This window comes from Erythrobacter sp. SD-21 (assembly GCF_000181515.1).
GTDB lineage: Bacteria > Pseudomonadota > Alphaproteobacteria > Sphingomonadales > Sphingomonadaceae > Qipengyuania.
Map to the genome: position 1 here is coordinate 338,054 of NZ_ABCG01000001.1, position 57,671 is coordinate 395,724.

The window sequence follows — 57,671 nt, forward strand, 5'->3', positions numbered from 1 at the left end:
CGAGATTGGTCCCTAGGGACCGCGTGATCGCCTTGATGATCCGCATGCCGAGGCCTGTTCCGCTGGGGCCTGCGCCTTCCGCGATACCGCCGCCATTGTCGCTGACCGTGACGCTGTAACCATCGTCCAGAGCGACAAGGACAACATCGACGCGCCCCTTTTCGCCTTCGGCGAAAGCGTATTTGGCCGCATTGCTGACCAGTTCGTTCACCACGACGCCGACGTTTACCGCATCGTCCGGCGAAACTTCGACGTGATCGGAGGTGTAGGTCAGCTCCACACAGTCGTCAGTTTCGGACATGTTTGAGCGGAATTCCTCCACCAGCGTGCCGAGGTATTCGTCGAGATCGATCGTAGTCAAATCGCCGCGAGTGTAGAGGTTCTGGTGAACCTTGCCGATCGCCTTGATGCGGTTCTGGGTCGCCTCCAGCGCGTCCTTGGCGTCTTCCGAATCGGTCTGGTTCGCCTGCATGGCGACGAAGCTCTGCACCATCTGGAGCGAATTGGAGACGCGGTGGTGGACTTCGCGCACCAGCATTTCCAGCCGTTCATTGGCTTCACGCAAACTCGCCTCGGCCTCGCGCTTTTCGCGTTCGAGCCGGTCGCGGGCAAAGGCTTGGCGGAAGCGGCTGTCGAGTAGGTCGAAGAAGCTGTCGCCGACCGTCTTTACCACGAAATCGGTCGCGCCCGCGTGGATGGCCTCCACCGCCACGGCAGTGTCGCTGTCGCCGGTCACGAACACGACGGCGGGATGGCCTCCCATTTTCACGATGTCGTCGAGCATCTGCCGGCCGCTCTTGACCGGCATGTGGTTGTCGATCGCCACGAGGTCGTATTTCGTTCGCGCAATGCAGGCGAGACCTTCTTCCGCGCTCTCGGCGGTCTCGACGTCGAAGCCGCGTTTGCCCAGGGCGCGCTGGATCAGCCGCCGCAGGCCGGCGTCATCGTCCACATAGAGGATCTTTTTCGGTTCTATTGATCGTCTGCCGAAGGGACCTGGATCACGGAGAGGAACAGGCCAAGCTGGCGGATTGCGTCGGCGAAACTTTCATAGTTCACCGGCTTGGTGATGTAGACGTTGCAGCCCAGATCGTAGCAGCGCTGGATCTCGACCGTGTCGTCGGTCGTGGTCAGCACGACGACGGGGGTGCGATGCAGCTCGTCGTCCTGCTTGATCTTCTCCAGGATCGACGTGCCGCTCATATCGGGCAGGTTGAGGTCGAGCAGAACCAGTGCCGGTCCCCCGTGCGCCGGGCCGCTGGGATCGTCGAAGAGATACTCCAGCGCCGTCGTGCCATCGGTGAAGTGGTTGATGTCGTTCGAAATACCGGCGCGGCGAATGTTCTTTTCGATCAGGCGTGCGTGGCCTAGGTCATCTTCGATCATGACGATGCTGACGGTTTGCTGGGAATTCATGCAAGTGCCTCCTGGGCAACAAAATTTGCGGGAAGTGAAAGCCTAAATCTGGAGCCGCGGTCAAGTTCGGATTCGACCTCGATAGTGCCGCCCAGACGATAGGCGAGGGCGCGGACATTGGCGAGGCCGAGGCCTTCACCCTCCCGGTCTTGGGTGCCGGCGCGGCGAAAAAGCTCGAAAATCCGTTCCTGGTCTTCAGGGGCGATGCCGCGGCCATTGTCGATCACATCGATGCGCACCGTGCCGACGGCCTGGCTGCCCTCGATAATTATTTCGCCCGCGCGGTCGGGGCTCGAATACTTGATCGCGTTCTCGATCAGGTTCTGGAGGATCTGCTCGACCGCGATTCGATCGCTTTCCAGTTCGGGTATAGATTTCACCTCGACGGTGGCGCCCGCATCCTCGGCCGTCTGGTGGATGGAATCGGCGATGTTCTGTGCCAACTCCTCCATATCGAGCCTTTCAGGCTGCAGCTTGCGCCGACCCTGTCGCGACAATTCGAGGATGGAATTGATCAGCCGGTCCATCTTCTCGGTCGAGGAACGGATGAAACCCAGGGCCTCGGGGAGGTCCTCGTCGACCGCCAGCCAGGTTGCCTCGTCACGCAACTTGGGATTGGCCTCGTAGAGGTCCTCCAGATGCGCGTGAATGATCTTGCGCGCTTCGTCCAGTTCGGCGGTGAAGCCGAGCACGTTCACCAGCGGCGAGCGCAAATCGTGGCTGACGATATAGGCGAAGCGCTGGATTTCTTCATTCGCGCGCATCAGTTCCGCCGTGCGGTTTTGTACTGCCTTCTCGAGACCCAGATTGGCATCGCGCAATCCGATTTGCGCAGCGGACAGCTCGCGGTTGTAGCGGAGCACTACAAGGACCGCACTGATGAGGACGCCTAGTAGCAGCAGAAGCGCGATACCCCCGACGACATAGAAGAGCTTGAGGCTGTCCAGCTGTGCACGATTGCGGCGGACGAGTTCTTCCGCTTCGAAAACCGACATTTCTTCCGCGATCTGCCGTATTCCCTGCGTGATAAGCACACCGGTATCCTCGTTGAAGTCGAGGTCGCGGGCCTCGTCAAAGGCCTCATCAGGATCGCTAAACATCGCGTCGATGAGCACGGTGCGCTGTGCGTTGAGGGTCTTGATCTGGTCAAGCCGCTCGCGCTGTTCGCGGGTCACCAGCAGATCGACAAGCCGCGCCTGCTCGGTCTCGAAATCGGTGCTGGCTTCGCGCACCGTTCGGGCGAAGGCTGGATCGGGTTGCAGCAGGAAGCCGCGGCGTCCGGCGGAAATCTGCTCGCTATAGGTTGCCAGACTGTCGATCGCGGCCTGGCGTTCCAGGACAAGCTCCACCTCGTCGGTATCCTCCGAGATCGAACCCAAGGTGACGATGGCGGCGATGATCGCAACGGCCAGCAGGCCAAAGCCCACCCCGAGCAGGTAGAGCACCCGGCGACGGCCGATATTCTCGTAACGTTGGCGAACGGCCTCGGGCATAATGGCTCTTCTGTCAGGGACTTATGAGAGGGCCGTTAGCGCGGTTATGCCGAAGAAGAAAGCCAGCATGAGGGCCGTGGCAAGGCGCCAGGCGAAGGATGCCGTCGCCATCCCGCGCTCCATCGCGAAATGCCAGATGACACCGCTCGCCAGCAGCGCCACAGCGACCATGACCAGCGGCGGAAGTCCGAGCACGCCACGCACGATCCCGAAAAGGACCGGCTGTGCGATAATCTGCAAGAGCAACGCACCGGCGAACCATACGATGGGAACGGGGCGGTAGGTTGCATCCACGCTGGCCCAGTCCGGCACCGAGGCATCGGGGCGCGAGATCCGTCGGTCGTCGTAGACGATGTCGTCTTCGCGCGGATCCTTGTAGGGTCCCTCACGCATCGATCATGTCACGATCGAACTCGCCCGCGTTGTTTTGGATGAAGTTGAAGCGGTGTTCGGGGTTGCGGCCCATGAGCTGGTCGACCAGTTCCTTCACCACGGCGCGCTGTTCGAATTCGGCGGGCAGGGTAATGCGGATGAGGCTGCGGGTGTCGGGATCCATGGTGGTCTCGCGAAGCTGCGCAGGGTTCATTTCGCCCAAACCCTTGAAGCGGCCGACTTCGACCTTCTTGCCCTTGAAAACGGTCTCCTCCAGCTCCTTGCGATGCTCGTCGTCGCGGGCGTAGCGGCTCTCCTTGCCTGCGGTCAGGCGGTAGAGCGGAGGCTGGGCGAGATAGAGGTGCCCATTGCGCACGATGTCCGGCATCTCCTGGAAAAAAAACGTCATCAACAACGTGGCGATATGCGCGCCGTCGACATCGGCGTCGGTCATGATGATGATGCGGTCGTAACGCAGGTTTTCCGCGTCGCAGTCCTTGCGCGTCCCACAGCCCATGGCGAGACTGAGGTCGGCGATTTCGCTGTTGGCGCGGATCTTGTCGGCGGTGGCCGAGGCAACGTTGAGGATCTTGCCGCGGATCGGCAGGATCGCCTGCGTCTTGCGGTTACGCGCCTGCTTGGCGCTGCCGCCTGCCGAATCGCCTTCGACGATAAAAAGCTCTGTCTCGCCGTCGCCTTCGCCCGAACAATCGGTGAGCTTGCCCGGCAGCCGCAGCTTCTTGGCGTTGGTCGCGGTCTTGCGCTTGATTTCGCGTTCCTGCTTGCGGCGCAGGCGCTCGTCCATGCGCTCCATAACCTGGCCGAGCAGCGCCTTGCCGCGGTCCATGCTGTCGGCGAGGAAATGATCGAAGTGGTCACGCACCGCGTTTTCGACGAGACGGGCGGCTTCGGGCGAGGTCAGGCGGTCTTTGGTCTGGCTCTGGAACTGCGGATCGCGGATGAAGACCGAAAGCATGACTTCCGCACCGACCATGATGTCGTCGGCGGTGAGGTCTTTCGCTTTTTTCGTGCCGGTCAGTTCGCCGAACGCGCGCAGCCCTTTGGTAAGCGCGGCGCGCAGGCCCTGTTCGTGGGTCCCACCATCAGGCGTCGGCACGGTGTTGCAGTACCAGCTGGTCGACCCATCGGAATAGAGTGGCCAGGCGATGGCCCACTCGACGCGGCCCTGTTCCATGCCGTCGGTTTCAGGGAATTCCTGGCTGCCGGCGAAGGGCTGGGCGGTGACGCATTCGCGGCCGCCGATCTGCTCGGCCAGATGGTCGGCGAGGCCGCCGGGGAATTTGAACACGGCTTCGGCGGGCACATCGTCCGAGGTGAGGCTTTCGGCGCATTTCCAGCGAATTTCGACACCGGCGAAGAGATAGGCCTTCGAACGGGCGAGCTTGAACAGGCGCTTGGCGCTGAACTTGCGGTCGCCGAAAATCTCGGTGTCAGGAATGAAGGTGACGGTGGTGCCGCGCCGGTTGGGCGTCGGCCCCAGTTCCTCGATCCCGCCTTTGGGCGCGCCCTTGGAGAATTCCTGCGCGTAGAGCGTCTTGTCGCGCGCCACCTCGACGCGAGTGTAATCGGACAGCGCGTTGACCACGCTGACGCCGACCCCGTGCAGGCCGCCGCTGGTCGCGTAGGCCTTGCCGGAGAATTTGCCGCCCGAATGCAACGTGGTGAGGATCACTTCGAGCGTGGATTTGCCCGGATACTTCGGATGCTCCGCCACCGGCATACCGCGTCCGTTGTCGGTGATGGTGACGCGGTTGTTTTCATCGAGACGCACTTCGATCCGGCTCGCATGCCCTGCAACCGCCTCGTCCATCGAGTTGTCGAGCACTTCGGCGACAAGATGATGCAGCGCGCGGTCGTCGGTCCCGCCGATATACATGCCGGGGCGGCGGCGCACGGGTTCGAGGCCCTCGAGAACCTCGATCGAGGAAGCGTCATAATCGCCGGAGGATGTCGGCGTGTTTTCGAACAGATCGTCGGACATGACGACAGGCTATATCGCGCAAGGCCCGCCCCGCAAGCAGGACCGCAAGGTTATCCGCCTGTCAGAAGCCCTTCGGGGCCGGCGACACGATCTCGACATCGCCACTGGTTACGCGGCGCACCTCCATCGCGCGTTCGACCACGCCGTTGCGCTGGAAGCGGAAGGGACCATCGACCCCGTCGAAACCGCCCGACTGGAACAAGACATTCGTGGGGAAGGGCCGACCGACCCTCCAGTCCCGCGCGGCGCGCAGCGTCAGGAGAACGGCGTCATAGCCGAGCGTTGCGACCCGGTAGGGCTGTCCGCCGAAACGCTCCTCGTAGCTGCGCACGAAGCCGCCATAGCGCCCGTCGATAACCGCCGAGAACAGCGCACCGCGAAGGGCGGTCGATCGCAGGACCGCGCTATCGCCGCTCCATCGTTCGGTGCCGAGGATGCGCAGGCCGCTGGACTTCACCCCTTCGGCGCCGCGGATCGAATTGCTCCCGCCATCGGCGATCAGCACGGCATCGAAGCCGCCGCGCTGTTTGAGCCGCCCGGCTGCACTCACCACCGAAGTGTTGGTGCGCGAATACCTCTCGCCCGCGACCAGATTGCCGCCATGGTCCGACAGCGCCGAGCGCAGCGCCGCCTCGGCGCGGTTGCCGTAGTCCCCGTCGGGCGCGAGAATGGCGAAAGCGTCCGCTCCATTGTCGCGCGCGTATTCGACGCTGCGGGCGATCGACTGTTCGGGGATATGGCCCATCACGAAGACACCGGGTCCGGCGACGGTGGCATCGTTCGAAAAGCTGATGATCGGTACACCGGCGGACGAGGCTTCGGCGCGCACCGACACCACGTTGCTGCCGAGCAGCGGCCCGAGAATCACCTTGTTGCCATCCGCAATCGCCTTGCGCGCGGCGGCCTGTGGCCCCTGAGCGGTGTCATAGGTGGTGATGCGCAGGTTGTCGGCCTCGGTATCGAGGATCGCCATGGTAGTCGCGTTGGCAATCGCCTGTCCGACCTCTCCGTTCTGCCCCGACAGGGGTACGAGCAGCGCCACGCGGTGAACCCCCTCGTCCTGCGGCAGGCTGGTCGCGCTCGGCTCGGGCGTGGGCGTGCCGGTCGTCGGCGTGTCGCCGCCCTTGGGAATGATCGAACAGCCCGAAAGCAGGACCGCGCCTGCGGCCATCATCATGTTGCGCCGGGTGACAAATGCTCGGTTCATTCTTGCCGCGTCCCTCGAATGTGGTTCATGGGGGGAGGGTGAGCGACAACGCCCAACCTCTTCCCGAAGGCCTTACACCCGGTCTTTACCTTGTTGCCACCCCTATCGGGAATCTCGGCGATATCACCCTGCGCGCCGTGGACATCCTGTCACGCTGCGACGGGGTGGCGTGCGAGGATACGCGGGTTACGGGCAAGCTGCTGAAGCATCTCGGCATTTCCAAGCCGCTGTGGCGCTACGACGATCACAGCGAGCATCGCGACCGGGGCCGTCTCGTCGAATCGATGCGCACCCGCGCGGTGGCGCTGGTCAGCGATGCGGGTACGCCGATGATCTCCGATCCGGGCTACCGCCTCGTCAACGATTGCCGGACCGAGGGGATACCCGTCACCAGCCTTCCGGGGGCGTGTGCCGCCGTGGTCGGCCTGACGCTAGCCGGGCTGCCGAACGACCGCTTCCTGTTTGCCGGCTTCCTGCCTGCCAAGGAGAAAGCGCGGCGCGAGACACTGGAGGAATTGGGCGCCACAGACGCCACGCTGGTATTCTACGAGACCGGGCCACGCCTCCTCAAATCGCTCGCCGCGCTGCATGAGGTCATGCCCGAGCGCGAGATCGCCGTCGCGCGCGAGCTCACCAAGCTCCACGAGGAATGCCGCCGGGGCCTCGCCGACGGGCTGTTGGCCTATTACGACGCGCATCCGCCAAAAGGCGAAATCGTCCTTCTCGTCGGCCCGCCTGAAGAACACGCGCCCAGCGATGCCGATGCGGACGCCATGCTGCGCGAGGCGATGCAGACGATGAAGGCCAGCCAGGCTGCCGCGCAGGTATCGAAAGCCACCGGTCTCGATCGCAAGACGCTCTATGCCCGCGCGATGGAGATGAAATCCGAATGAAGCGGCAAAGGGCCGAACAAAGCGGCCGCGACGGCGAAACGCGCGCTGCGTTCTGGCTCAAGGCCAAGGGCTGGCAAATCCTCGATACCCGCGTGAAGACCCCGGCGGGCGAGATCGACATTGTCGCGAAACGCGGGAAACTGGTCGCGTTCGTCGAAGTGAAGTGGCGCAAGAGGCGTGAGGAACTCGACCACGCGATCGACCAGCGCCGGCTCGCTCGGGTTGCCGCGGCGAGCGAGGCGGTGGCGCATCGTTATACGGGCGAGGGCGAAGATATTCGCGTGGACGTGATCCTCCTTGCGCCCGGCGCGTTCCCTCGGCACATCGCCAACGCCTGGCAGCCCTGATCCTTCGACGGGCTCAGGATGATCGGAGTTTGAAATGACCCTACGCGTCGCCGTCCAGATGGACCCGCTCGAAAGCATTAAGATCGCGGGCGACAGCAGTTTTGCGCTTATGCTCTCCGCGCAGGAGCGTGGGCACGAGGTCTGGCATTACGACGTCTCCAGCCTCGCGTGGCAGAGTGACGGCACGCCTGCCGGAAAGATCACGGCCCATGCCGCGCCGGTGACGGTACAGCGGGTGGAAGGCGACCACTTCTCCGCCGGGGAGCGTCGCCGCATCGACCTCGCGCAGGATATCGACGTCATTCTGATGCGGCAGGACCCGCCGTTCCATCTGGGCTATATCAGCGCCGCCTTCCTGCTCGACCGGTTAAAGGGCACGACGCTGGTCATCAACGACCCGCGCGAAGTGGTGAACGCGCCGGAAAAAATGTTCGTGCTCGACTACGCGCGGTTCATGCCGCCGACGATGATCGCGCGCCATCTCGACGATCTGAAAGCCTTCCAGCAGGAACACGGATCGGTCGTCATCAAGCCGCTCCACGGCAATGGCGGCAAGGCGATCTTCCGGCTCGACGCGGACGGCACCAACCTGTCGGCGCTGAGCGAGGTCTTCGATATGACATGGCCCGAGCCTCACATGATCCAGCCCTTCCTTCCGGAAGTTTCGGAGGGCGACAAGCGGATCGTGCTGGTCGACGGAGAATTCGCAGGCGCAATCAACCGCTTCCCCGGCGAAGGTGAGTTTCGTTCGAATCTCGCGCAGGGCGGCCATGCGGAATCGGCCACGCTGACGCCGCGCGAGGAGGAAATATGCACGGCGATGGGGCCGGAGCTGAAAAAGCGTGGCCTCGTCTTCGTTGGGATCGATGTCATCGGCGGAAAATGGCTGACCGAAATTAACGTGACCTCCCCCACCGGCATCGTCGCCATCGACAAATTCAACGGTACCGACACGGCGGGGCTGATCTGGGACGCGATCGAGCGCCGTCACGCGGCCATGTGATCAGTCCTCACGCTCGCGCGGGTGGGCATTGCGATAGGTGTCGAGCAGGCTGGCAGCGTCGACCTTGGTGTAGATTTGCGTCGAGCCGAGGCTCGCATGGCCAAGTAGCTCCTGCAGGCTTCGAAGATCGGCTCCCGCTCCGAGCAGATGCGTCGCGAAGCTGTGCCGCAGGGCATGGGGTGTCGCGGTGTCGGGCAGGCCGAGTGCGCGCCGGGCGCGTGCGGTCGCCTTCTGGACCACCCCCTGTGAGAGCACGCCGCCTTTGACGCCGCGAAACAGCGGGTCCTTCGGCCCGAGCGGCCAAGGACATTGCTTGACGTAGGTGGCGACCGAGTCGCGAACGAGAGGCAGCAGCGGCACGACGCGCTGCTTGTTGCCTTTGCCGGTGACGGTGAGCGTTTCGCCCAGCGGCAGGTCGCCGCCCTTGAGCGAAAGCGCCTCTGATATCCGCATGCCGGCTCCATAGAGAAGCAGCAGCACCGCCCGATCGCGCGCGCCGACCCATCCGTCGACAGCCAGTTCCTCTATCGTCTCGGCAAGGCCGATGGCGTCATCGGGGGTGACGGGACGGGGGAGGCCCTTCTTCAAGCGAGGCCCGCGCATCCGCGGCGCGTCGGTCTGCTCGTGGCCAGCCTGCGCGCGGGCAAAACCAATGAAGGATTTGAGCGCCGACAGTTCCCGCGCGGCCGATGCGTTGGACAGGCCATCGCTGCGCCGCGAGGCGAGATGCGTGCGCAGCTTACCAGCCGAGAGCTCGGCGATTTGGTCGAATTCATGGAGATGGAGGCGGGAGAGCAACCGCTCGGCTGCCTTGTGATAAGCGCGGACCGTGTGCGGCGAGCGACGCAGGCCGTGCGCCAGGTGATCGTGCCACGCGCCGAGGACCTCCTGACGGCTCAAGGGCTGACCAGTTCCGCCGGGACGATTTCGCCGAGCAGGGCATCGAGTAGCGGCATGCCGGCGTCGGTGACGAAGAGACGCTCGCCCTCCATCCTTACGAGGCCGAGGTCGCCATAGAGCGCCAGCTTGGCCGGCTCGACAAGCTGCGCACGTTCGACCCCGAAGCGGCCCTTCAAATCCTGCAGGTCCACGCCCTCGGTCAGGCGCAGCCCCATGAGCATCGCCTCGCTCGCCTGTTCGCGCAGACCCAACACGCGATGCTCGGCAATGCCATCGCCCTGCGCGGTAACCGCGGCGAGGAAGTTCTCCGGCTTCTTGTGCCGCGTCGTCGCCACGCCCCCGCGCCGTCCATGCGCGCCAGGACCGATGCCGTGGTAATCGCGATAGCGCCAGTAGGTGAGGTTGTGGCGGCTCTCCTCGCCCGGCCGCGCGTGGTTGCTGATCTCATAGGCCGGCACACCGGCGGCGGCGGTCATCTCGCGGGTGAGGGCGAAGAGATCGGCCGCGGGGTCGTCGGCCAGCGGATCGAACACTCCGCGCCGGACATCGGTGGCGAAGCGGGTAGAGGGCTCGATGGTCAGCTGGTAGAGCGAGAGGTGCGAAGTGCCGAGCGCCAACGCTTCGGACAATTCCTGACGCCATTCGTCCTCGGTCTGGTCGGGGCGGGCATAGATCAGGTCGATCGACACGCGGTCGAACAGCCTCTGCGCCGTCTCTGTCGCTTTCAGTGCCTCCTCGACACCGTGCAGTCGCCCGAGGAATTTGAGCACATCGCCCCGCAGCGATTGCACGCCTAGCGAGACGCGGTTGATCCCCACATTCGCCAGATCGGCAAAATTGGCCGCCTCGACCGAAGAGGGATTGCCTTCGAGCGTGATCTCGATGTCCGGCGAAAAGCCCCACAGACGTTCGGCCTCGCGCAGCAGTGACGCCACCAGCGCAGGTGGCATGAGCGAAGGTGTTCCTCCGCCAAAAAAGATACTTATGAGCGGTTCTTCACTTTTCGTCGCAGCAAATTCCGCGCGCATGTCGGCGAGCAGGGCGGCTTCCCACTCAGCCATATCGGTGCGTTCGCGTACATGGCTGTTGAAGTCGCAATAGGGACATTTCGCGAGGCAGAAAGGCCAGTGGATGTAGAGCGAACGGGCCAAGATATGCCTTCACATCAAATTAAGCAGAACCACGCCAGAAAAGCGGCATGGACGGGTCGAAAATCATCATCGCGGCAGGCGCCGCCATCGCTGCGCTATGTGCCACGGGTATTACGGTGGCTGCAAGCGCGAGGGAAAGCGCGTCACCGGCGCAATATCGGGCGCATGAACGCTATGACAACCGCATGAGCGACCGGCTCGCCGTGCGGATGCTCGACGCGCACAATCGGGAGCGCGAGCGGCTCGGCCTGCCGCGCCTGAAGTGGAACCGTGCGCTGGAGCGCGAGGCGAAGCAGTGGGGCCATGAACTGGCTCGCAAGGGGCGGCTCGAGCACGCCGACTTGCGCACGCGCAACTCCACCGGCGAGAACCTATGGATGGGTAGCCAGGGCCAGTGGGATGTGGTCGTCGGACTCGACATGATGATCGACGAGAAGAAGCACTACACCCACGGCAATTTCCCCGAGATCTCCCGCACCGGGAAATGGGCCGACGTGGCGCATTACACCCAAATCGTGTGGCGCGACACGAAGGAAGTCGGCTGCTCGGTGGTCAACGATCGCGGGTGGGACGTGCTGGTTTGTCGTTACTGGCCGGCCGGCAATGTCTGGGGCCAGAAAGCTTACTGATCACCCGAATTGCTCGGCGACCATCTTGGCGAAGGCATCGGCCCGGTGGCTGATGGCGTGCTTTTCCTCCGGCGCGATTTCGGCGAAGGTCTGGTCGCGGCCCTTGGGCACGAAGACCGGGTCATAGCCGAAGCCCGTCTCTCCGCGCGGCGGCCATGTGAGTGTGCCGGGCGCGGTGCCCTCGTAGACCACCTGCTCGCCATCGGGCCAGGCTAGCGCGAGGACACAATGGAAGGCGCAGGATCGGTCCACATCGGCACCCTTCTGCTGGAGCATCCCTTCGACCTTGCCCATGGCCATGTACCAGTCGCGGCCCGGGTCGCCTTCGAAATGTTGCCGCTCGGCCCAGTCGGCGGTGTAGACCCCGGGGCGCCCGTCGAGTGCATCGACCGACAACCCGCTGTCGTCGGCTAGGGCGGGAAGGCCGGAGGCCTCCGCCGCAGCCCGCGCCTTCAAAAGCGCGTTCTGGACAAAGGTAGTCCCGGTTTCCGGCGGTTCGGGCAAGCCCAGCGAACCTGCGGAGATGCACTTGACCCCATAAGGATCGAGAAGCGCCGAAATCTCCTTCAATTTGCCCGCGTTGTGCGTGGCAATCACGAGGCTGCCCGAACCGATCCGGCGTGTCATTTGCGCGTGGCCTCGTCCTGCGCGCGGAAGATGTCTGCGCAGCCCATCTGGGCGAGGCGGAGGAGGCGCAGGAAGGCTTCCTCGTCATAGGGCGCGCCCTCGGCGGTGGCCTGCGCTTCGGCGATCTTGCCGCCTTCGATCAGCACGAAGTTCGCGTCCGCATCGGCGTTGCTGTCTTCGGGATAGTCGAGGTCGAGCACCGGCGTGCCCTTGTAGATGCCGCAGGACACGGCCGCGACCTTGGCGGTGATCGGGTCTTCCACGAGGTCGCCCGACTTCATCAATTCGTTGACGGCAAGGCGAAGGGCCACCCATGCGCCAGAGATTGAGGCCGTGCGCGTGCCGCCGTCCGCCTGGATGACGTCGCAATCGAGCGTGATCTGCCGTTCGCCGAGCTTCTTGTGATCGACTACGGCGCGCAAGCTCCGCCCGATAAGGCGCTGGATTTCCTGCGTTCGTCCGCTCTGCTTGCCCTTGGCCGCTTCGCGCTGGCCGCGGGTGTGCGTGGCGCGCGGGAGCATGGAATACTCGCCCGTGACCCAGCCTTCGCCCCTGCCGCGAAGCCACGGCGGGATGCGTTCTTCGACGGATGCCGTACACAGCACCTTGGTCTCGCCGAAGCTGATCAGGCAGCTGCCCTCGGCGTGCTTGGTGTAACCGGTTTCGATGGTGATGGCGCGCATTTCGTCGGGCGCGCGTCCTGAAGGTCGCATGATTTCTCCAATGCAGTCGAATCTCTGTCATGCGGGTTAGGCGCTTGCCCCTTGAGGCCGCAAGGGGAGTGGTTAGATAGAGCACATGAAATCCCTACCGCTCACCGATATGTCCGACCGCGCCCGCGAGATTTTCCGGCTCGTGGTCGAAGGCTATCTGGAGAGCGGCTCTCCCGTGGGATCGAAAGCACTTGCGGGCGAGGGCACGGTAAACCTGTCGCCGGCCTCCATCCGCTCGGTGCTGGCGGAGTTGGAACAGCGCGGCCTCCTTGCCGCGCCGCACACCAGCGCTGGCCGGATGCCGACCGACAGCGGACTGCGCCTCTTCGTAGACGCGATGATGCAGGTGGCCGAGCCGACCGCACAGGAACGCGCCGCGATCGAGCAGCGGATCGGCCACCCCGGACCGATCGAGCGCGCGCTTGAACAAACCAGTGCGTTGCTTTCCGACCTTTCGGGCGCGGCGGGCATGGTGATGGTCCCGCGCCGCGAACCGCGCCTAGCGCAGGTTTCGCTCACCGCGCTCGACGCCAACCGCGTGCTCGCCGTGCTGGTGGGCGAGGACGGACAGGTTGAGAACCGCATTCTCGCACTCCCCGCGGAAGCGCTGGGAACCTCGCTCGAACAGGCGAGCAATTTCCTCACCGCCAAGGCCGCCGGACGCACGCTCGCCGAGGCAGCGGTCCTGGTCGAGCGCGAGATTGCCAGCGAACGGAGCGCCCTTGACGAGGCCAGCCGCGATATCGTTGCGCGCGGTATCGCCATGTGGTCCGAGGACGCTTCGCATCGTCCGGTGCTCATCGTGCGCGGCCAGGCGAACCTGCTCGACGAAAGCGCGCTCGCCGATATCGACCGTGTGCGTTCGCTGCTCGACGATCTCGAAAACAAGCAATCGGTCGCGACCCTGCTCGAAAACGCGCGCGAAGCGGAAGCCATGCGCATTTTCATCGGCAGCGAGAACCGGCTCTTCTCGCTTTCCGGCTCATCCGTAATTGCCGCGCCCTATCGCGACGCGCAGGGAAAGGTGGTCGGTGTGTTGGGCGTGATCGGCCCCACGCGGTTGAATTACGCGCGCGTCGTCCCCATGGTGGATTTCACGGCCCGATCCTTGGGCAAGAGAATAGGCTGACAGGGTTTTTCCAAGTGACCAACGAGAACACGAACGAACCGCAGGACAAGGCGGTCGATGAAGAAGTAGCGCGCGAGATGGAAGGCGTGCCCGAACACCTGCGCGACAATGGCGGCGAGGACGAAGACGCAGCTGATGAAGCGCTCGACGATGCACTTGCCAGCCTGCGCGGCGATCTCGAGACCGCGAAGCAGGAAGTGCTTTACGCTCGTGCCGAAACGCAGAACGTGCGCCGCCGCATGGAAAAGGACGTTCAGGACGCGCGCAATTACGCCGCGACCGGTTTCGCCCGCGATATCCTCAGCGTGGCGGACAATCTCGGCCGTGCGCTCGACGCCATTCCCGCCGAACAGCGCGAGGACGAGAAGCTGAAAGGCTTTATCGCCGGTATCGAGGCGACCCAGCGCGAGCTGGAAAAGGTCTTCAACCAGAACGGCATCACGCGCATCGCCGCCAAGGGTATGCCGCTGGACCCCAACCAGCACCAGGCGATGATGGAAATCCCGACCGCGGATGCGGAGCCGGGGACCATCGTGCAGGAAATGCAGGCCGGCTACATGATCAAGGATCGTCTCCTGCGCCCGGCCATGGTCGGCGTGGCGAAGAAACCGGACTGATATTCACGACATCGGGAGAGAGACGATGAGGACTGCCCTTTTGACGAGTGCGGTCCTTGCCGCCTCTGCCTTTGCCACACCGCTCAACGCGCAGGACAGCGCGGACGAGCGGGTGATGGCGCTCGCCGACGAGTATTACGACTACAATCTCGCCGAATACCGCATGACCGAGACCGAGAGCGGCAGCACTGAATGGGGCGACCGCCTGTGGAGCGTAACGCCCTCGGCCCAGCAGGCGCGAGCGAGGCGCTATGCGCAGATCCTCGAACGGCTGGAAACGATTGATGGGGAGGCGCTGTCAGCAGAAGCACGAACAAACGCGCTGGTCCTGCGCACCTTGCTCGAAAGCGATATCGGTGATGCGCGTTTTTCCGAATGGGAGATGCCCTTCGACAGCGACAGCAATTTCTGGTCCTACCTCGCCGGCCGCAGCGCTTTCTCGACGGTCGAGGATTACGAGAACTACATCGGCCGGATGAACGATCTGCCTCGCTATTTCGCGGAACATACATCCAACGCCCGCGCCGGGCTGGAGCGCGGCTTCAGCGTGCCCCGCGTGACGTTGGAGGGACGCGATGTCTCCATAGCGGCCTATGTGGTGGAAGACTATCGCGATAGTCCGTTTTGGAAACCGTTCGAAGATATGCCTGATCGCATCCCGTCCGAGGTGCAAACACGGCTAATGCGTGAAGCTCGCTCGGCCATTCAGGGCGAAGTGACGCCCGCCTATCGCAACTTGCTGACATTCTTCCGCGAAACCTACTTGCCGGAAACGCGTACAACGCTCGGCGCGAGTGAGTTCCCGCAAGGCGAGACCTATTACGCCCAGCAAATCCGCCAATACACCACGCTCGACCTGACTGCCGAACAGATCTACCAGATCGGCCTCGAAGAGGTCGCGCGCATTACGGCCGAGATGGAAAAGGCGAAGGACGAGGCAGGCTTCACCGGCACGCTGGCCGAATTCATCACTTTCCTGCGGACCGATCCGCAATTCGTCGCCGATACGCCCGACGAACTGATGGGCGTGGCCGCCTACACCGCCAAGCGCGTAGACGACAAGCTGGGCGAGTATTTCGGCTTCCTCCCGCGCTTCCGCCATGGCCTGCGCCCCGTCGATCCAGCCATAGCGCCCTTCTACACTGCAGGGCGCGGCGGGCTCGAATACTGCCAGATCAACACGCACGACCTGCCGTCGCGCCCGGTCTACAACATCCCCGCGCTCACCATGCACGAATGCGCACCTGGCCATTCCTTTCAGGCAGCGATCGCCCTCGAGCAGGACGACGCGCCCCGCTTCCGCCGCCAGACCTATTTCTCTGGTTTCGGGGAGGGCTGGGGACTCTACACCGAATATCTCGGCAACGAGATGGGTATCTACCGCACGCCCTATGAGCGGTTCGGCCAGCTCTCCTACGAGATGTGGCGCGCGGCGCGTCTGGTAATCGATACGGGCATCCACCACTATGGCTGGACCCGCGAACAGGCAGTTAAGTATCTTTCCAGCCACACGGCGCTATCCGACCGCGAGGTCGGGACCGAGATCGATCGCTATATCAGCTGGCCGGGGCAGGCGCTCGCCTACAAGCTGGGCGAAATGACCATCCGCCGCGTGCGCGAGAAGGCCGAAGAGGCGCTTGGCGAAGATTTTGACATCCGCAAGTTCCACGATGTGGTGCTCTCGCTCGGCTCGGTGCCGCTGCCGGCCCTCGAAGAACGGATAGACGCTTTTATCTCCGATGGCGGGCAGGGACTGCCGGGTGTGACTTACGACTGACCGGGAACGCCCGTGTCTTCCTTCCGTAGTCAATTCAACAGGGACGCTGACGGAGAGTAGCTATGAAAAGCAAATTGTTTATCGCACCCGCGATCGCTCTATCGAGCCTGAGCCTCGGAGCGTGCGCCCAGAATTATGGCGTGGAAGGTGCGGTTGCAGGAGCTGCGGCCGGTGCAGGCCTTGCGGCAATTACCGACGGGGACATCGAAACCTACGCTCTGGCCGGCGCTGCCATCGGCGGGGTTGTCGGGTATGCTACTGACAAGAACGACGAGTGCGATGGCTATTACGGAGATGGTCGTTATGTCGACGACGACTGCCGTTACGACGATCGCTACTCACGTTATTGGTAATTTTTTGAGGGTTGATCCTAAGGTTGGGGCGCTCCGAGAGGAAGCGCCCCTTTAAGTTCTCAAACCGTCTGCACGCGGTTCTCGTCACGGTGCTTTTTAAGGTATTTCATGAACGGTGTACCGCCGGTGCCGACGTCGGGATCGTTGCCCGCAATCGAACCGGCCTGCTTGTTGATGTAGCTCGCCGCATATTCGAGATGCCGCGTGCGGAAGCGGGCCGACTGCTCGAGACAGGCGTTGAAGGCGTCCTTCAGCTCCTGGCTGTCGCTCGCGCTGACGAAATCGCGCAGTGTCGAATGCTTTGCGAGGTCTTCGATAAAGCGGCGGTGCTCGACCGGACGGTACTGGTGCAACTCATCGAGGAACTGGCGCAGCGGGTCTTCGCTATGGCCGACCTGGAACAGCGCATCCATCGCCGGGACGATGCTGGATTGCGAGCCGGTCTGGCCGCGGAAAGCCTGCGGCTTGCCTTCGTACCGGTCCATGCCTTCGTAAACGAGGCCGCCACCTTCCAGCGCGGGGTTATTGGCCCAGCCGTGGATGTAAGGGCGCACGCGATGGAAGTAGATGTAAGGGTCGCACTGCTCGGGCATCCGGGCGAAGTGGCCGTAGATACGTTCCCAGGCCTCGTCCATTTCCCTGAGCAGCCGGGTCGCCTCGACCTCGTCGCCTTCCTTCGCGAGCGTCACCAACCGCGCGGCGTCGTCGAGCAGCACGCCCGCTTCGGCCTCGATCGCGACGTGGACGAGCACGAACCAGTTCTCGTCCGCTCCGCACAGGAAGTTCTGGTGCATGGCGATGTTGTCGAGCGAGATCGGCCCCGACTTGTCGAGCCGGTACCAATTGTCGAGCACATAGCCGGAATAGGGCAGCAGGGGCGCCTGCCCGAGCCGGTCGGCAAGCGCGCACATGGGGCGCGAGAGGTTTGCCGGGAGATGCTTGGGCGGGGTCGTCTCGCCCCAGACATAGGCCTGCACGAGGAAGGAATAATGCACCATGGCGGTGCGGACTTCTTCTTCCGCGGCGGTCTTGGCCCAGTCGTCAATCTCTGGGTTGGGAAGGGTATCGAGCCAGTGCCGCACGCGGCCAGAGGTCAGCAGTGCGGAGAGTTTTCCGGCGGCTTCAACGATCGGTACGAAGCGTTCGGGAAGAGTGATTTCATCGATTTCGTAATGCGAAAGATAGCCGCGCTCGCGGCTCATACCGTAGTCTTTAAGCTCCATTTTGATGACTCATCGCCGGGCGCGGGTTGGGCCGCCCGGTCAATCCGTGCATTCGTATCCATTGTAACCGGTTGGCTCAACCGGGGGGCAGTGGAAAACTTGGCAATGACGTAGGGTCAACCAGTCGCACCAGGGAAGCGGACGAGGAGGTCGTAGGCAGCAGGATCGGCTGCTCCTGCAAGCTTGACTCCATTGCGAAGCCAGAAGGCGTGCTTGACGATTTCGGCCTGTTGCTCGATCCCGTAGCGATCGAGCGACCAGCCGGGCTTGAGCGAATAGTCATACCGTGCCCACGGCATGCGGTGGGTGACCAGATACCACTCACCCTTGGTCTGGACCTGCCAGACATGGACCAGTTCGTGTATCAGAAGGCCCTGACGGATCACGCTCTCGCGCGAGAAATCCTCGCAGTAGTTGGCGGAATTCGGATGGAAATGAAGATGGCCGCGCGGCGCCATCGTAATCTTTCGGGGCTGGAACGGAAACCATTTGCGCCGGCGGATCGTGACGCGCGCATAATCGATTGCATCTCCGAAGACGCTGCGCGCAAGGGCGATTTCGCCCGGGGTGAGGGGCCGTTCCCCGCCCACCGGACAGGCGGAAGGGACCGGCTCCTCGTGACTTTCGACCCCGAGCGTATCGCGAAGATCGTTCAGCGATCGTCCCCGGCGGCTTGGATCTCCGCGGTGAAGCTGTGGGGCTTGTTCCCCGCCGCGACTAGCGTGACCTCGGCCGTGCCGCCTGCGGCCATGTCCTCGGGCAGTTCGAAGACCATTATGTGCATGCCGCCCGGGGCGAATTCGAGGCTGCTTCCCGGCTGGATGGTCTGGGGATGCGCTTCGCCCATCACCATCTTGTCGCCTTCCATGATCGACTGGTGCATTTCCGCCCGGCCGGCGCCTTCGACGGTGGCGTTGCGGAAGGTCACACTGCGATCACCCTTGTTGGCGAGATCGAAGTAGACAGCGGCCGGATTGCCGGCGACCGGAGGCAGGACCAGTCGGGCGTTGGTAATCTCGATCCCGGCGATAGTGTTCGCGGGGGCGGCTTCTGCGGGCTGTTCGGCTTCGCTCCCGCAGGACGCGAGTGGAATAGCGGCACCGGCAAGCATCAGCGCGGCAATAATCGGTTTGTTCATGGCAATTTCCCTCTTGTGATAGGCGCAAAAAACTAGCGCAGGCCATCCCTTGTGCCAAGGAAAAGCGCTCTTATATCGCCCCTGTAATACACCGTTTTATCGAGCTGCCGACGGGTTTTGCCACTTACGGGAAACCAGCTGCGCAGCGTCCAATGACTTGAAACAGATGGGGAAACCATGAGCAAGATTATCGGTATCGACCTGGGCACCACCAACAGCTGCGTCGCCGTGATGGACGGCGGCAAACCCAAGGTCATCGAGAATTCCGAAGGCGCGCGCACGACGCCCTCGATCACCGCCTTCACCAAGGATGGCGAGCGTTTGATCGGTCAGCCGGCCAAGCGCCAGGCGGTCACCAATCCGGACAACACCCTCTTCGCGATTAAGCGACTCATCGGCCGCCGGTTCGACGACCCCATGACCAAGAAGGACATGGAGCTGGTCCCCTATGACATCGTCAAGGGTCCGAACGGCGACGCATGGGTGGAAGCTGCCGGCGAAAAGTACAGCCCGAGCCAGGTCTCGGCCTTCATCCTTCAGAAGATGAAGGAAACGGCTGAGGAATATCTCGGCGAGAAGGTCGAAAAGGCGGTCATCACCGTTCCGGCCTACTTCAACGACGCCCAGCGCCAGGCAACCAAGGACGCCGGCAAGATCGCCGGCCTCGAAGTCGAGCGCATCATCAACGAACCGACTGCGGCTGCGCTGGCCTACGGCCTCGACAAGGACGACGGCAAGACCATAGCCGTTTACGACCTTGGCGGCGGCACCTTCGACGTTTCGATCCTCGAGATCGGTGACGGCGTGTTCGAAGTGAAGTCGACCAATGGCGACACCTTCCTCGGCGGTGAGGACTTCGACAGCGCTATCGTCGAATGGCTGGCCGACCAGTTCAAGAAGAAGGAAAACATGGATCTGCGGAGCGATAAGCTCGCGCTGCAGCGCCTCAAGGAAGCGGCCGAAAAGGCGAAGATCGAGCTCAGCTCGGCGCAGACCACGGAAGTGAACCTGCCCTTCATCACCGCACGCATGGAAGGTGGCTCGTCCACCCCGTTGCACCTTGTGGAAACCATAAGCCGCTCGGACCTCGAAAAGATGGTCGGCGACCTCATCAAACGCACGCTCGAGCCCTGCAAGAAGGCACTGGCTGACGCGGGCATCGACAAGGGCGGTGTGGACGAGGTCATCCTCGTCGGCGGCATGACCCGCATGCCCAAGGTGCGCGAGACGGTCGAGGAATTCTTCGGCAAGAAGCCGCATACCGGCGTAAACCCCGATGAAGTCGTGGCCATGGGCGCTGCCATCCAGGCCGGCGTCCTCCAGGGCGACGTCAAGGACGTGCTGCTGCTCGACGTGACCCCGCTTTCGCTGGGTATCGAAACGCTCGGCGGCATCATGACCAAGATGATCGACCGCAACACGACGATCCCGACCAAGAAGAGCCAGACCTACTCGACCGCCGAGGACAACCAGCAGGCTGTGACGATCCGCGTGTTCCAGGGCGAGCGCGAGATGGCGAGCGACAACAAGCTGCTTGGTCAGTTCGACCTGGTCGGCATCCCGCCCGCACCACGCGGCGTGCCGCAGATCGAGGTCACTTTCGACATCGACGCCAACGGCATCGTCAACGTGTCGGCCAAGGACAAGGGCACCGGCAAGGAACAGCAGATCCGCATCCAGGCATCGGGCGGTCTGTCCGACAGCGACATCGACCAGATGGTGCAGGACGCGGAGAAATTCGCCGACGAGGACAAGAAGCGCCGCGAAAGCGCCGAGGCCCGCAACCAGGCTGACAGCCTCGTCCACGCGACCGAGAAGCAGCTCGAAGAGCATGGCGACAAGATCGACGCTTCGCTGAAGAGCGAAGTGGAAGAGAAGGTCGCAGCGCTCAAGACCGCGCTCGAAGGCGACGATGCCGCTGACATCAACGCCAAGGCCCAGGATCTGTCGCAGAGCGCGATGAAGATGGGTCAGTCGATCTACGAGAAGGAGCAGGCGAACGCCGGTTCCGACGCTCCGGAAGGCGGCGACGCCGGTTCGGATGCAGCGCAGGAGGAAGAGGTGGTCGACGCCGAATTCTCCGAAGTCGACGAAGACGCGAAGAACTGAGACGCCTGATGAAAACTCCGCCCCCACCGGTGCCGCTGCGCTCCGGTGGGGGTAAGTTTTAGGGCGGGGATTGCCATGTCAGCTACCGAAATCGATTTCTACGAAGTGCTCGGCGTCAGCCGCGATGCGGATGGCGCGGCCATCAAGAGCGCCTATCGCAAGCTCGCGATGAAGCATCACCCGGACAAGAACCCGGGCTGCACCGAGAGCGAGAACACCTTCAAGGCGATCAGCGTCGCTTATGATTGCCTCAAGGACCCGCAAAAGCGCGCAGCTTATGATCGGTATGGCCACGCAGCCTTTCAGAACGGCGGCGGCCCCGGCGGGGCGCATGGCAACGCCGATTTCGGCGATATCGGCGACATCTTCGAGACCATCTTCGGCTCCGCCTTTGGTGGCGGCGGCGGGCGTGCCCGTCCGCGGCGCGGAGCAGACCTGCGCTACGATATGGAAATCGGGCTGGAAGACGCCTTCCACGGCAAGTCGACCGAAATCGAGATCGAGGTCAGCAAGGCCTGTGACACCTGCCACGGTTCGGGTGCGCAGCCCGGCACCCATGCCCGCACCTGCAATCTGTGCGGCGGGCAGGGCAATGTCCGCGCGAAGCAGGGCTTCTTCGTGGTCGAACGGCCGTGCCCGAATTGCCACGGCGCGGGCGAAGTCATCACCTCGCCCTGCCGCGACTGCCGCGGCGAAGGGCGCGTGGACGTTCCGCAAAAGCTGGAGGTCGATATTCCTCCCGGCGTCGACACCGGCACACGCATCCGCCTTTCCGGCAAGGGCGAAGCGGGTCCGCGCGGCGCGCCTGCGGGCGATCTCTACATCTTCGTCCATGTAAGGCCGCACGAGATTTTCCAGCGCGAAGGCACCACGCTCGCCACGCGTGTACCGATCAGCTTCACCAAGGCTGCGCTGGGCGGATCGATCGAAATTCCCGGCCTCGATGGCGAGGAACTCACTCTCGAAATTCCGGCCGGTATCCAGTCGGGCAAGCAACTGCGTCAACGCGGCGCAGGCATGCCCGTGCTGCAGGGGCGCGGACGCGGGGACATGGTGGTCGAGATCGCGGTGGAAACGCCGACGAAACTTAGCAAGGAGCAGCGCGCGCTGCTCGAACAGTTCCGCGAGCTGGAAACGGGCGACGAATGCCCGCAGTCCAAGGGCTTCTTCGACAAGATCCGCACTGCTTTCGGCAGCTGATCGCGACGATCAGGCGAGACGTTCCTCGATCTCGCCCCTGATCCCGTCGATCAGCGCGAGATCGAGACGACCGGCCTCTTCCTCCTCGTCGAGGATGGCTAGGAACGCGCGCCGCTTGAAATCGCGGCACCGTGCCTCGGGTAGCGGCGTGTCCAGCGTCGAGCAGGTGATATCGATCATCCGCTCGGCTCCGTGCAGCCGGCCCCAGAGGTAGTCGTTCTCCCGGTAGGCACGGCTGAAGAAAGCCCCGAAATTGTAGAACTCGATCCCGCGCAAGGTCGCCAGCGTGCCGCCGTCGCGCAGGCTGCGCGCGTCGTCCGGACTGATGCGGTCGACCTTGACCGGATCGAATTCGGTCAGCCCCTCGTGCCGCAGGAGCGGGAGCGTGGCGACATCGTAGAAAGGGAAGCCGAGATAGGCGAACAGCATGCGCCGCCGCAGATTGTCGGGCATTACCGAAAGCGCCTCGGCGAGCATTTCCTCCGCCCGGTCGTCGAGTTCGATGAGCAGGCGCCGGCTCTCCACATGATCGAGCAGAGCCGCGGGATCGCGAAGCGCGCCCTGTGCGATCTCGCCGAAGGTGTCGCCCAGTGCAGCGGCTCCCTCCTTCTCGAAATAGAGCGACAGGATCGCGTAGATCGTGTTCCGGCCCTCTTCGAGCGCGGCGTCCGGTATCTCGGGATCGGCTTCCCAGTCGCGGGCCAGCCGCCTCGCCAGCAGGCGCAACCGGCGGATACGAAAACCGATATCGTGTTCCCGGAAGAACAGGATGGCTTCGCGCGTCGCGCCCCCCTTGTCGCTCGCGAGCGTATCCAAACCGCGGCGGCTGAGTTCGCCCCTCAGCGCTTCCTCGATCGTTCCGTGATCGGTCAGGTGAAGGGTCGGCGCTTCCTGCCAGGCGAGCTTCGCGAGGCGCGTGACGATCCCGCTGACCTTGGCATGGGCGTAGGACTGGAAGGCATAGCCTGCCTGTTCGGCCGCCGCCTGCTGCGCTTTCTGACGCCACGCTTTGAGCCGCTTGGGCGTGGGGCGATCGAGGAACAGTGTGTAGCCGAACAGCTTCTCCACCGTCCGTTCGACATCCGGTCTCAGCGCCTTGATAATGCGCGACAGGCGCTCGGCCTCACGGCTTTGGCCTTCCAGCTGTTCGAGATTGTCCCGGATCGGCTGCTCGCGCGGGATGGTCGACAGGGAACCGAAGATCGAGGAGAAGAATCCGACATCGCCGGTCCGGCGTGCATGCCTTTCGCCGAAGCGGTCGGGGCGCGGATCGACATAGACGAAACGCCGGTCGATCTCGCGCTGGGCCGGGCGGCCACGCAAGGCGGCCATGGCCCCGCCGAAGGGCTTGTTCACCAGCACCGACCCGTCAATCAGCGAGACGCTTTCGACATTCTCGCGCATCACATGGACGGGCATGATCCGCTCGAGGAAATCCTCGCGACTTTGCCAGTCGTGTTGGCATTCCGTTGCAAGGCTATCGATCTCTTCCAGCTTGAGCGGAGGAAAGGCGCCGGGGAAACTCGCCGTAGCGCGCGCCGCGAAGACAAGCTCCATCGGGTCCGCCAGGCTCACTCCGGCAAAGCCGGGGGTCTTGCGCCGGAAGGTGATCGGCATGCGATGCTCGCTGTCCTCGACGACCGGAGGGCTGTTGAGGCGGAGGAGTTCGAGATAGCCGTGAAAATCGGTCGCCGTCACGAACAGGTCGAGCGGGTGGTTCGGCGGAAGGAGCGGCGCCTCGCGCGGGGTCGCGGCCATGGAAGCAAAGGCCCGCGCCAAGAGGCGGGAGAAGCCGAGGCCCGAGAAAGGCGGTTCGAACCACCGTCCGCGGATAAGATGCGAGACCTTGCGCCGCACTTCCTGCCGGGTTTCCGGCGCCACTTCGGCCGCGATCTCGGTGCCCGGCCGGCTCAGCATCCAGGTCGCGAAGGGCTGGGCCCAGATCTTGCCGCCCGGCCAGCGCAGTTTTGCTTCCGGATCGGTCAGCTCGTCAACATCGGCCATCTCCAGCCACAGGTCGGTGAGCGGTTCGAGGCTCTGGCCGGAGAAGATGGCCTGGGCAAGGAAGACCGCATTGATGCCGCCCGCGCTCGCCCCGCTGGCGATATCGGGCAGGATGCGGAGGCGCAGTTTCTCGCTGGCCTCGATCTCTTCGAGCATTTCAAGATAGACCGTATGCGCCCCGCCGCGCTTTTCGTGGTCCGCATGGAAATCGCGGCTCGCGCGGGCAAGCTGCCACACTTCGCGTGTGACGCCGTGCATGTAGACTGCCAGGCTGACCCCGCCATAGCAGACAAGCGCGATCCTCAGTTCCTTCTGCCGCATCGCCTTCCTTTGTGCACAGCTGCACGGGTAAAGGCAATTGCGTTCCACAAATGTTCTGTTAGTCAATCGCCATGGCAAAACCCAAGAAACGCTATGTCTGCCAGGCCTGTGGCTCGGTTTCGCACCGGTGGCAGGGGCAATGTGCCGATTGCGCGGAATGGAACACGCTGACCGAAGACGCCCCGGCAACGGTGTTTTCAATGAAGCACGATCTGTCGAGCGGGGGCAGGGCGGTCGACTTCGTCGATCTTGACAAACCGGGCGAAATGCCGCTGCGCCAACGGACGGGGCTGGCCGAATTCGACCGGGCACTGGGCGGCGGTCTCGTGCCGGGCAGTGCGATCCTGATGGGTGGCGATCCGGGTATCGGCAAGTCGACGCTGCTGTTACAGGCCGCGGCCAAGGTCGCGCGCGAGGGGCATAGCGTCGCCTATGTCAGCGGCGAGGAAGCCTCGGGACAGGTCCGCATGCGCGCCGCGCGCCTCGGGCTGTGCGATGCGCCGGTGAAGCTGGCGGCGGCGACCAGCGTGCGCGATATCCTGACTACGCTCGGCCAGATGGAAACGCCCAAGTTCCTCGTGATCGATTCGATTCAGACCATGCATTCGGACACGATCGAGGGCGCGCCCGGTACGGTCAGCCAGGTGCGCGGCTGTGCTTTCGAGCTGATCCGCTATGCCAAGGAAAACGGCGTCGCGCTGGTGCTGGTCGGCCATGTGACGAAGGACGGGAATATCGCCGGGCCGCGCGTGCTCGAACATATGGTCGACGTGGTGATGAGCTTCGAGGGCGAGCGCAGCCACCAATACCGTATCCTGCGCGCGCTCAAGAACCGCTTCGGCGCGGTGGACGAGATCGGCGTCTTCGCCATGGCGGGCGATGGACTGGAGGAGGTTGAGAATCCTTCCATGCTGTTCCTGTCGGGGCGCGACCAACCCTTGGCGGGCAGTTCGGTCTTCCCCGCGATGGAAGGGACGCGGCCCGTGCTGGTCGAGATCCAGGCGCTGATCGTGCGGCTGCAATCGGGCGCGACCCCGCGGCGCGCGGTGGTAGGCTGGGACAATGGCAGGCTCGCGATGCTGCTCGCTGTGCTGGAATCGCGCTGCGGCCTCTCTTTCAGTTCGGCGGAAGTCTATCTCAACGTGGCGGGCGGCTATCGCCTGTCGGACCCCGCCGCCGACCTTGCCGTTGCCGCAGCGCTGGTGAGCGCGCTGGCCGACAAGCCTCTGCCGCAGCGCAGCGTTTGGCTGGGCGAGGTCAGCCTGGCCGGCGAAGTGCGCCCGGTCGCCCATGGCGGCGTGCGCCTGCGCGAAGCCGCCAAGCTGGGGTTCGACAGGGGCTTCGGTCCGCCCGATGCGAAGAACGGTTCGGCGGAACTCCAGTATGGAGAGCTGGGACAACTCGCGAACCTCGTTGACCGGGTGATGAGCAGTTAATAAACCCCAAACCCCTAGGGGTTATTTGGGTCTTATGACGGGTTTCGATCTTCTTTTCCTTCTGATCGTCGGCGTGGCAGCCGTCGGCGGGTTCATGCGCGGCTTCCTCCAGGAGGTGCTTTCGCTCGCATCGTGGATTCTGGCCGCCTTCGCGATCCGGTTCCTGCACACGCCGCTCACGCTGGCCTTGCAGGACTGGATCGGTGCCGGCGTGACGACTTCGGTTCTCGCATTTACCTTCCTGCTGCTGATCCCCTATGCCGCGATGAAGGTTATCGCGAACAATGTCGGGCAAGCCTCGCGCGGCTCGGTCCTCGGCCCGATCGATCGGGTGCTCGGCTTCGGATTCGGCGCGCTCAAGGGCTTTGTCATCGTCGTCATCGCTTTCTCGGTCCTCGTGCTCGGCTACGATTCCGTGTGGGACTATCGCGGGCGCCCGGTGTGGATTACCACGGCGCGCAGCTACGAAGTGGTCGACGCCGGGTCACGCTCCGTGGTCGAAGTTCTCGCCCAACGCCGCGCCAAGCTGCGCGGGGAGGAAGCAGCAGCTGCGGTCGATGCCGAAGCGCAGGCCGAGTGACACAGGCGGTTCGCCGGGCGCTCTATTCGCCTGAACTGCTCGCGCTTGCCGTCGAGCTGGCCGACCATCCCTACGATGCTGATGCGCCCCTCCAGGGTCAGGCACATTCGCGTAGCTGCGGGAGTTCGATTGCTCTCTCCCTCGACCCGGCAAGCAGGCTGGGCCTCAGGGTGACGGCCTGCGCGGTAGGGCAGGCATCCGCCGCGATCTTCGCGCGTCATTTCGACGCCCATCCGGTGGCTCGACTTTCGGCGACGCACAACCAGATCGAGCGCTGGCTGGGCGGCGCGGAGGAACGTCCCGACTGGCCCGGCATGCAAATTCTCGAGCCCGCGCGCGCCTATCCCGGCCGCCATGGCGCGATCCTCTTGCCGTGGAGAGCCGCCCTCGATGCGCTTTCCAAGGGCGGGGCGGGGCGCTAAGTCCCTTCGCCACGTCGCGATAGAGAGGGGAGCGAGAACAATGGCAGGGGCAGCAGCCTTGCAGAGGGAACCGACCGAAAAGGAAATTCGCCTGGTCATCGCCGCGTCGAGCGCGGGGACGATCTTCGAATGGTACGACTTTTTCATCTATGGCACGCTGGCCGGCCTCATCGGCGCGGCCTTCTTCCCGAGCGGTAACGAGACGCTGCAAATCCTGCTGGTCTGGGCGGGCTTCGCCGTCGGGTTCGGCTTCCGCCCGCTTGGCGCGATCCTTTTCGGCTATCTCGGGGACAGGCTGGGGCGCAAATACACCTTCCTCGTCACCGTCACCCTTATGGGTATCGCGACGGCCGGCGTCGGCCTGATCCCCAGCGCGGCGAGTATCGGCCTCGCCGCCCCCATCATCGTAATCGGCCTCCGCATCCTGCAAGGACTTGCGCTCGGCGGAGAATACGGCGGCGCAGCGATTTATGTTGCAGAGCACGCCCCGCCCGAGAAACGCGGCTTTTATACCAGCTTCATCCAGGCAAGCGTGGTCGGCGGCTTCGTTCTCTCGATCGTCGTGGTCCTCGCCTGCCGCGCCACAATCCCGGCAGAGGATTTTGCCGAATGGGGCTGGCGCATCCCCTTCCTGCTGTCGATCGCGCTGCTGGGCATCTCCTTGTGGATGCGCCTCAAGCTGTCGGAAAGCCCGGTGTTCCAAGCCATGAAGGAAGCGGGCGAGACTTCGTCCAACCCCTTCAAGGAAAGCCTGACCTATCCGGGCAATCCCAAGCGCATCTTCGTGGCGCTGTTTGGCATCACCGGCATCCTGACCACGATCTGGTACACCGCGTTCTTCTCCTCGCTCAGCTTCCTGCGCCGCGACATGCGGGTCGATGAAAGCACGGTGGAGTGGATCCTGTTGATCGCCGGTTTCATCTCGATGAGCTTCTACATCGTGGTCGGCAAATGGTCCGACCGGGTGGGCCGCAAGAAACCAATCATCATCGGCGCAATCGCTACGCTGGCGCTGCTCTTCCCGATCTTCTGGACGATGGGCAGCCTTGCCAATCCGGGTCTCGCGCAGGCGGCGAAGGACAATCCTGTCGTCGTCACCGGCCAGAACTGCACCACCGATCCCTTCGCCGACCTGTTCGACCGGGAGCAGAGTGGCTGCGGCAAGATCCTCGAAACGCTCACCGCGAGCGGGGTCAGCTACACCGTCGAGGAGGGCGAGACGCTCGGCCTGACCGTGGGCGGCGAAGAGGTTGCGCTGGGCGCGAACTGGGCGGGCGATCCGGCCGCGCGCCGCGACGGTTTGCAGGACGCGCTTTCGGGCCGTGGCTTCGACTTCTCGAAACAGACCCCGCCTCTCACCAACATCCTCGGCATCGGGGCGCTGCTGCTGGTGTGCGGGATGCTGTCGGCGCTGACCTATGGCTCGGTCGCTGCGCTCCTCACCGAGATGTTCCCGGCCAAGATCCGCTACAGTTCGATGTCGATCCCCTATCACATCGGTGCAGGTTATCTCGGCGGGTTCCTGCCGCTGATCGCCGGCATCATCGTGGCGCGCACGGGCGACGTCTATGCAGGTCTCTGGTATACGATGGCGGTGGTGGCCTTCGGGCTCATCGTCGCCTGGTGGGGCTTGCCCGATGGGCCGCCGACGGACTTCGAAGAGTCGAATGAGCTGCCTCCCGTAGGCCCGGCCATACCGTGATCGCCGCTTGAGCAGCCTTCCGCCTCCGACCCTCAGACTCGACCTCGACCGCGAGGCGCTGGCGGCCAACTGGCGCGCGCTCGACCGGATGTCGGGATCGGCAAGGGCTGGCGCGGCGGTGAAGGCCGATTGCTACGGCCTCGGCGTAGAGCATTGCGTGCCGGTGCTGCGCGATGCGGGATGCGGCGATTTCTTCGTCGCCCATTGGAGCGAGGTGGCTGCGGTCGTCGAACACGTCGATGCAGCGCAAGTCGCGGTGCTGCACGGCCCGCTCGATGGAAACGAGGTGGCCTATGCACGCGAAACGGGGGCGTTGCCGGTTATCGACTCTGTCCGTCAGGCCAAGCTCTGGGCCGAGAGTGGGGGTGGGCCCTGCCATCTGATGGTCGATAGCGGCATCAACCGCCTCGGCATCTCGCCACAGGAAATTTCGAACCCGGTTGTGCAGGCGCTCGATGTGCAGGTTCTCCTGAGCCATCTCGCCTGCGCGGACGAAGACAGCCCGATGAACGCGCGCCAGCTCGAGACTTTTCGTGATGCGATCCAGCGCGTCGAGCACTGCGAGACTAGCCTCGCCAACAGCGCCGGGATCGCTCTGGGCAGCGACTATCATTTCGATCTCACCCGCCCCGGCCTCGCGCTTTATGGCGGCGTACCGAGGCCTGAACTGGCGGACCATATCGGGCAGGTCGTTTTTCCCAAGGCGGCCATCATCCAGACCCGCCAACTCTCCGCCGGCGATGGCGTGGGCTACAACGCCACCTTCACCGCGCCGGTCGAAATGCGCGTTGGCGTCCTCTCCCTGGGCTATGCCGACGGCATCCTGCGCAGCTGGGGTGGAGCAGCGTTTCGCAGCGGCGAAAAGCGGCTTCCGATCCTAGGCAAAGTGTCGATGGATATGATCGTGATCGACCTTTCGGACGCTCCCGAACTGGGCGAGGGCGACTGGGTCGAACTGCCCTATCACCTGCCCGATGCTGCGCAGCAAACCTCTCTAACGCAATACGAATTGCTCACCGTACTGGGTAACCGCTTCGCCCGCTGAGAGCATGTGTTGCGCTGCACATTGTGCAAGTGCTAAGCGTGGCTGCAACGCACAACGGGGAGTAACAGCGACATGGCCAAGCGGACCGCCGAGGGCGAACCGATCATCATCAAGAAATACGCCAACCGGCGACTCTACAACACCGATACCTCAAGCTACATCACGCTCGACGATCTGGCGAAGATGGTCCGCGACAATGTCGATTTTCAGGTCGTCGACGCCAAGACCGGTGACGATATCACGCATACGATCCTGACTCAGATCATCGTCGAGGAAGAAAGCCACGGCGGCCAGCAAATGCTCCCCGTCAGCTTCCTGCGCGATTTGATTTCGATGTACGGAAATTCAATGCAGTCGATGATGCCGAGCTATCTCGAAGCGAGCATGGCCAATTTCCGCAAGAACCGTGAACAGCTCCAGGCAGCTTTTGCCAAGGGCATCGAAGCCAACCCGCTGGCCAAGATGGCCGAGGCGAACCTCCAGATGATGCAGAACGCGGCCGAAGCTTTCATCCCGGCGACCCGCCGCAATGTCGATAACGCCAAGAAGGATGCCGACGGCGAACTGGCCGAGATGCGCAAGCAGATGGCCGCGATGCAGAAGAAGCTGGACGAGCTTAGCAAATAATTGCATCGGCGCGCCCGCCGACCCTCAAGCAAGATACAGGAATTCTCGTGGCCCAGATCCGCCATGCCCTCACCGCCCGCCGCGCCGACGATTTCGCAGCCTGGTACCAAGAAGTCATTTCCGCCGCCGAAATGGCCGAGGAATCGGGTGTGCGTGGCTGCATGGTCATCCGGCCGTGGGGCTTCGGCATCTGGGAGCGCATGCAACGCCTGCTCGACGACCGGATCAAGGCGACGGGACACGAGAACGCCTATTTCCCGATCTTCATTCCGCTCTCCAATTTCGAGCGGGAAGCGGAGCATGTCGAAGGCTTCGCCAAAGAAATGGCGGTTGTTACCCATCATCGCCTGATTGCGGGCAAGGATGGCGGTCTGGTACCCGATCCCGAGGCCAAACTCGAAGAACCGCTGGTCGTGCGCCCGACGTCGGAAACGATCATCGGGGATGCGATGGCGCGCTGGATCCAGAGCTGGCGCGACTTGCCACTGAAGCTCAACCAGTGGGCCAATGTCGTGCGCTGGGAAATGCGCACCCGCATGTTCCTGCGCACCAGCGAATTCCTCTGGCAGGAAGGCCACACCGCCCACGCCGACGAGGTGGAGGCGAAGGAGCACACGCTGCGTATGCTCGAAGTCTATCGGGCCTTCGCCGACGAGGACCTCGCGCTGGCGGTCGTCCCCGGCGAGAAGCCCGAGAACGAGCGCTTCCCCGGTGCGGTCGAGACCTGGTCGATCGAAGCGATGATGCAGGACGGCAAGGCGCTGCAAGCTGGCACCAGCCACTACCTCGGCACCAATTTCGCCAAGGCCAGCGGGATTAAATACCAGAACAAGGAGGGCGGCGAGACCTTCGCCCACACCACCAGTTGGGGTGTGTCGACCCGCATGGTCGGCGGTGTCATCATGACCCATGGCGACGACGATGGACTGCGCCTGCCGCCCAAGATCGCCCCGCAGCAGGTGGTGATCCTGCCCATGCTGCGCGACAAGCCCGAAGACGACGCCCTCATCGAATATTGCGAGGCCCTGCGCGCCACGCTCGCCAGCCAGCAGGTGCTGGGCGAACCGCTGCGCGTCCTCCTCGACACGCGCCCCGGCAAGGCGGCCCAGAAGCGCTGGGACTATGTTCGCAAGGGCGCGCCGATCATCGTCGAAGTCGGTGGCCGCGACATGGAGAACGGCGTCGTCTCGATGCTCCGCCGCGACCGCCTGTGGGACGCAGAAACTGGCAAGCCCGCGTTCCAGACGCCGACGCGCGACGTCGCCGGCCAGACCATTCCCGATGTGCTCGCCGATATCCAGTCCGCGCTGCTGACCGAAGCACGCGAACGCCGCGACGCGAACATCACGCGCGGCGTGAGCGACTTGGCCGAGGTCGAGCAGCACTTCGCCGCCTCGCGCTATCCGGGCTGGGTCGAAGTCCAGTGGTCGAAGCCGACCGGCGCGGCGCTGGAAAAGGTCGTCGAGCGTCTGAAGGAACACAAGCTCACCGTCCGCAACGTCCCCATGGATGCGGCGCCGGTGGACGGCGTCTGCATCTTCACCGATGAGCCTGCGACCGAGCGCGTGCTGCTGGCCAAGGCTTACTGATAAGGAAAACGTCACCCCGGCCCCCGAGCCGTGGTCCCGCTTGTTGCTGGGACCACGTAGTAAAAGCAGGACCCCGGGTCAGGCCCGGGGTGACGAATGATTTGTAATTTCAACCGTTCATGGCAAGACTGCGGTCATGAGAAAGCTCCTCCCGCTTGTCGCCCTCATCGCCACCCCGCTTGCCGCGCAGGACGCCGATCCGGCGGGGAGCGTTTCGCAAGAGCGGTTGAGAGCCGATATCGACACGCTCGTCGGTTTCGGCACGCGGCACACTTTATCCGAACAGGACAATCCCACGCGCGGCATCGGCGCTGCGGTCAACTGGGGGCTCGCCGAATTCGGGCGGATTTCCCAAGGCTGCGATGGCTGCCTCGAAATCGTCGCGCCTGAGCGGATCGAGGAAGGCCGCCGCCTGCCGCGCCCCACGCGCATCCGCAACGCCGTCGCCATCCAGCGCGGGACCGAGAGGCCGAACGAGGTCGTGATTGTCCAGGCGCATATCGACAGCCGCGTGACCGATGCGATGGACTGGGAAAGCGATGCGCCCGGCGCCAACGACGACGGGTCGGGCACCGTGCTCGTTCTCGAAGCGGCGCGCGCGCTGAGCCAGCGGCAGTATCCCGTCACCATTGTCTACGCCCTCCTGTCGGGCGAGGAGCAGGGCCTGTATGGTGGCCGCCTCATGGCCGATTACGCCGCGGAGCAGGGCTGGCAGGTTAAGGCGGTCCTCAACAACGATGTCGTCGGGAACAGCTGCGGCAGCGACGGCTTTTGCGACCCCGACCATGTGCGCGTCTTTTCCGAAGGCCCGCGCGCCGATCTGACCGATCCCATCCGCGCCGCGCAGCGCCGCGAGGGTGGGGAGAACGACAGCCCGAGCCGCAATCTCTCGCGCTGGCTCGACAATCTCGCCGACGAAACCGAGGGCGGCCTCGACGTGCGCCAGATCTGGCGAGTGGATCGCATGGGTCGCGGCGGCGACCAGATTCCCTTCATGGAGAAGGGCTTCCCCGCCATCCGCATCGCCGTTGCGGTCGAGGATTACGAGCACCAGCACCAGGACCTGCGCGTGGAAGATGGCGTGACTTATGGCGACACGGCGGACGAGATGGATTTCGCCTATCTCGCCAAGGTGACCCAGTTCAACATCCGCGCGCTCGACAAACTGGCGCGCACCCCCGCGCCGCCCGCTGCGGCGGCCGAGGCTGCGGTCCAGACATATACCGATGTGGCCTGGAGTGAGGTGCCCGGCGCCATAGGCTACACCGTCTGGCATCGGCGCACGGACGAACCTTATTGGCGCGAGGAGCCGGTAATCGAAAACGTCGTCGCCACTAACGCGCGGCTTGAAGGTGTGCGCGGCGACGACTGGATTTTCGGCGTCAGCGCAACGGGTGCCGATGGGGTCCGCAGCCCCGTCTCCAGTGCGGTTCCGGCCGGACAATTTGCGCCGATCCCCGCGGAAGAGGGTGACACCAAGTAACGGCGTTCCCATATGGCGCGCATGAAAAAACAGAATAGAACCGGGCGGCCGCAGGGGCTGCCCAGCAAAGAACAGATAATCGAATTCATCCAGAGTTCCGACAAGCCAGCCGGCAAGCGCGAAATCGCCAAGGCTTTCGGCATCAAGGGGCAGGAAAAGATCGCGCTGAAGAAGCGCCTCAAGGACATGGGCGAGGAAGGCCTGATCGACGGAAAGAAAACTGCCTTTCACAAGATGGGCGGCCTGCCCAAGGTGACCGTGCTCAAGGTCGTCGAGATCGACGATGGCGAACCTATCGCGATCCCCGAAAGCTGGGATTCCAATGCGCCTAGCAAGCCTCCGCGGATCGTGGTCAAGGAAAGCAAGAAGCTCGCGGCGCTGAAGCGTGGCGACCGTTTCCTCGGGCGCACCGAAGAGCGCGGGAAGGGCTGGATCGCTCACCCGATGAAGAAGCTGCCCGCGCGCACCGAAGGGCTGATGGGCGTCGTCGAGATGGACGGCAGCGGCAAGCCCTGGCTCGCCCCGGTGGACAAGCGCGTGCGCAACTCCTCGCCCATCGGCGATCTTGGCGAAGCGAAGGAAGGCGAGCTCGTGCTGGCCGAACCCATGGGCAAATCTCCTCGCGCCAAGGTGAAGGTGGTCGAGGTGATCGGCGACCCGCTGGCACCCAAGAGCTTCAGCCTCATCGCTATTGCCAAGCACGGCATCCCGCACATCTTCCCGCCCGAAGCGCTGGAAGAGGCACAGGCTGTTGCCGATCTCCCGCTCAGCGAGGAAAAGCGCGAGGACCTGCGCGACGTGCCCATTGTCGCCATCGATCCCGCCGATGCGCGCGACCACGATGACGCAATCTGGGCTGAACCCGACGGGGAAGGGGGCTACAAGGCCATTGTCGCCATTGCCGACGTGTCCTTCTACGTCCGGCCCGGAGGCAAGCTCGACCGCGAAGCGCGGAAGCGCGGCAACTCCGTCTATTTCCCCGACCGTGTCGTGCCGATGCTGCCGGAAATCCTCTCCGCCGATGTCTGCTCGCTGGTCGAAAACGAAGACCGTGCGGCCATGGCCTGCCACATCCGCATCTCGCCCGAAGGCAAGGTGACGAAGTGGCGCTTCACTCGCGCCATCGTCCGGCTCGCGGCCAACATTGCGTATGAGGATGCGCAAAAAGCCATAGACGATGGCAGCGCGGACGAGACGCTCAAAAACCTCTGGGGCGCCTGGAAGCTACTCTTCAAGGCGCGCGAGGCTCGCGACCCGCTGGACCTCGAACTGCCCGAGCGGCAGGTACGCCTCAACGACGAGGGCGTAATCGAGGAAATCGCCGTGCGCGAACGTCTCGATGCGCACCGGGTGGTGGAAGACTTCATGATCGCAGCCAATGTCGCGGCGGCGAAGGCGCTGGAAGAAAAGGCCGCTCCCGTAGTTTACCGCGTGCACGAGACACCGAGCCGCGAAAAGCTGATGGCGTTCAAGGAATACCTCACCAGCCAAGGCAAGAGCTTCGCCATGGGGCAAGTCATCACGCCCGGTCTCTTCAACCGCATGCTCAAGGACATCGTCGATCCGGCGGAAAAGGCGCTGATCATGGAGGCGGTGCTGCGCAGCCAGACGCAGGCCTATTACGGGCCGGCCAACGCCGGACACTTCGGTCTTGCGCTGGGTAGCTACGCGCACTTCACGTCCCCGATCCGCCGGTATGCCGACTTGCTGGTGCACCGTGCGCTGGTGGATGCCTACAAGCTCGAACAGCCCAAGCCGAAAGGCGCCATTCCCGACGCCTCGGGTCTCTCCGACCGCGACCGCACGGCCCTGGGGCAGATCACCGACGCCATCAGCCAGACCGAGCGCCGCGCGATGGAGGCCGAGCGCGACACCATCGATCGCTATGTGGCGGCATGGCTCTCGGGCCGCGTGGGCGAGGTGTTCGATACCCGCATCACCGGCGTGCAGGGCTTTGGCTTCTTCGCCACCATCGAGAATCTCGGTGGTGACGGGCTTGTCCCCGTCTCCACGCTCGGCCGCGAATACTTCCGCTATGACGAGGGCGCGCGCGAGCTTGTCGGTGAAAATACCGGCAAGACCTATGCCGTTGGCGACCGTTTGAAGCTGAAGCTTGCCGAATCCAACGCGCTCACAGGAGCGCTGAAGTTCGAATTGCCTGACAGCGAAGGCGGCGCGCCGATCGAGAAACGCGGCGAGCGCCTGCAGCACAAGAAGAAGGCGCTGAAAAAGGGGCAGGGCGCACCCCGCCAGAAGCATGCACAGGGGCAGAGAGGCCGTCCGGGTAACATCCGCCACCAAGGCCGAAAGAAGAAGTAGGCGGAACGGCTGCCGGGCTGTCCTCATTGGTTGAGCAAAGGAGAACAAATCCCGTGCTCATTCCCGGACAGCCCGTCCCCGAACTCGACCTGCCGCTGACCATCGATGCCCGCTTCGAACTCTCGAAGCAGGATCCCCAGGCCTTCACCATGCTGGTCTTCTACCGCGGCAAGCATTGCCCGATCTGCAAGAAATACCTGACCGAACTCGGCGGCAAGCTTTCGGGCTTCACCGAAAAGGGCATCAATGTCTTTGCCGTGTCGATGGACAGCCCCGAACGCGCCGCCGTTTCCCACGAGGAATGGGACACGGGCGACGTGCCGCTGGCGCACTCGATGAGCGAGGAGAAGGCCCGCGAATGGGGCCTCTACATTTCCGAAAAGCGCGAGGGCAGCGAAGAGCCCGATACTTTCAGCGAACCCGGCCTGTTCCTGGTGAAGCCCGACGGGACGCTGCATTTCGCCGTGGTTCAGAACGCTCCGTTCACGCGCCCCGACCTCGACGACCTGCTCAGCGGCCTGACCTTTACGCTGGAAAACGATTACCCGACGCGCGGCACGCTGACCTGACGCATCAGGCCAGCTCGTCCAGCTCTTCCTTGCTCAGGTTTCCGGGGACAAGGTAGAGCGGGCAGGGCAGGTTTGCGGCGTGCGCGGCGAAGTGACTGACGAGGGGGTTTTTCCCCTCGCGCGCCGTCCCCAGCACCAGCGCGGCGATGGAGCCGTGTTCTTCGAGGTAGTTGCCGATCACCTCGGCGGGCGATCCGGGGCGCACGGCGATGACCGGCATCTTGCCCATCTCGCCGAAGATGTTGCCCGCCGCGTTATTGGCCATGACCTCGGCGCGTTCGCGCGCTTCCTGCTCGATCGTGGCCTGCACGCCGCCGAAGGCGTTAAAGGTCTGCTGCGGCACCAGCGCGAGGATGTGCACCGATCCGCCGGTCTTCATCGCGCGCAGCGAAGCGAAGCGCAGGGCCTGCTTGGCCTCCTCCGTTTCGTCCATCACGACGAGGTAAATTCGCATAAGTCCGGCTCCCTCCGAAGGGCACCGACTACAAGCTAATTCGTATTCTGCGCAAGGACCTTGCGGGTCACGGCCAAATTGGCCAGAGACCGGCGCAACACATTCCCAGCGAGGACGTAACGTCAAAACATGCCCACGCCGATCAAGATGCCCGCCCTTTCGCCCACCATGGAGGAGGGCACGCTCGCCAAATGGCTGGTGAAGCCGGGCGACAGTGTTTCCGCCGGCGACATCATGGCCGAGATCGAGACCGACAAGGCAACGATGGAATTCGAAGCGGTGGACGAAGGCACAATCGCCTCAATCACGGTCGATGAAGGCACCGAGGGCGTGAAGGTCGGCACGGTCATCGCCATGCTCGCCGAAGAGGGCGAGGATGTGGAGAAAGTCGCCAAGGCCGCACCGCCGGCTGAAGGTGACGCTGGCGGTAGTGACGACAGCGAGACCGAAGCCGAGACAAAGCAGCGCGAGGGAAAGGTCGCGCAGGAAGAGAAGCGGACCGAGGAGAAATCCTCTGCCTCCGATGACGAAACCTCCGCTCCAGCCGCACCGGTCGGCGACGACGGCAAGCGCATAAAGGCGTCGCCGCTAGCGCGCCGTATTGCCGAGCAGAAGGGGATCGACCTGACGACGATCAGCGGATCGGGCCCGAATGGCCGTATCGTAAAGGCCGATGTAGAGGAAGCGAAGCCCGGAGCTGCGCCTGCCAAGGACACCGCCGCCGCTCCCGAACCCGCTCCGGTCAAACCCGCTACGCAAGGCGGCGATCTCGATGCGCCTTACGAAGCGCAGAAGCTCAACAATGTCCGCAAGGTCATCGCGCGCCGCCTGACCGAGGCGAAGCAGACCATCCCGCACATCTATCTGACGGTGGACGTGCGCCTCGATGCGCTGCTCAAGCTGCGGAGCGAACTCAACAAGAGCCTCGAGGCGGACGGCATCAAGCTGTCGGTCAACGACCTGCTGATCAAGGCGCAGGCCCGCGCGCTGCAGCGCGTGCCGCTGTGTAATGTCAGCTTCCAGGGCGACGAGCTTTTCCAGTACACGCGCGAGGATATCTCGGTCGCCGTGGCCGCGCCTTCGGGCCTGATCACCCCGATCATCCGCGATGCGGGCCGCAAGGGCCTCGCGCAGATCAGCACCGAAATGAAGGAACTCGCCGGCAAGGCGCGCGACGGCAAGCTGCAGCCGCATGAATTCCAGGGCGGCACCGCCTCGCTCTCAAACCTCGGCATGTTCGGCACCAAGCAGTTCGACGCCGTGATCAACCCGCCGCAGGCGATGATCCTCGCAGTCGGTGCGGGCGAGCAGCGTCCTCACATCATCGACGGCGCGCTGGGCATCGCCACCGTGATGAGCGCCACCGGCAGCTTCGACCACCGCGCCATCGACGGCGCGGACGGCGCGCAGTTCATGCAGGCCTTCCAGCAGCTGGTCGAGAACCCGATGGGGCTGGTGGTTTGAGAGGATGCGTTGGAGCGGTTTCGTCTTCGCAGGGATTTTCGCAAGCTCTCTAGCTGCAATCATCCCCGTCGCGTTTTTTAGCCTGCTTGTCGATTGGCGCACGCAGTGGGAAATCCCGGCCCGTATGCTTCTGATATCATTGCTCGGAGTAGGACTAGTCGGGATGCCTACTCTATTGTTGGGCCGTCTGTGGTTGAAACGTGAGGGGCTATATTCGGCTCGCTCGTTGTCGATTTTGGCAAACGCTGTCGCAGCGATCTTCTCGCTCGTTCTCATCGGAGTTGCGCAAACGTTTGCGCTAATCTTCTTGGCGCCTCCAATTTTCATCGCGGCCAACGCTTTGACATTTGGGTCGATCAAATGGTCCTTTGCTGATGAGCTGCAACATGCCTGACCGTTCCCCCCTTATCCGCGTCACGGCCATGCCTGCCGACACCAACCCCTATGGCGGTGTGTTCGGCGGGTGGCTGATGAGCCAGATGGCGCTGGGCGCAGGCTCGCTCGCCAGTCGGCATGGCAAGGGCAAGGCGGTGGTCGTCTCGGCCACGGATTTCGCCTTTCCCGGCGCGATGCAGGTGGGGGACGAGCTGTCGGTCTATTGCGACATCGCCGCCACCGGGAACACCTCGCTCACCATCACCGCCGAAGCCATCGCGCGCGAGCGTAATGGCGAGGCCGAGACTAGAGTGGCGCAGGGCACGTTCAAGTTTGTGCTGCTGGATGAGGAAAACCGCCCCCGCGCGGTGGCGGAGCGCTGGGCTTGATGGCTACGTCGCAGCCCCCTCTCCCCAACCCCTCTCCCGCGAGGGGAGAGGGGCTATGATGGCTGTCCTACTTCGCACCCGTTGCGGTAAGGTGACCGCATGATCCGCGCCATCCCGCACCCGAATACCTATTCCGTTTCCCCTCACGGGCTTCCCGCGCTTCTAGCGCCAGGACCGTGTTTCATCCGCTCCATCGTTCAGGCTCGAAAGGCATAAACTGAATGGCTACCCAATACGACGTTATCGTTCTCGGCTCCGGACCCGGCGGCTATGTCGCGGCGATCCGCTGCGCGCAGCTGGGCCTGAAGACCGCCATCGTCGAACGCGAACTGCTCGGCGGCATCTGCCTCAACTGGGGCTGCATCCCGACCAAGGCGCTGCTGCGGAGCGCCGAGATCCTGCACTATGCGCAGCACGCGAGCGACTATGGCCTGAAGATCGCCGGCAAGATCGAAGCGGACCTCGAAGCGGTGGTGAAACGCAGCCGCGGTGTGGCGAAGCAGCTCAATCAGGGCGTCACGCACCTGATGAAGAAGAACGAGATCACGGTGCACATGGGCGAGGGCACGTTGACCGGCCCGACCAGCCTCACCGTGAAGGGCGAGAAGGGCGAAGAAAAGCTCACCGCCAAGCACGTAATTGTCGCCACCGGTGCGCGCGCTCGTGACCTGCCGTTCGCCAAGGCCGACGGCAAGCGCGTGTGGACCTATCGCCACGCAATGACGCCACCGGAAATGCCGAAGAAGCTACTCGTCATCGGCTCGGGCGCAATCGGCATCGAGTTCGCCAGCTTCTACAACGACATGGGCTGCGACGTGACCGTGGTCGAAATGCTCGACCGGATTGTGCCGGTGGAGGACAAGGACGTCTCCGCCTTCCTCGAGAAGAGCCTGACCAATCAGGGCATGAGCATCATGACCGGCGCTGGTGTCGAGGACATCAAGGTCTCCGACAAGGGAGTGAAGGCCAAGATCAAGGACAGCAAGGGCAAGACTAGCGAGACCGAATTCACCCACTGCATCACCGCCATCGGCATTGTCCCGAACACGGAGAACATCGGGCTGGAAAAGCTGGCCGAAATGGACCGCGGCTTCATCCAGATCGACGGTTACGGCCGCACCAAGTCGAAGGGCCTCTGGGCCATCGGCGACTGTACGCCCGGACCATGGCTGGCGCACAAGGCCAGCCACGAGGGCGTCACCACAGCGGAGGCCATCGCCAAGGAACTGGGCGACAAGGACGTCCACCCGCACCCGCTCGACCGCCGCAACATCCCGGGCTGCACCTATTGCCACCCGCAAATCGCCAGCGTCGGCCTGACCGAGGCGAAGGCCAAGGAAGCCGGCTACACTGTCAAGGCGGGCACATTCCCCTTCATCGGCAACGGCAAGGCGATTGCGTTGGGCGAGGCGGAAGGCTTCGTGAAAACCGTGTTCGATTCCAAGACCGGCGAATTGCTCGGTGCCCACATGGTCGGCGCGGAAGTCACCGAGATGATCCAGGGCTTCGTCGTCGGCAAGACGCTGGAGACGACCGAGGCGGAACTGATGAACACCGTCTTCCCGCATCCCACGATCAGCGAGAGCATGCATGAAAGCGTCCTTGCGAGCTACGGCAGGGCGCTGCATATCTGACGCTTCCAGGCGGAGGGCGAGAAAACAGTGACCGGGTTCCTGATCCTCGCCTTCCTCATCCTCGTCGCCGGCGTCATCGCGGTGCCGCTGGCGAGCCGTTTCGGGCTGGGATCGGTGCTCGGCTATTTGCTGGCAGGCATGGCAATCAGCCCGCTGCTTGGCGCGCTGAACGTCGATGTGGAGGCGCTGCAGGTCTTCGCCGAATTCGGCGTGGTGATGATGCTGTTCATTGTCGGGTTGGAACTGGAACCCAAGCGCCTATGGGAAATGCGCGGCAAGCTGCTGGGGCTGGGCGGGGGCCAGGTGTTGCTGACCACTCTGGCCATCACCGGCATTGCCCTGATCGACAGCAATCCCTGGCAGACGGCACTCGCCATCGGGATGGTGCTGGCGCTTTCCTCGACCGCGATTATCGTCCAGACGCTGACCGAGAAGAACCTGCTCAGGAGCGAGGGCGGCGAGGCCAGCTTCTCGGTGCTGCTGGTGCAGGACGTGGCCGTCATCCCGATTCTCGCGCTGCTCCCGCTGCTGGCGATGCCGGAACTGTACGGAGCCGGTGGGCACGGCGAGGGCGCGCATGGCGGGATCGACCTCACCGCCAGCATGAGCGGATGGCTGGCCGCCCTGTCGCGGATCGGCGCGGTCGCGGCGGTAGTCGCAATCGGCATCTACGCCATCCGGCCGCTGTTCCGCTACATTGCCGCGGCGAATTTGCGCGAGCTCTTCACGGCGGCCGCGCTCGTGGTTGTGATCGGCATCGCTCTCCTGATGTCGCTCGTCGGTTTGTCGCCCGCGTTGGGTGCTTTCGTCGCCGGCGTGGTGCTTGCTACCAGCGAGTACCGGCACGAACTCGAAAGCGACATCAATCCCTTCAAGGGTCTCCTGCTCGGCCTGTTCTTCATCACGGTCGGAGCGGGTATCGACTTTGCGCTGGCAAGCGAGATGTGGGGCTCGGTCCTGTTCTGGGCGGCGGTCACCATTGCCGCTAAGTTCGCGGTGCTGATAGCCGTCGGTTGGCTCTACGGGCTCCGGCGCCAGGCGCTCTGGCTGTTCAGCCTGAGCCTGCCGCAGGCGGGCGAGTTCGCTTTCGTGCTCATCGCCTTCGCGGTGGCCAACGCCGTATTCCCCGGGGGGCTCGCCGACCTGCTCCTCCTCGTGGTGGCACTGACCATGCTGGCCACCCCGCTGCTGTTCATCCTCTACGACAAGGTGATCGCCCACGCCCTGTGCGAAAGCGAGGGGCGCGATGCGGATACGATCGAGGAGGAGAATCCCGTCATCATCGCCGGGCGCGGCCGGATGGGCGGCATCGTCGACCGCATGCTGCAGGCGGCAGGTTTCTCGACCACGGTCATCGATTACGACAGCAAGCAACTCGAAATCGTGCGCAAGTTCGGCTTCCGCACCTATTTCGGTGATGCCACCCGGCCCGACCTCTTGCACTCGGCTGGTATCGAGAAGGCGAAGCTACTCGTCGTGGCACTCGATGAACGCGAACAGATCGACAAGCTGGTCCAGTATGCGGTGAAGAACTTCCCGGACCTCCATGTGACCGCGCGCGCAATCGATCGCAATCACGTCTACGAACTCTGGGCGTATGGTTGCCGTGACATTATCCGCGAGACCTACGACAGCTCGCTGCGCATCGGACGCTCCGCTTTCGAAGCGCTCGGCATGGATCGCCAGCAAGCCCAGGCGGCTGCGGATGCCTTCGAGGAAATGGACCGTCGGTCGATGCGCGAGGTTGCCGACCACTATCGACTCGACATTCCCTATCACGAGAACGAGGCACTGATTGCCAAAGTCAAGGAATTGCGGGAGGAATGGGACCCGGTCCTGCGCGAGCAGATGGAGGAAATTCTGAAGCGCGGCCCCTAGTCCCGGCTCCCTGTCTCATCCCCGCATCCGCTCGTCGCAAGCTCCGGCGCAAACCTCCTGCCCACGCGTTTGGCATGGTGAGGAGATTAGACGTGGAATACGAAATCAAGGACGAGCCGCAGGGGCTGGACGAGGATGACGAGGCCACACACGATGGCGGTCTCGTTGAAGATCACATCGCGCTGAAGAACCAGTCGAGCGTCACCCCAGAGGATTACCCGGCAGATCATCGGCGCGACAGCTACCTAATCCGGCCCAGTCAGCAGAACTAGGCTGGCGGACAGGGTGGGATTCGAACCCACGAAGGGCTTGCACCCTTGCCGGTTTTCAAGACCGGTGCATTCAACCGCTCTGCCACCTGTCCGCTGAGCGACATGCGGGCTAGCCAAACTGGGCGTTCTTGTCACCTTCGAATTGTCGGAACTCGAATCGGGCGAGACGCGTAAGCCGTTAATGACACTTGCCATTCATATTCAGCCTGCGAGAACGGCCCTATGAGCCTCCGCAAACTACTTCTCTTCGCCAGCGCATCGCTTCTGGGACTTCCTGCCGCCCCAATTGCCGCGCAGGACATGTCGTTCGATGCCTATCTTCAACTATTGATGGCGCGTGCCCGTGCCGAAGGCGTTAGCGAGGCGACCCTCAGCCGTATGACCGCGGGCCTCACTCCCAATCAGCGGGTCATCCAGCTCGACCAGTCACAGCCAGGGTCTTCTTCCTCGCCCGGCTATCCTCCGCTTGCCCCCTATATCGCGACCCATGTCGACAGCGCGCGCATCAGTGGCGGTCGCCGGGAGTTTGCCAACTATCACAGCGCGCTTTCCAGGATCGAGCGTGAATACGGCGTTCCCGCAGAGGTCGTCGTCGCAATCTGGGGCCACGAGACCGCCTATGGCCGAGTGAAGGGTGGTTTCGACCTGTCACAGGCATTGGCCACACTCGCGTGGGAAGGGCGACGCCGTGATCTTTTCTCCAGCGAATGGGTCGATCTGATGAAGGTCGCCGACAAGGGTTATTCCCGCAATGAGCTCAAGGGCAGCTGGGCCGGCGCCTTCGGCAATCCTCAATTCCTGCCGAGCGTCTACCTGCGCCTCGCCACAGATGGCGATGGCGATGGACGTGCAGACATCATGAACAACAGCGTTGATGCGCTCGCTTCGATTGCGAACTACTTCCGCGACGCCGGTTGGCGGGAAGGTCAGCCATGGGGTGTGCGTGCCTATGTGCCCTCCGGCTTCGATGTCGATCGCTACAAGACCGAATTGGTTGGCCCCGTATGCCCGCGGGTGCATGAGCGCCACAGCCAGTACAAGACGGCGGCCGAATGGCGCGCGCTTGGCGTTCAGGCCCAGGTGCCGCTTGCGGAAAACACGCTCGTCACGCTGTTCCAGCCTGATGGCCCCGGGACGCCTGCCTGGCTTTTGACAAGCAATTACCGCGTAATTCTCGAGTACAATTGCTCGAACTATTACGCGATGAGCGTCGGGCTGCTGGCGGACGAAATCGCCCGCTGAAGGTCGGGCGGGGAATAGCCCCCGCCGCCCCTCGCAATTGGCAAGCCGCGTGGCTATAGGTGCCAGTCAATTCAACTCTCGATAGGGAGCGTCGCTTAAACGCGGCGCGTCGCGCTCCTTGCAACCCATCCTGCGCAATCTCGTTGCCTTCTGTGTCGCAGCAACGGCGGTCTGTGTTCCCGCGGTCGCCCAGAAGGCGGAACGGTCCGTACCGCCGGAGGCCGATGTTGCCCCGATCGCGTTTTTGTTCGATCTCACCAGCGGTCAGGTCCTGTTCGAACGCGAAGCCGACCGGCGCTTCATGCCGGCATCGATCACCAAGGTGATGACCACCTTCCTCGCTTTCGAATGGATGGAGGAAGGCAAGATCGTGCCGGCGCAGAGCTTCACGATCAAACCGGAAGTCTGGAGGGCTTGGAACAACGTCGGATCGACCATGTTCCTGCCTCACGATGCGCGGGTAACCGTGGATGATCTCGTCCACGGCGTGACGACGGTTTCGGCGAACGACGGGGCCGCAGCCCTGGCAGACGGAGCGGCGGGATCGATCGAGGAATGGGTCGCGGCCATGAATAGCAAGGCCAGCGAAATCGGCATGGCGGACAGCCATTTCGGCACACCCAACGGGTGGATGGACGATGGGCGGACCTTTGTTACCGCACGCGATCTGACCACGCTCGCCACCGCCATGATCCGCCGGCATCCCACGAAATATCGCCATTTTATTGGCCAGCCCGCCTTCACTTACAACAACATCACCCAGCCCAATCACGACCCCATAAGCGGCGTCGTGCCCGGTGCGGACGGGATCAAGACCGGATTTACCAATCAGGCGGGTTACGGCTTCCTGGGCTCGGCAGAGCGTAACGGCAGGCGCCTCGTCATGGTCGTCGCAGCGAGCCCACGGGCGCGCGACCGTGACAGGGCTGCGCGCAACCTCATCGAATGGGGTTTCGGCGCATTCGAGCAGTATCGGCTGTTCGCTCCGGAGGCCCCCGTCGGTGTGGCTGAAGTGCAGGACGGAAGCGCGCGCGAGGTCGCGCTTGTTTCTCCCTACGGAATCTATGTCGACCTGCCCGAAGGAGTAGTGAGCGCGCCGCGTTTGGCGGTGCAGTACGAAGGCCCGCTGCGTGCGCCGATCCGCAAGGGCGAGCGCGTGGCCATGCTCACCATATCCGCGCCGGGAATGCAGGATCATCGTATACCCCTCGTCGCCCGAGATGCCGTGGCAGAAGCGGGCCTTGCCGGCCGCATTCTCAATGGCGTGCTGGGCTGGATTTCGTGAGGAAAGGCAAGTTCATCGCCTTCGAAGGCGGGGAGGGGATGGGCAAGTCTACCCAGGCCCGCCTCCTTCGTGATGCGCTGGAACAGCGCGGCATCGAAGTCGAACTGACCCGTGAGCCGGGCGGTACTCCCGGGGCCGAGGCCATTCGCGAAATGTTGCTTCACCCGCCCGGCGAAGGCTGGGGCGCGCAGGCCGAGGCGCTGCTGTTCGCCGCAGCACGCGCGGATCATGTCGCACGGCTGATCCGTCCCGCGGTGGAGGCCGGGCGCTGGGTCGTCTGCGACCGTTTTCTCGATTCCAGTCGCGCCTATCAGGGCAGCGCCGGCGAGCTTGGCGACGAGCAGGTCCGCAAGCTTCACGAGATCGGGACCGGCGGGTTGCTCCCCGATCTGACCATCGTCATCGGCGCCCACAGCGACGAAGTGTCCGCGCGTCTGCGCGCCCGCGACGGGGATACCTCCGATGCGATCGGGGGCAGAGACGAGACCTATCATCGCTCCGTGAACAAGGCCTTCGAACGCTTTGCAGAGGAAGAGCCGAACCGCTTCGCTCGGATCGACGGGTCCGGATCGATCGAGGACGTGCACGTGCGCATCATGACGGCGCTGGCGGGTCTCCTGCCGTGACGATGGTCGGTCACGAGGCCGCATGGGAGGCATGGCGCGCGGCGAGGTCGGGCGAGCGCATGCACCACGCATGGTTGCTGGCGGGCAAGAAGGGTCTCGGCAAGGCAAGTTTCGCGCAGGCCGCGGCGCGTGAATTGCTCGGGGCGCAAGCGGAGGGCGAGCATCCCGACATACACACCCTCACCTATGGGCCGAAGAACAAGGATGAGGCGAAGAAGCGCGACGACGGCAAGGCTTACGAACTGGCCCGCGGCATCAAGGTCGACCAGGTCCGCGCAGTGCAGCGCCGCCTCACCACTCGCCCTACGATGGGCTCGAAGCGCGTCGTCATCATCGATCCGGCCGATGATATGGAGGTCTCCGCCTCCAACGCTTTGCTGAAAAGCCTCGAAGAGCCGCCTCAGGGCACTTACTTCCTGCTCGTCGCGCATAGTCCCGCGCGGCTGCTCCCCACTATCCGTTCGCGCTGCCGGACGGTGCGTTTCCCGACGCTGCCCGCCTCCGCCATGGACGACCTGTTGCGCGACCTGGCGCCCGATGCCGATATCGCCACGCGCGACGCCGCGATTGCGGCGGCGGCAGGCTCGCCCGGTGCGGCGCTGGCCTTCGTCGAACTGGAACTCGGCAAGGCAGCGCAGCTCATGCGTCGCATCGTGGAGGAAGGGGATCGCGATTTCTCGTTGAGGGGCCAGCTCGCAGGCGTGATTGGCTCGCGTCAGGACATTCCCCGCCTTCAGGCCGTGCTCGACCTTGCCCGTGCCATCCTTGCCGAGCGCGTGATCGGCAGCGCCGGCGATCCTCGCAGACTGGTCGACACGCATGCCGAACTCGTGCGCATCACGGGCGAGCAGCCGACCTACAATTTCGATCCGGGCCTGCTCGGAATGGAAATAGGAACCTTGCTCGCAACTGCAGGCGCGGCTAGCGAGCGCGGCAATGGCTGACCCTTATTACATCACCACCGCGATCCACTATCCTAACGGCAAGCCGCATATCGGCCATGCCTATGAAACCGTCGCGGCCGACGTCATCGCACGCTTCCAGCGCCTGATGGGGCGCGACGTGCGATTCCAGACCGGCACGGACGAGCATGGCTTGAAGATGGCGCAGAAGGCGCGCGATCTGGGCAAGACCCCGCGCGAGTTGGCCGATGAGATGTCGGGCGCGTTCAAGGACCTCTTCGACCGGCTCGACATCACTTACGACCGCTTCATCCGCACGACGGACGAGGATCACCACAAGGCGAGCCGCGCCATCTGGGAAGCGATGGAGGCCAAGAGCGACCTTTACCTCGACCGTTACGAAGGCTGGTACTCGGTCCGCGACGAGGCCTATTACGACGAAAAGGAACTCGTCGAAGGGGAGGGGGGCGAAATGCTTTCGCCCCAGGGCACGCCGGTTGAATGGACCGAGGAGGAAACCTGGTTCTTCCGCCTGTCGAAATACGCCGAGCCGCTGCTCGAACTGCTAAATACGCCCGGCTTCCTCGAACCGGCAAGCCGCCGCAACGAGATGATCGCCTTCGTCGAGGGCGGCTTGAAGGATTTATCGGTCAGCCGCACCAGTTTCGACTGGGGTGTGAAGGTACCCGGCGCGGACAATCATGTGATGTACGTCTGGGTCGATGCTCTGACCAATTACATCACCGGCGTCGGCTATCCCGATGGCGGCGAGATGTGGGACAAGTACTGGCCCGCCAGCCTCCACCTGATCGGCAAGGATATCGTGCGCTTCCACACGGTTTACTGGCCCGCCTTCCTGATGAGCGCGAATATCCCGCTGCCCAAGCAGGTTTTCGGCCACGGCTTCCTGCTGAACCGGGGCGTTAAGGAGTCGAAGTCGGCGGGCAATGTGACCGATCCGATCGAACTGATCGACCTCTTCGGCGTCGACTCGCTTCGATACTTCCTGATGGCGGAAGTCGTGTTCGGAAAGGACGGCAGCTATTCCGCCGAAGCGCTTGTAAACAAGGTGAATGCCGAGCTCGCCAACAGTTTCGGCAACCTTGCGCAGCGCACGCTGTCAATGATTCACAAGAACATGGACGGCAAGCTCGAGACCTTCGAGACCAATGGCGACGACAAGACTCTGCTTGCCACCGTGCAGGAGGCCTGCCGAGAAACTTTGCCGCGCGAGTTCGAAGCGCTCAATTTCAGCGTCGGCATCGAAGCGTGGCTCAAGGCCGTCTTCGCTTGCAACGCCTATGTCGACGAGCAGGCGCCCTGGGGCCTGAAGAAAAGCGATCCCGAGCGGATGAAGGCCGTTCTCCAGACACTGTTGCTCGCCATCCGCGACCTTGCGATCGCGATCCAGCCCGTGGTCCCGACCAAGGCGGCGGCCGTGCTCGATCAGCTTGGCGTCACGCCTGATCGGCGCAGCTATGCCGATCTGTCCGACGAAGGGTGGTTCGGTTCGCTCGTCGCCGCGGGCCATGTTGTCGAAAAGCCGACGCCCGCTTTCCCGCGGCTCGAAATGCCGGAAGCCGAGGACGCGTGATGCTGGTCGATAGCCACTGCCACCTCGAATACGAAGGGCTGGTCGAAAATCAGTCGGACGTGCTTGATCGTGCGCGCGGGGTAGGGGTGGGGGCCTTCCTCAATATCTCGACCAAGCAGGCCGAATGGTGTCAGGTGGTCGGGACCGCCAACGCCAAGCCCGATGTCTGGGCGAGCGTCGGCATCCATCCGCACAACGCCGACGATCATCCCGACCTGACGCGCGAGGAACTATTCGATGCGACCCGGGATCCCCGCGTCATAGGCATCGGCGAAACCGGTCTCGATTATTATTACGACCACTCCGACCGCGACGAGCAGCAGCGGCTTTTTCGCATGCACATCGACGTCGCGCGGGAAACCGGCCTACCGGTCATCATCCACACGCGCGATGCCGAGGATGACACGCTCGCAATCCTTCGCGACGAGATGGAGAAGGGCGCGTTTCCGGCGTTGATCCATTGCTTCACGGCCTCGGCGCAGTTCGGAGAGGCGGCGCTGGAGCTTGGCCTCTCGATCTCGATCTCCGGGATCGTGACCTTCAAGAACGCGAAGGACTTGCAAGAGGTCGCCAAGACCGTCCCGCAGGACCGCTTGCTGGTGGAAACGGACAGCCCCTTCCTCGCGCCCGTTCCGCATCGCGGAAAGCCCTGCGAACCTGGCTTCGTGCGCGACACTGCCAGCTTCATCGCCGAGCTGCGCGCTGAGACGCTGGAAGAGCTTGCCGAGTATACCACCAGCAACTTCTACCGGTTATTCAACAAGGCCGCTTCGTGAAGCTCCTCATGCTCGGTTCGGGGACGTCCGCAGGCGTCCCGCGCGTGGGCAACGACTGGGGGCAATGCGATCCGAACGAGCCGAAGAACCGGCGGACCCGCGTTTCGATCATTGTTGAAAATGACGCTGGCCAGCGCATCCTAGTCGACACGGCAACCGATCTTCGCGCCCAGCTTCTTGCGAACAATATCGACAAGGTCGACGCGGTTTTCTGGACCCACGACCACGCCGATCACTGCCACGGGATCGATGACCTGCGCGTCATGCGCTATGATCGCAGCAATCCGCTGCCGGGTTTTGCGGGCCGCGTGGCCTGCGAGCGCCTGCGCCGAAGGTTCGACTATATCTTTGAAGGCCAGTTCGGCTATCCGACCATCGTGTATCTGAAAGAAACGTCGCAGGCACAAATGGTTGCAGGCTTTACTTTCGACGATGTCGAAATGCCGCACGGTCCCGTCAAGAGTACCGGCTTTCGCTTCGAGGCGGACGGCAAGAGCGTGGTTTACGCAACCGACTTCAGCGAGATCACACCGGCGATGGTGAAATGTTTCAGGGGCTGCGATCTGCTGGTGGTGGACTGCCTTCGAGAACGCCCGCATCCCACGCATGCGCATCTGGAGATGGCTCTGGACCTGGCTCGGTGCGTAAAGGCGAAGCGAACCGTGCTCACCCATCTCGACAAGTCGATGGATTACGCCACAATCAGCGCCAAGGTGCCGAAGGGTGTCCTTGTCGGGTATGACGGACTGGAGGTCGCGGTATGAATATGGACGGGGGTACGATTGCCTGGGCAGCGCTTATGAGCGCTTTGGCCGTGGCCTATCTTATGGGCATGAAGCGGGATCAGAACCTCAGCGGCAACCGGATGCTGAAAATCGCTCTGATCTGGGTCGGAATCATCGGGGGGGCTTATCTTCTGGTGAGGGCTCTGACTGGGATGGACTGAGCCGCAGCCCTCTCTTGACTTAACATAATATATATTATCGGTCTAACGTGTGAGTTCAGGGTTTAGCTTCCCGGCAAACCGCCCTATCCGTTCTTACATGCCTGAACAATTAGACCGTCTGCTTCGCATCATGGCGCGCCTTCGCGATCCCGAAACCGGTTGCGAATGGGACACCGCGCAGGATTTCAGCACGATTGCTCCCTACACGATCGAGGAAGCTTATGAGGTCGCTGACGCCATCGAGCGGTCCGACATGGAGGACCTGCGTGGCGAACTGGGCGATCTGTTGTTTCAGGTCGTGTTCCACGCGCGCATGGCCGAGGAAGCCGGTCACTTCGCCTTCGCAGACGTGGCGCGAACGATCAGTGACAAAATGGAAGCCCGGCATCCTCACATCTTCGGCGACGAAGGCGGCGTGATGGAGGAAAGCCGCTGGGAGGATCTCAAGGCCGCCGAACGCGAAGCCTCTGGTGTGAATGGCGCGCTTGACGGTGTAGCGCTCACATTGCCTGCTCTGTTACGCGCCCAGAAACTTCAGAAACGGGCGGCACGCCATGGGTTCGACTGGCCGGACCACGAAGGGCCACGCGCCAAGGTTCTGGAAGAAATCGAAGAGCTTAGTGAGGCAAGTGGTGATCAGATCGATGAGGAAGCCGGGGATTTCCTGTTCGCTGCGGTCAATCTCGTTCGAGCTTACGGGATCGACGCGGAAAGCGCACTGCGAGCGGCAAATGCAAAGTTCGAGCGGCGTTTCCGTGCCATGGAGGATCTGGCTAGCGGCGATTTCGCGACCCGCGACCTCGAGGCGCAGGAGGAACTCTGGCAGGAGGTCAAGCGGCGAGAAAAAGCAACTTCATAGGCTTTCGAACTGGCCCAGTTCCTTGGGGTTGAGCCGCACCACAAAGCGCCTCAACGGCCCCGAAGCGCCCTCGCCTGCATCTTCTTCCACCAACACCTCGCCGTGCGCGTGCAGCCAGGCAATGCGTTTGCCATCGCTCGCCGGGACCTCGAATTCCCGCACCGAAGCTTTTGCGGTGAGCATTTCGCCGAGCTGGACGAGAAGTTCCTGCACCCCCTCCCCCGTCACCGCTGAAATGCGGATGATGTCGTCGCTGTTGTCGGCCAGCTGCCCCAACTCATCGGCTTTCTCGTCATCGAGAAGGTCCCACTTGTTCCACACTTCGAGGATCGGGATAGAAGATGTCCCGTCATCGCCGTCGATAACATCGAGGCCCTTCAGGACGCGAAGAACTTGCGTCTTCTGCGCCTCTGCCGATGAGTTGGAAATATCGCGGACATGGCAGATGACATCGGCGGCCGTGACCTCTTCCAGCGTTGCCCGGAACGCCGCCACGAGCTGGGTCGGCAGGTCCGAGATAAAGCCGACCGTGTCGGACAGGATCGCCTTTTCGACGCCCGGCAGCGAGATGGCGCGCATGGTGGGGTCAAGCGTGGCGAAGAGCAGGTCTTCCGCCATCACTTCGGCGCCCGTCAGGCGGTTGAACAGCGTGGACTTGCCCGCGTTGGTGTAACCGACCAGAGCGACGACTGGCCACGGCGCGCGCTCACGGCGTTCACGGTGGAGGCCGCGCGTCTTGCGAACCTGTTCCAGTTCCTTGCGCAGCCGTCCCATCCGCTGGCGAATCATCCGGCGGTCGGCCTCGATTTGCGTCTCACCGGGGCCGCCTAGGAAGCCGAAACCGCCGCGCTGGCGTTCGAGGTGGGTCCAGCTGCGCACGAGCCGGCTCTGCTGGTAATCGAGATGGGCGAGTTCGACCTGCAGGCGGCCTTCCGCCGTTGCCGCGCGCTCGCCGAAGATTTCGAGAATCAGCCCGGTCCGATCGATGACCTTGCGACCGAGTTTCTCTTCGAGGTTGCGCTGCTGGATGGGGCTCAGCGCGCCATCGACGACGACCAGTTCGGCTTCGTTCTGCTCGCAGGCGATGCGGATATTCTCGACCTGTCCGGCGCCGAACAGGAGGTTCGGCCGCACTTCGCGCACCGGCAGGACAAAGCTGTCCTCGATCTCGATCCCGATAGCGAGCGCAAGCCCCTCGGCCTCGCGCAGGCGGTTCACCGCGTCGAGATCGGAGGCTTGCCCACGGATATCGGGGCAGATGACGAGAGCTTTCGCGCCGCGCGAAACCTCGCCGAGAAGATCGTCGTCGAAACTCAGTTGTCGTCCTCGTCCCAGTCCTCGGTCAGGTCGACCGGGGTGGCGGGCTGGATAGTGGAAACCGCGTGCTTGTAAGCAAGCTGGACGTAGCCATCTCGCTCGAGCAGCATGCAGAAAAGGTCATAGGCGGCGATCTTGCCCTGCAGCATCACGCCGTTGACGAGGAACATAGTCACCTGCGCTTCCGCCTCGCGAACGCGGCTGAGGAAGACGTCCTGCAGCAGCCGCTGCTTCGCACCCGAACCCTGGCTGGCGAACTGATCCGCCTCGATGGGCTGGCCGGGCATGATGGTGCTGACCGCGTGCTTGTAGACCAGTTGCGATTGGCCATCGCGGCGCAACAGGATCGAGAAATTGTCGAACCAAGTCACAATGCCCTGAAGCTTCACGCCCTTCACCAGGAAGACCGTGACGGGTAGTTTGTTCTTGCGCAGAAGGTTGAGGAAAGCGTCCTGAAGGCTGGGCTGCTTGCCCTTGGGCTCAGGCGGCTTGGGCGGACGAGGCCGTGCCGAGAGTGTACGTTCGCCAGACAACTTTGTGTCTCCTGTTGTTGGCGGCCGCTTGAACGGTCCGCGATCTGGACGCTCCCACCGCGTCCGGGCACCGGGTTTTAGTCCGGATTTGAAACGCAATGTGGCAACAGGAGGTCCCGTCCGCAATAAATAAATGATTTTCGGGCAGGACGCTGGAATTTGGTGCGCTTATTTGCGGTCGGATCCTTTGCGTTCCGCCATACCGAGAAGCTTCAGTTTACGGTGCAGGGCCGAGCGTTCCATGCCGATGAAGCTGGCCGTTTTCGAAATATTGCCCGAGAAGCGGCGGATCTGGATCGAGAGGTATTCGCGCTCGAAACTCTCGCGCGCTTCGCGCAAGGGCGCGCCCATCAGGGCTGCCATACCGGCGTTGCCGCTGGTCTTGCCGCCGGAAATCTCTTCCGAAAGCATCTCCGCCTCGACCGTTTCGAGCTGTTCACGCGGGGTGAGGATGATGGTGCGTTCGACCACATTGCGCAGCTGGCGGACATTGCCGGGCCAGTCATAGGCTTGGAGCGCGGCCATGGCTTCTTCGCTGATTGCGGGCGGACGAATGCCCTGCTCGGCGGCGTATCGTGCAAAGAAATACTCGGCCAGCGCTGGAATATCGTCGCGGCGTTCGGCGAGCGAGGGGATTTCCACCGGCACGACGTTGAGACGGTAAAAGAGATCTTCGCGGAAGTTCTTCTCTTCCATTTCGCGCGCAAGGTCGCGTGCAGTCGAGGAGACGACCCGCACATCCACGCCGATCTGGCGGGTACCGCCTACACGCACGAAACTCTGTTCGGTCAGAACGCGCAAAATCCGTGCCTGCGTGGAGAGCGGCATGTCGGCGACCTCGTCGAGGTACAGTGTCCCGCCATCGGCGGTTTCGAGCAAGCCAGGACGAACCAGCTTGCCGTCCGCTTCCTCTCCGAACAGCTCCTCTTCAAAGCGTTCGGGCGTGATGCGCGCGGAATTGACGATGACAAAGGGTTTGTCGGCGCGGCTCGACCAGCTGTGCAAAAGCCTTGCGGCGACTTCCTTGCCCGCCCCGCCCGGACCTGTGATCAGGACCCGGCTGCCAGTCTGCGCAACCCGCTTGAGCGTGGCGCGCACGGTGTTGATCACAGCGGAGTTGCCGGTGAATTCGCCGCCCTCGCCAAGACCTTCCCGCAGCCGTGTGTTTTCGCGACGCAGGCGCTCGGTTTCGGTTGCGCGTTCGACGAGGTGGAGCAGGCGCTCGGCCTCGAAGGGCTTTTCGATGAAATCCATCGCGCCGCGACTGACCGCGCTGACGGCCGTGTCGATATTGCCATGTCCCGAGAAGATGATGACAGGCAGTTCCGGTTCGCGGACCTTGATCGCATCGAGGACCTCGAGGCCGTCCATGTCGCTGCCGTGGAGCCAGACGTCGAGCAGGACAAGGCTGGGCCGTTTCGCATCGACCGCCTCGAGCGCCGAGGCGCTATCACCCGCCGTGCGGCATTCGTACCCCTCGTCGCTCAGCACACCTGCGACAAGTTCGCGAATGTCGCGTTCGTCATCGACGATGAGGATATCCAAGGCCATAATCAGCTTCCCGTTCTTTCTTCGGCGGGTGCATCCGCATCGCTCTTGCGAACATGCTGCGGATCCCGGGCGAAACGCAACGTGACGCGCGTGCCGCCTCCGTCGACAGCGGAGAAACTCATTTCCCCGCCATGTTCTTCGACGATTTTGTTAACGATGGCGAGCCCGAGGCCGGTGCCCTTGGCGCGCGTCGTCACGTAGGGTTCGAGGATGCGTTCGCGATCCTGCGGAAGGCCGATGCCATTGTCGCTCACCGAAACCGCCACCGCGTCCTCGTCCTCCACCACTTCGACACCTATGCGGCCCCGGTAATCGGGCTCCGCATGCGCAGTTCGGGCCTCGATGGCCTCGGCCGCGTTCTTGAGAATATTGGTCACTGCCTGGCCTAGCTGGTGCCGGTCGGCCTGGATCATCAGCGGACCCTCGACCTCGGTGGAAAGGCCGTAATTTACCTCAGGGTTGGCCACTTCCTGCAGGAACAGGGATTGGCGAATGAGGTCGAGCGCGTCTTCCGGGCGGAAGACCGGCTTAGGGAGGCGGGCGAAACTCGAGAATTCATCTACCATCTTTCGAAGGTCGCCGACCTGGCGCACAATCGTGCTCGTCAGTTCGTCGAACAGCTCGCCGTCCTGCTCGATCTGCTTGCGATAGCGACGCTTCAGGCGCTCGGTGGCAAGCTGGATCGGCGTGAGCGGATTCTTGATCTCGTGCGCGATCCGGCGCGCGACATCGGACCAGGCCGCCTGCCGCTGGTCGAGCAGCTGGCGCGTGATATCCTCGAAGGTGATCACATGCCCCTCCCCTTCGGGCACGATCTTGACAGCGAGGGTCATGAGTTCACCGTGCCGCGCGTGGCTGACCACGCCGCGATCCAGCCCCGCGACGACCATGGCGGTGATCTGCGGGGCCATCTCGTCGAGCGTAGCGGGCGGTGTGCTCCCCTGCCCGCCCTCCAGCAGCGTGTTCTGCGCGGGCGCGTTCATCAGGAGGACGCGGCGATCGCCATCGATTGTGATGACGCCCGCGCTGACCGATTCGAGGACGGCCTCGATGAAGCGGCGCCGATCTTCCAGTTCCGCATTGGCCGAAACGAGCGCATCGGTTTGTTTCTCGAGCTGGGCGGTCATGCGATTGAAGGCGCGGTTGAGCAGGCCGATTTCGTCCGCCCCGGTGCGCCCTTCGACGCGCATGCCGAAATTGCCGGCGCCGACCTTGCGGGCGGCCGCAACGAGATCGGTGAGCGGTTCGACCTGACGGTCCGCGAAACGCAGCGCAAACCAGACGGCAATGCCGACCAGCGCGAGACTGACGAAGAAGAGCGCGAGGTTGAACCGTAATTGGAGGGCCCGGGCGCGCGACGTCAGTTCTTCGTAAGCGCTGGAGATCGAACGGGCCCGCTCCCAACTGCGAAAACTCGCTCCTTCCGCGTTGCGCGCCGTGTAGAGGTAAATACCAGCTACCCGGTCGATCGGTGCGACGGCTTCGATCCGCTCGGGGCTTCCGCGCACTGCAACCTGCTCACCGCTGCGGAGCGCTGTCAGGCTTTCCTCGGTGAAGGCGACCGGGTCGCTGCCTTCGGAGATGTTGTACAGGACGGCCGTCCGCGCCGTACCGTCAGGCAGCGCCTGAAGAATGGCGCTTTCGACCACGTCGCGGGGCTGCGCCTGGTATTCATAGACCAACATGAATCCAGGATCGGTGATGGAGATGCGCTGCAGATTGGTACGCATGTCCATCGCCATGGAAATCGTCTCTTGCGCAAGGTCGAGCTGGTTGTCGTCGTAATAGCTTTCGGCCAGCGCATTGGCGTTTTCCATAAGCCCGCGCGAATTGTCGGAGAACCAGAAGTCGACGCCCGACTGGAACAGCACCGCAGCAAAGGCCGCGACCAGCAGGGTCGGCACGGCTGCGACCATCGAAAAGAAGAACACGAGGCGCACATGGAGCCGGGCCGTGCTTCCCGCAGCCCTGCGAAGGGCGAGCCGTCTTCCGGCAAGCACAAGCAGGGCCATGGCAGGAATGAGCGTGCCGATCAGGAGGACCGCAACTTGCCCACTCGGCAACAAGCGACCATCGGCCGGCGCGGCGGAGAAAGCCGCCCAGGTCATTCCAACCATTATCAGGAAGGCGATAATCGCGACGAGTTCGAGCAGGGTGAACAAATTCGCCCGGCGCGACGTCACGACGAACCTGCGCCACCAGCGCGGGATTCGGCGGGTCTGGGAAGCGGCCTGCGTCGCCATCGTGGCGCTCTTACATCGCCACTGTTGCAATTTTGCAAGTATAAAAGCGACGAATTGCTGTTTAGCCCCGCCGGACGAACTCTTCGGGCCGGATTTCAAGCTCTCCGAGCTTCTTCCTAAGCGTATTGCGGTTGATGCCGAGAAGTTGTGCCGCACGTAGCTGGTTGCCTTGGGTTTCGCGCAAGGCATGCTCGATCAGCGGCTTCTCGAAAACGGCAAGTGCCTCGCGATAGACCGTCCCGGTCGATGGCCGCGACGCGGCAAGCCATTCATCAAGCGCGGCTTCGATCGCCGAACCCTGACTCGCGTCCTGATCGGCTCTTCCTAAGGGGAGGATATCGGCAACCAGTTCGGCATCGATCAGCCCGTCACGCGCCATGAGCGCGAGCCGGAAGACCACGTTGCGCAATTCCCGGACATTTCCCCTCCATTCCTGCGCGGACAGCGCGGAAACCGCTGCATCGTCGACCCGATTCAGGGGCAAACCCTCGTCCCGCGCCTGCCCGAGAAAGTGGCGGGTCAGCGCGCCAATATCCTCGCGCCTCTCGCGCAAGGATGGCAGGTGGATCGGCACGACGTTGAGCCGGTAATAGAGGTCCTCGCGGAACCGCCCATCGGCAATCATGGGCGCGAGGTCGCGATTGGTCGCCGCGACGATCCGCACATCGACGGCAATCTCCTGTCGCCCGCCCACACGCCGGATGCGCCCGGACTGGAGCGCCCGAAGAAGCCGGGTCTGCGCTTCGGCCGGCATGTCGCCGATCTCGTCGAGGAAGAGCGTACCCCCATTGGCCTGCTCGAACTTTCCGATGGCCTGCGAATGCGCCCCGGTAAAGGCCCCGCGCTCGTGGCCGAACAGTTCGCTTTCGAGAAGGTCGTGCGGGATGGCGGCCATGTTGACCGCGACGAAGGGGCCCGTGCGGCGCGAACCGAGC

Annotated in this window: 53 protein-coding genes and 1 tRNA gene (2 of these 54 running past the window's edge); 33 read left to right on the top strand and 21 right to left on the bottom strand. The window is 63.4% G+C overall.

Features of this window, described 5'->3' with window-relative positions; all coding sequences use genetic code 11:
* The 6 genes from ED21_RS01685 to ED21_RS01710 form a co-directional block, all read right to left on the bottom strand.
* Positions 1–952: the 5' portion of a histidine kinase dimerization/phosphoacceptor domain -containing protein gene (locus ED21_RS01685; RefSeq protein ID WP_006832081.1), read on the bottom strand. 62 nt of this gene lie to the left of the window's left edge; the window shows 952 of its 1,014 coding nt (coding positions 1–952); its start codon is at positions 950–952; its stop codon lies beyond the left edge, outside the window.
* Between the two features lie 20 nt (positions 953–972).
* On the bottom strand, positions 973–1,416 hold the full coding sequence (locus ED21_RS01690; RefSeq protein ID WP_006832082.1) for a response regulator: 444 nt from the start codon (positions 1,414–1,416) through the stop codon (positions 973–975).
* Positions 1,413–2,909: an ATP-binding protein gene (locus ED21_RS01695; RefSeq protein ID WP_006832083.1), complete on the bottom strand. Its 1,497-nt coding sequence runs from the start codon at positions 2,907–2,909 to the stop codon at positions 1,413–1,415. Before ED21_RS01695 ends, ED21_RS01690 begins: the two co-directional genes overlap by 4 nt.
* A 21-nt stretch (positions 2,910–2,930) precedes the next feature.
* The gene (locus ED21_RS01700) at positions 2,931–3,302 is read right to left on the bottom strand and encodes a hypothetical protein (RefSeq protein WP_006832084.1); all 372 of its coding nucleotides are present in this window, start codon (positions 3,300–3,302) and stop codon (positions 2,931–2,933) included.
* Positions 3,295–5,283 carry a DNA topoisomerase IV subunit B gene (gene parE, locus ED21_RS01705; protein ID WP_006832085.1) on the bottom strand — a complete coding sequence of 663 codons (1,989 nt, stop codon included), beginning with the start codon at positions 5,281–5,283 and terminating at the stop codon, positions 3,295–3,297. The genes ED21_RS01700 and parE overlap by 8 nt, the downstream gene beginning before the upstream one ends.
* Before the next feature lie 61 nt (positions 5,284–5,344).
* A complete protein-coding gene (locus tag ED21_RS01710) occupies positions 5,345–6,490 on the bottom strand; it encodes a penicillin-binding protein activator (RefSeq protein ID WP_034920950.1) in 1,146 nt (381 codons plus the stop codon).
* A gap of 38 nt (positions 6,491–6,528) precedes the next feature.
* Here ED21_RS01710 and rsmI point away from each other — a divergent pair, with 38 nt between their 5' ends.
* From rsmI to gshB, 3 genes are read left to right on the top strand one after another with little or no spacing between them, the layout of a single operon-like run.
* Positions 6,529–7,383 carry a 16S rRNA (cytidine(1402)-2'-O)-methyltransferase gene (gene rsmI, locus ED21_RS01715; RefSeq protein ID WP_006832087.1) on the top strand — a complete coding sequence of 285 codons (855 nt, stop codon included), beginning with the start codon at positions 6,529–6,531 and terminating at the stop codon, positions 7,381–7,383.
* A complete protein-coding gene (locus ED21_RS01720; protein WP_006832088.1) occupies positions 7,380–7,730 on the top strand; it encodes a YraN family protein in 351 nt (116 codons plus the stop codon). The genes rsmI and ED21_RS01720 overlap by 4 nt, the downstream gene beginning before the upstream one ends.
* 34 nt (positions 7,731–7,764) lie before the next feature.
* Complete coding sequence (gene gshB / locus ED21_RS01725; RefSeq protein ID WP_006832089.1) at positions 7,765–8,733, top strand: glutathione synthase; 969 nt, start codon at positions 7,765–7,767, stop codon at positions 8,731–8,733.
* On the opposite strand, the gene ED21_RS01730 is transcribed toward gshB, so the two are convergent.
* Positions 8,734–9,633 (bottom strand): tyrosine recombinase XerC, encoded by a 900-nt coding sequence (locus ED21_RS01730; RefSeq protein WP_006832090.1) that lies wholly within the window; start codon positions 9,631–9,633, stop codon positions 8,734–8,736.
* On the bottom strand, positions 9,630–10,784 hold the full coding sequence (gene hemW, locus ED21_RS01735) for a radical SAM family heme chaperone HemW (protein WP_006832091.1): 1,155 nt from the start codon (positions 10,782–10,784) through the stop codon (positions 9,630–9,632). The genes ED21_RS01730 and hemW overlap by 4 nt, the downstream gene beginning before the upstream one ends.
* A 47-nt stretch (positions 10,785–10,831) precedes the next feature.
* Between hemW and ED21_RS01740 the strand changes: the two genes are divergently transcribed.
* Positions 10,832–11,413 (top strand): CAP domain-containing protein, encoded by a 582-nt coding sequence (locus ED21_RS01740; RefSeq protein ID WP_006832092.1) that lies wholly within the window; start codon positions 10,832–10,834, stop codon positions 11,411–11,413.
* Here ED21_RS01740 and rdgB read toward each other — a convergent pair whose 3' ends face one another.
* Complete coding sequence (rdgB, locus tag ED21_RS01745; RefSeq protein ID WP_006832093.1) at positions 11,414–12,040, bottom strand: RdgB/HAM1 family non-canonical purine NTP pyrophosphatase; 627 nt, start codon at positions 12,038–12,040, stop codon at positions 11,414–11,416.
* Positions 12,037–12,753: a ribonuclease PH gene (gene rph / locus ED21_RS01750; protein WP_006832094.1), complete on the bottom strand. Its 717-nt coding sequence runs from the start codon at positions 12,751–12,753 to the stop codon at positions 12,037–12,039. Before rph ends, rdgB begins: the two co-directional genes overlap by 4 nt.
* An 85-nt stretch (positions 12,754–12,838) precedes the next feature.
* Between rph and hrcA the strand changes: the two genes are divergently transcribed.
* The 4 genes from hrcA to ED21_RS01770 all read left to right on the top strand — a co-directional run bounded on the left by hrcA (position 12,839) and on the right by ED21_RS01770 (position 16,629).
* Complete coding sequence (gene hrcA / locus ED21_RS01755) at positions 12,839–13,882, top strand: heat-inducible transcriptional repressor HrcA (RefSeq protein ID WP_006832096.1); 1,044 nt, start codon at positions 12,839–12,841, stop codon at positions 13,880–13,882.
* A 14-nt stretch (positions 13,883–13,896) separates the two neighbouring features.
* Positions 13,897–14,499: a nucleotide exchange factor GrpE gene (grpE, locus tag ED21_RS01760; RefSeq protein WP_006832097.1), complete on the top strand. Its 603-nt coding sequence runs from the start codon at positions 13,897–13,899 to the stop codon at positions 14,497–14,499.
* Between the two features lie 25 nt (positions 14,500–14,524).
* Positions 14,525–16,276, top strand: coding sequence for a DUF885 family protein (locus ED21_RS01765; RefSeq protein ID WP_034920954.1), 1,752 nt, complete (start codon positions 14,525–14,527; stop codon positions 16,274–16,276).
* 62 nt (positions 16,277–16,338) lie between these two features.
* Complete coding sequence (locus tag ED21_RS01770) at positions 16,339–16,629, top strand: glycine zipper domain-containing protein (protein WP_006832099.1); 291 nt, start codon at positions 16,339–16,341, stop codon at positions 16,627–16,629.
* A 59-nt stretch (positions 16,630–16,688) separates the two neighbouring features.
* Here ED21_RS01770 and ED21_RS01775 read toward each other — a convergent pair whose 3' ends face one another.
* The 3 genes from ED21_RS01775 to ED21_RS01785 form a co-directional block, all read right to left on the bottom strand.
* Positions 16,689–17,852, bottom strand: coding sequence for an indoleamine 2,3-dioxygenase (locus tag ED21_RS01775; protein WP_006832100.1), 1,164 nt, complete (start codon positions 17,850–17,852; stop codon positions 16,689–16,691).
* Positions 17,853–17,968: 116 nt separating this feature from the next.
* The gene (locus ED21_RS01780; protein WP_006832101.1) at positions 17,969–18,442 is read right to left on the bottom strand and encodes a hypothetical protein; all 474 of its coding nucleotides are present in this window, start codon (positions 18,440–18,442) and stop codon (positions 17,969–17,971) included.
* Between the two features lie 62 nt (positions 18,443–18,504).
* Positions 18,505–18,990 carry a copper chaperone PCu(A)C gene (locus ED21_RS01785; protein ID WP_006832102.1) on the bottom strand — a complete coding sequence of 162 codons (486 nt, stop codon included), beginning with the start codon at positions 18,988–18,990 and terminating at the stop codon, positions 18,505–18,507.
* 177 nt (positions 18,991–19,167) lie between these two features.
* Between ED21_RS01785 and dnaK the strand changes: the two genes are divergently transcribed.
* The gene (gene dnaK / locus ED21_RS01790; protein ID WP_006832103.1) at positions 19,168–21,099 is read left to right on the top strand and encodes a molecular chaperone DnaK; all 1,932 of its coding nucleotides are present in this window, start codon (positions 19,168–19,170) and stop codon (positions 21,097–21,099) included.
* A gap of 75 nt (positions 21,100–21,174) precedes the next feature.
* Entirely contained in the window at positions 21,175–22,299 is a 1,125-nt protein-coding gene (gene dnaJ / locus ED21_RS01795; RefSeq protein WP_006832104.1) for a molecular chaperone DnaJ, read from the top strand.
* Between the two features lie 9 nt (positions 22,300–22,308).
* Here the strand turns inward: dnaJ and ED21_RS01800 are convergent, their stop codons facing one another.
* Positions 22,309–24,624: a patatin-like protein gene (locus ED21_RS01800; RefSeq protein WP_006832105.1), complete on the bottom strand. Its 2,316-nt coding sequence runs from the start codon at positions 24,622–24,624 to the stop codon at positions 22,309–22,311.
* 71 nt (positions 24,625–24,695) lie between these two features.
* Between ED21_RS01800 and radA the strand changes: the two genes are divergently transcribed.
* The 10 genes from radA to ED21_RS01850 all read left to right on the top strand — a co-directional run bounded on the left by radA (position 24,696) and on the right by ED21_RS01850 (position 36,396).
* Positions 24,696–26,060 (top strand): DNA repair protein RadA, encoded by a 1,365-nt coding sequence (gene radA, locus ED21_RS01805; protein ID WP_006832106.1) that lies wholly within the window; start codon positions 24,696–24,698, stop codon positions 26,058–26,060.
* 34 nt (positions 26,061–26,094) lie between these two features.
* The gene (locus ED21_RS01810; RefSeq protein ID WP_006832107.1) at positions 26,095–26,640 is read left to right on the top strand and encodes a CvpA family protein; all 546 of its coding nucleotides are present in this window, start codon (positions 26,095–26,097) and stop codon (positions 26,638–26,640) included.
* Positions 26,637–27,062 (top strand): iron-sulfur cluster assembly scaffold protein, encoded by a 426-nt coding sequence (locus ED21_RS01815; RefSeq protein ID WP_006832108.1) that lies wholly within the window; start codon positions 26,637–26,639, stop codon positions 27,060–27,062. Before ED21_RS01810 ends, ED21_RS01815 begins: the two co-directional genes overlap by 4 nt.
* 40 nt (positions 27,063–27,102) lie before the next feature.
* A complete protein-coding gene (locus ED21_RS01820) occupies positions 27,103–28,764 on the top strand; it encodes an MFS transporter (protein WP_006832110.1) in 1,662 nt (553 codons plus the stop codon).
* 7 nt (positions 28,765–28,771) lie between these two features.
* A complete protein-coding gene (gene alr / locus ED21_RS01825; RefSeq protein ID WP_006832111.1) occupies positions 28,772–29,809 on the top strand; it encodes an alanine racemase in 1,038 nt (345 codons plus the stop codon).
* Between the two features lie 72 nt (positions 29,810–29,881).
* Entirely contained in the window at positions 29,882–30,436 is a 555-nt protein-coding gene (gene phaR / locus ED21_RS01830; RefSeq protein ID WP_006832112.1) for a polyhydroxyalkanoate synthesis repressor PhaR, read from the top strand.
* A gap of 47 nt (positions 30,437–30,483) precedes the next feature.
* Positions 30,484–32,025 carry a proline--tRNA ligase gene (gene proS / locus ED21_RS01835; RefSeq protein WP_006832113.1) on the top strand — a complete coding sequence of 514 codons (1,542 nt, stop codon included), beginning with the start codon at positions 30,484–30,486 and terminating at the stop codon, positions 32,023–32,025.
* 136 nt (positions 32,026–32,161) lie between these two features.
* Complete coding sequence (locus tag ED21_RS01840; RefSeq protein ID WP_006832114.1) at positions 32,162–33,508, top strand: M20/M25/M40 family metallo-hydrolase; 1,347 nt, start codon at positions 32,162–32,164, stop codon at positions 33,506–33,508.
* A gap of 12 nt (positions 33,509–33,520) precedes the next feature.
* Positions 33,521–35,827, top strand: coding sequence for a ribonuclease R (gene rnr, locus ED21_RS01845; RefSeq protein WP_006832115.1), 2,307 nt, complete (start codon positions 33,521–33,523; stop codon positions 35,825–35,827).
* Positions 35,828–35,880: 53 nt separating this feature from the next.
* On the top strand, positions 35,881–36,396 hold the full coding sequence (locus tag ED21_RS01850; protein WP_006832116.1) for a peroxiredoxin-like family protein: 516 nt from the start codon (positions 35,881–35,883) through the stop codon (positions 36,394–36,396).
* A gap of 4 nt (positions 36,397–36,400) precedes the next feature.
* Here the strand turns inward: ED21_RS01850 and ED21_RS01855 are convergent, their stop codons facing one another.
* Complete coding sequence (locus ED21_RS01855; protein ID WP_006832117.1) at positions 36,401–36,850, bottom strand: universal stress protein; 450 nt, start codon at positions 36,848–36,850, stop codon at positions 36,401–36,403.
* Positions 36,851–36,979: 129 nt separating this feature from the next.
* Here ED21_RS01855 and ED21_RS01860 point away from each other — a divergent pair, with 129 nt between their 5' ends.
* The 5 genes from ED21_RS01860 (at position 36,980) to ED21_RS01885 (ending at position 42,862) form a co-directional block, all read left to right on the top strand.
* A complete protein-coding gene (locus ED21_RS01860) occupies positions 36,980–38,314 on the top strand; it encodes a pyruvate dehydrogenase complex dihydrolipoamide acetyltransferase (RefSeq protein WP_006832118.1) in 1,335 nt (444 codons plus the stop codon).
* A 386-nt stretch (positions 38,315–38,700) separates the two neighbouring features.
* On the top strand, positions 38,701–39,078 hold the full coding sequence (locus ED21_RS01870; RefSeq protein WP_006832120.1) for an acyl-CoA thioesterase: 378 nt from the start codon (positions 38,701–38,703) through the stop codon (positions 39,076–39,078).
* Between the two features lie 221 nt (positions 39,079–39,299).
* A complete protein-coding gene (lpdA, locus tag ED21_RS01875; RefSeq protein ID WP_006832121.1) occupies positions 39,300–40,712 on the top strand; it encodes a dihydrolipoyl dehydrogenase in 1,413 nt (470 codons plus the stop codon).
* 27 nt (positions 40,713–40,739) lie between these two features.
* On the top strand, positions 40,740–42,590 hold the full coding sequence (locus ED21_RS01880; protein ID WP_006832122.1) for a cation:proton antiporter: 1,851 nt from the start codon (positions 40,740–40,742) through the stop codon (positions 42,588–42,590).
* A 92-nt stretch (positions 42,591–42,682) separates the two neighbouring features.
* Positions 42,683–42,862 (top strand): hypothetical protein, encoded by a 180-nt coding sequence (locus ED21_RS01885; protein WP_156787222.1) that lies wholly within the window; start codon positions 42,683–42,685, stop codon positions 42,860–42,862.
* A 2-nt stretch (positions 42,863–42,864) separates the two neighbouring features.
* Here ED21_RS01885 and ED21_RS01890 read toward each other — a convergent pair.
* A tRNA-Ser gene (locus tag ED21_RS01890) sits at positions 42,865–42,954 on the bottom strand.
* A 130-nt stretch (positions 42,955–43,084) separates the two neighbouring features.
* Here ED21_RS01890 and ED21_RS01895 point away from each other — a divergent pair.
* The 8 genes from ED21_RS01895 to mazG all read left to right on the top strand — a co-directional run bounded on the left by ED21_RS01895 (position 43,085) and on the right by mazG (position 51,092).
* Positions 43,085–44,104 (top strand): lytic transglycosylase domain-containing protein, encoded by a 1,020-nt coding sequence (locus ED21_RS01895; RefSeq protein ID WP_006832124.1) that lies wholly within the window; start codon positions 43,085–43,087, stop codon positions 44,102–44,104.
* A gap of 118 nt (positions 44,105–44,222) precedes the next feature.
* Positions 44,223–45,389 carry a D-alanyl-D-alanine carboxypeptidase family protein gene (locus ED21_RS01900; RefSeq protein WP_006832125.1) on the top strand — a complete coding sequence of 389 codons (1,167 nt, stop codon included), beginning with the start codon at positions 44,223–44,225 and terminating at the stop codon, positions 45,387–45,389.
* Positions 45,386–46,015 carry a dTMP kinase gene (gene tmk, locus ED21_RS01905; RefSeq protein ID WP_006832126.1) on the top strand — a complete coding sequence of 210 codons (630 nt, stop codon included), beginning with the start codon at positions 45,386–45,388 and terminating at the stop codon, positions 46,013–46,015. Before ED21_RS01900 ends, tmk begins: the two co-directional genes overlap by 4 nt.
* 2 nt (positions 46,016–46,017) lie before the next feature.
* Positions 46,018–46,959, top strand: coding sequence for an AAA family ATPase (locus tag ED21_RS01910; RefSeq protein ID WP_034920963.1), 942 nt, complete (start codon positions 46,018–46,020; stop codon positions 46,957–46,959).
* Positions 46,952–48,511 (top strand): methionine--tRNA ligase, encoded by a 1,560-nt coding sequence (metG, locus tag ED21_RS01915; RefSeq protein WP_006832128.1) that lies wholly within the window; start codon positions 46,952–46,954, stop codon positions 48,509–48,511. The genes ED21_RS01910 and metG overlap by 8 nt, the downstream gene beginning before the upstream one ends.
* A complete protein-coding gene (locus tag ED21_RS01920) occupies positions 48,511–49,287 on the top strand; it encodes a TatD family hydrolase (protein WP_006832129.1) in 777 nt (258 codons plus the stop codon). Before metG ends, ED21_RS01920 begins: the two co-directional genes overlap by 1 nt.
* Positions 49,284–50,051, top strand: coding sequence for an MBL fold metallo-hydrolase (locus ED21_RS01925; RefSeq protein ID WP_006832130.1), 768 nt, complete (start codon positions 49,284–49,286; stop codon positions 50,049–50,051). Before ED21_RS01920 ends, ED21_RS01925 begins: the two co-directional genes overlap by 4 nt.
* 279 nt (positions 50,052–50,330) lie before the next feature.
* A complete protein-coding gene (mazG, locus tag ED21_RS01935) occupies positions 50,331–51,092 on the top strand; it encodes a nucleoside triphosphate pyrophosphohydrolase (RefSeq protein ID WP_034920970.1) in 762 nt (253 codons plus the stop codon).
* Here the strand turns inward: mazG and hflX are convergent.
* From hflX to ED21_RS01960, 5 genes are all read right to left on the bottom strand, one after another.
* The gene (gene hflX, locus ED21_RS01940; RefSeq protein WP_050784694.1) at positions 51,087–52,352 is read right to left on the bottom strand and encodes a GTPase HflX; all 1,266 of its coding nucleotides are present in this window, start codon (positions 52,350–52,352) and stop codon (positions 51,087–51,089) included. The genes mazG and hflX overlap by 6 nt on opposite strands.
* 53 nt (positions 52,353–52,405) lie before the next feature.
* On the bottom strand, positions 52,406–52,942 hold the full coding sequence (hfq, locus tag ED21_RS01945) for an RNA chaperone Hfq (RefSeq protein WP_006832134.1): 537 nt from the start codon (positions 52,940–52,942) through the stop codon (positions 52,406–52,408).
* Positions 52,943–53,110: 168 nt separating this feature from the next.
* Positions 53,111–54,493 carry a sigma-54 dependent transcriptional regulator gene (locus tag ED21_RS01950; RefSeq protein ID WP_006832135.1) on the bottom strand — a complete coding sequence of 461 codons (1,383 nt, stop codon included), beginning with the start codon at positions 54,491–54,493 and terminating at the stop codon, positions 53,111–53,113.
* Positions 54,494–54,495: 2 nt separating this feature from the next.
* Positions 54,496–56,736: an ATP-binding protein gene (locus ED21_RS01955; RefSeq protein WP_006832136.1), complete on the bottom strand. Its 2,241-nt coding sequence runs from the start codon at positions 56,734–56,736 to the stop codon at positions 54,496–54,498.
* Positions 56,737–56,797: 61 nt separating this feature from the next.
* On the bottom strand, positions 56,798–57,671 hold the 3' portion of the coding sequence (locus tag ED21_RS01960) for a sigma-54 dependent transcriptional regulator (protein WP_006832137.1). The gene runs 542 nt beyond the window's last position; only the last 874 of its 1,416 coding nucleotides appear in the window; its start codon lies beyond the right edge, outside the window; its stop codon occupies positions 56,798–56,800.

Coding starts and splice junctions, on each gene's coding strand:
- ED21_RS01860 (WP_006832118.1), top strand. CDS start 36,980: ATGCCCACGCCGATCAAGATGCCCGCCCTTTCGCCCACCATGGAGGAG.
- ED21_RS01695 (WP_006832083.1), bottom strand. CDS start 2,909: ATGCCCGAGGCCGTTCGCCAACGTTACGAGAATATCGGCCGTCGCCGG.
- ED21_RS01910 (WP_034920963.1), top strand. CDS start 46,018: ATGGTCGGTCACGAGGCCGCATGGGAGGCATGGCGCGCGGCGAGGTCG.
- ED21_RS01765 (WP_034920954.1), top strand. CDS start 14,525: ATGAGGACTGCCCTTTTGACGAGTGCGGTCCTTGCCGCCTCTGCCTTT.
- ED21_RS01770 (WP_006832099.1), top strand. CDS start 16,339: ATGAAAAGCAAATTGTTTATCGCACCCGCGATCGCTCTATCGAGCCTG.
- dnaJ (WP_006832104.1), top strand. CDS start 21,175: ATGTCAGCTACCGAAATCGATTTCTACGAAGTGCTCGGCGTCAGCCGC.
- lpdA (WP_006832121.1), top strand. CDS start 39,300: ATGGCTACCCAATACGACGTTATCGTTCTCGGCTCCGGACCCGGCGGC.
- ED21_RS01820 (WP_006832110.1), top strand. CDS start 27,103: ATGGCAGGGGCAGCAGCCTTGCAGAGGGAACCGACCGAAAAGGAAATT.
- ED21_RS01800 (WP_006832105.1), bottom strand. CDS start 24,624: ATGCGGCAGAAGGAACTGAGGATCGCGCTTGTCTGCTATGGCGGGGTC.
- ED21_RS01810 (WP_006832107.1), top strand. CDS start 26,095: ATGACGGGTTTCGATCTTCTTTTCCTTCTGATCGTCGGCGTGGCAGCC.
- mazG (WP_034920970.1), top strand. CDS start 50,331: ATGCCTGAACAATTAGACCGTCTGCTTCGCATCATGGCGCGCCTTCGC.
- rnr (WP_006832115.1), top strand. CDS start 33,521: ATGGCGCGCATGAAAAAACAGAATAGAACCGGGCGGCCGCAGGGGCTG.
- ED21_RS01895 (WP_006832124.1), top strand. CDS start 43,085: ATGAGCCTCCGCAAACTACTTCTCTTCGCCAGCGCATCGCTTCTGGGA.
- ED21_RS01720 (WP_006832088.1), top strand. CDS start 7,380: ATGAAGCGGCAAAGGGCCGAACAAAGCGGCCGCGACGGCGAAACGCGC.
- ED21_RS01700 (WP_006832084.1), bottom strand. CDS start 3,302: ATGCGTGAGGGACCCTACAAGGATCCGCGCGAAGACGACATCGTCTAC.
- ED21_RS01785 (WP_006832102.1), bottom strand. CDS start 18,990: ATGAACAAACCGATTATTGCCGCGCTGATGCTTGCCGGTGCCGCTATT.
- dnaK (WP_006832103.1), top strand. CDS start 19,168: ATGAGCAAGATTATCGGTATCGACCTGGGCACCACCAACAGCTGCGTC.
- ED21_RS01955 (WP_006832136.1), bottom strand. CDS start 56,736: ATGGCGACGCAGGCCGCTTCCCAGACCCGCCGAATCCCGCGCTGGTGG.
- ED21_RS01740 (WP_006832092.1), top strand. CDS start 10,832: ATGGACGGGTCGAAAATCATCATCGCGGCAGGCGCCGCCATCGCTGCG.
- ED21_RS01950 (WP_006832135.1), bottom strand. CDS start 54,493: ATGGCCTTGGATATCCTCATCGTCGATGACGAACGCGACATTCGCGAA.
- radA (WP_006832106.1), top strand. CDS start 24,696: ATGGCAAAACCCAAGAAACGCTATGTCTGCCAGGCCTGTGGCTCGGTT.
- gshB (WP_006832089.1), top strand. CDS start 7,765: ATGACCCTACGCGTCGCCGTCCAGATGGACCCGCTCGAAAGCATTAAG.
- metG (WP_006832128.1), top strand. CDS start 46,952: ATGGCTGACCCTTATTACATCACCACCGCGATCCACTATCCTAACGGC.
- ED21_RS01775 (WP_006832100.1), bottom strand. CDS start 17,852: ATGGAGCTTAAAGACTACGGTATGAGCCGCGAGCGCGGCTATCTTTCG.
- ED21_RS01690 (WP_006832082.1), bottom strand. CDS start 1,416: ATGAATTCCCAGCAAACCGTCAGCATCGTCATGATCGAAGATGACCTA.
- phaR (WP_006832112.1), top strand. CDS start 29,882: ATGGCCAAGCGGACCGCCGAGGGCGAACCGATCATCATCAAGAAATAC.
- ED21_RS01840 (WP_006832114.1), top strand. CDS start 32,162: ATGAGAAAGCTCCTCCCGCTTGTCGCCCTCATCGCCACCCCGCTTGCC.
- ED21_RS01920 (WP_006832129.1), top strand. CDS start 48,511: ATGCTGGTCGATAGCCACTGCCACCTCGAATACGAAGGGCTGGTCGAA.
- ED21_RS01710 (WP_034920950.1), bottom strand. CDS start 6,490: ATGAACCGAGCATTTGTCACCCGGCGCAACATGATGATGGCCGCAGGC.
- parE (WP_006832085.1), bottom strand. CDS start 5,283: ATGTCCGACGATCTGTTCGAAAACACGCCGACATCCTCCGGCGATTAT.
- rdgB (WP_006832093.1), bottom strand. CDS start 12,040: ATGACACGCCGGATCGGTTCGGGCAGCCTCGTGATTGCCACGCACAAC.
- hrcA (WP_006832096.1), top strand. CDS start 12,839: ATGAAATCCCTACCGCTCACCGATATGTCCGACCGCGCCCGCGAGATT.
- ED21_RS01870 (WP_006832120.1), top strand. CDS start 38,701: ATGCCTGACCGTTCCCCCCTTATCCGCGTCACGGCCATGCCTGCCGAC.
- rph (WP_006832094.1), bottom strand. CDS start 12,753: ATGCGACCTTCAGGACGCGCGCCCGACGAAATGCGCGCCATCACCATC.
- ED21_RS01855 (WP_006832117.1), bottom strand. CDS start 36,850: ATGCGAATTTACCTCGTCGTGATGGACGAAACGGAGGAGGCCAAGCAG.